The 57,671-nt window shown below is 70.5% G+C and carries 42 protein-coding genes and 1 pseudogene (2 of these 43 cut by a window edge); 12 read left to right on the forward strand and 31 right to left on the reverse strand.

Going from position 1 to position 57,671, the window contains the following annotated elements; translation table 11 throughout:
* The 4 genes from ACZ3TS_RS12810 to ACZ3TS_RS12825 all read left to right on the forward strand — a co-directional run.
* Window positions 1-457 carry the final stretch of a citrate synthase gene (locus tag ACZ3TS_RS12810; RefSeq protein ID WP_467616754.1) on the forward strand. 800 nt of this gene lie to the left of the window's left edge, so only the last 457 of its 1,257 coding nucleotides appear in the window; the start codon falls outside the window, past its left edge; the stop codon is at window positions 455-457.
* Between the two features lie 167 nt (window positions 458-624).
* Window positions 625-1,578 (forward strand): sucrase ferredoxin, encoded by a 954-nt coding sequence (locus ACZ3TS_RS12815; protein ID WP_467616756.1) that lies wholly within the window; start codon window positions 625-627, stop codon window positions 1,576-1,578.
* Window positions 1,579-1,690: 112 nt separating this feature from the next.
* On the forward strand, window positions 1,691-3,421 hold the full coding sequence (locus ACZ3TS_RS12820; RefSeq protein ID WP_467616758.1) for an ATP-binding protein: 1,731 nt from the start codon (window positions 1,691-1,693) through the stop codon (window positions 3,419-3,421).
* Complete coding sequence (locus tag ACZ3TS_RS12825) at window positions 3,418-4,107, forward strand: response regulator (protein WP_467616760.1); 690 nt, start codon at window positions 3,418-3,420, stop codon at window positions 4,105-4,107. The genes ACZ3TS_RS12820 and ACZ3TS_RS12825 overlap by 4 nt, the downstream gene beginning before the upstream one ends.
* Before the next feature lie 17 nt (window positions 4,108-4,124).
* On the opposite strand, the gene ACZ3TS_RS12830 is transcribed toward ACZ3TS_RS12825, so the two are convergent.
* The 3 genes from ACZ3TS_RS12830 to ACZ3TS_RS12840 form a co-directional block, all read right to left on the reverse strand.
* Window positions 4,125-5,186, reverse strand: coding sequence for an ABC transporter substrate-binding protein (locus ACZ3TS_RS12830; RefSeq protein ID WP_467616763.1), 1,062 nt, complete (start codon window positions 5,184-5,186; stop codon window positions 4,125-4,127).
* 109 nt (window positions 5,187-5,295) lie between these two features.
* Complete coding sequence (locus ACZ3TS_RS12835; RefSeq protein ID WP_467616765.1) at window positions 5,296-6,162, reverse strand: ABC transporter permease; 867 nt, start codon at window positions 6,160-6,162, stop codon at window positions 5,296-5,298.
* A complete protein-coding gene (locus tag ACZ3TS_RS12840; protein ID WP_467616767.1) occupies window positions 6,152-6,967 on the reverse strand; it encodes an ABC transporter ATP-binding protein in 816 nt (271 codons plus the stop codon). Before ACZ3TS_RS12840 ends, ACZ3TS_RS12835 begins: the two co-directional genes overlap by 11 nt.
* 161 nt (window positions 6,968-7,128) lie before the next feature.
* Here ACZ3TS_RS12840 and ACZ3TS_RS12845 point away from each other — a divergent pair, with 161 nt between their 5' ends.
* Window positions 7,129-7,821: a response regulator gene (locus ACZ3TS_RS12845; protein ID WP_467616770.1), complete on the forward strand. Its 693-nt coding sequence runs from the start codon at window positions 7,129-7,131 to the stop codon at window positions 7,819-7,821.
* A 99-nt stretch (window positions 7,822-7,920) separates the two neighbouring features.
* Here ACZ3TS_RS12845 and ACZ3TS_RS12850 read toward each other — a convergent pair whose 3' ends face one another.
* The 6 genes from ACZ3TS_RS12850 to ACZ3TS_RS12875 form a co-directional block, all read right to left on the reverse strand.
* A complete protein-coding gene (locus ACZ3TS_RS12850; RefSeq protein ID WP_467616772.1) occupies window positions 7,921-9,510 on the reverse strand; it encodes a solute symporter family protein in 1,590 nt (529 codons plus the stop codon).
* Window positions 9,507-10,070 (reverse strand): DUF485 domain-containing protein, encoded by a 564-nt coding sequence (locus ACZ3TS_RS12855; protein WP_467616774.1) that lies wholly within the window; start codon window positions 10,068-10,070, stop codon window positions 9,507-9,509. Before ACZ3TS_RS12855 ends, ACZ3TS_RS12850 begins: the two co-directional genes overlap by 4 nt.
* Window positions 10,071-10,139: 69 nt before the next feature.
* Entirely contained in the window at window positions 10,140-10,823 is a 684-nt protein-coding gene (locus ACZ3TS_RS12860; protein WP_467616776.1) for a response regulator transcription factor, read from the reverse strand.
* Window positions 10,820-11,971, reverse strand: coding sequence for a sensor histidine kinase (locus ACZ3TS_RS12865; protein ID WP_467616777.1), 1,152 nt, complete (start codon window positions 11,969-11,971; stop codon window positions 10,820-10,822). The genes ACZ3TS_RS12860 and ACZ3TS_RS12865 overlap by 4 nt, the downstream gene beginning before the upstream one ends.
* Window positions 11,968-12,492 carry a DUF1453 domain-containing protein gene (locus tag ACZ3TS_RS12870; protein ID WP_467616778.1) on the reverse strand — a complete coding sequence of 175 codons (525 nt, stop codon included), beginning with the start codon at window positions 12,490-12,492 and terminating at the stop codon, window positions 11,968-11,970. Before ACZ3TS_RS12870 ends, ACZ3TS_RS12865 begins: the two co-directional genes overlap by 4 nt.
* A 762-nt stretch (window positions 12,493-13,254) precedes the next feature.
* Complete coding sequence (locus ACZ3TS_RS12875; RefSeq protein WP_467616780.1) at window positions 13,255-15,378, reverse strand: DNA gyrase/topoisomerase IV subunit B; 2,124 nt, start codon at window positions 15,376-15,378, stop codon at window positions 13,255-13,257.
* Window positions 15,379-15,818: 440 nt separating this feature from the next.
* Here ACZ3TS_RS12875 and ACZ3TS_RS12880 point away from each other — a divergent pair, with 440 nt between their 5' ends.
* A complete protein-coding gene (locus ACZ3TS_RS12880; RefSeq protein WP_467616782.1) occupies window positions 15,819-16,046 on the forward strand; it encodes a DUF7455 domain-containing protein in 228 nt (75 codons plus the stop codon).
* A 214-nt stretch (window positions 16,047-16,260) separates the two neighbouring features.
* On the opposite strand, the gene ACZ3TS_RS12885 is transcribed toward ACZ3TS_RS12880, so the two are convergent.
* From ACZ3TS_RS12885 to ACZ3TS_RS12915, 7 genes and pseudogenes are all read right to left on the reverse strand, one after another.
* Window positions 16,261-17,079 (reverse strand): S1 family serine peptidase, encoded by an 819-nt coding sequence (locus ACZ3TS_RS12885; RefSeq protein WP_467616784.1) that lies wholly within the window; start codon window positions 17,077-17,079, stop codon window positions 16,261-16,263.
* Window positions 17,080-17,195: 116 nt separating this feature from the next.
* Window positions 17,196-18,734 carry an RNA polymerase sigma factor gene (locus tag ACZ3TS_RS12890; protein WP_467616786.1) on the reverse strand — a complete coding sequence of 513 codons (1,539 nt, stop codon included), beginning with the start codon at window positions 18,732-18,734 and terminating at the stop codon, window positions 17,196-17,198.
* Between the two features lie 560 nt (window positions 18,735-19,294).
* Window positions 19,295-20,182: a FadR/GntR family transcriptional regulator gene (locus ACZ3TS_RS12895; protein ID WP_467616789.1), complete on the reverse strand. Its 888-nt coding sequence runs from the start codon at window positions 20,180-20,182 to the stop codon at window positions 19,295-19,297.
* A 162-nt stretch (window positions 20,183-20,344) separates the two neighbouring features.
* A complete protein-coding gene (locus ACZ3TS_RS12900) occupies window positions 20,345-22,084 on the reverse strand; it encodes an ABC transporter ATP-binding protein (protein ID WP_467616791.1) in 1,740 nt (579 codons plus the stop codon).
* Between the two features lie 123 nt (window positions 22,085-22,207).
* Window positions 22,208-22,966, reverse strand: a complete 759-nt coding sequence (locus ACZ3TS_RS12905; RefSeq protein ID WP_467616793.1) for an NUDIX hydrolase — start codon at window positions 22,964-22,966, stop codon at window positions 22,208-22,210.
* A gap of 131 nt (window positions 22,967-23,097) precedes the next feature.
* On the reverse strand, window positions 23,098-25,233 hold the full coding sequence (locus tag ACZ3TS_RS12910) for a glycogen debranching N-terminal domain-containing protein (protein ID WP_467616794.1): 2,136 nt from the start codon (window positions 25,231-25,233) through the stop codon (window positions 23,098-23,100).
* Between the two features lie 1,024 nt (window positions 25,234-26,257).
* Window positions 26,258-27,499, reverse strand: a pseudogene (locus tag ACZ3TS_RS12915) (DUF4192 domain-containing protein); the annotation flags it as partial.
* A gap of 134 nt (window positions 27,500-27,633) precedes the next feature.
* On the opposite strand from ACZ3TS_RS12915, the gene ACZ3TS_RS12920 reads away from it, so the two are divergent.
* A complete protein-coding gene (locus tag ACZ3TS_RS12920; protein WP_467616795.1) occupies window positions 27,634-29,886 on the forward strand; it encodes a RecQ family ATP-dependent DNA helicase in 2,253 nt (750 codons plus the stop codon).
* Between the two features lie 234 nt (window positions 29,887-30,120).
* The gene (locus tag ACZ3TS_RS12925; protein ID WP_467616797.1) at window positions 30,121-30,756 is read left to right on the forward strand and encodes a hypothetical protein; all 636 of its coding nucleotides are present in this window, start codon (window positions 30,121-30,123) and stop codon (window positions 30,754-30,756) included.
* 395 nt (window positions 30,757-31,151) lie between these two features.
* Here the strand turns inward: ACZ3TS_RS12925 and ACZ3TS_RS12930 are convergent, their stop codons facing one another.
* From ACZ3TS_RS12930 to ACZ3TS_RS12940, 3 genes are all read right to left on the reverse strand, one after another.
* On the reverse strand, window positions 31,152-31,757 hold the full coding sequence (locus ACZ3TS_RS12930) for a hypothetical protein (protein WP_467616799.1): 606 nt from the start codon (window positions 31,755-31,757) through the stop codon (window positions 31,152-31,154).
* A 69-nt stretch (window positions 31,758-31,826) separates the two neighbouring features.
* Window positions 31,827-32,528: a ribonuclease HII gene (locus tag ACZ3TS_RS12935; RefSeq protein WP_467616800.1), complete on the reverse strand. Its 702-nt coding sequence runs from the start codon at window positions 32,526-32,528 to the stop codon at window positions 31,827-31,829.
* A gap of 140 nt (window positions 32,529-32,668) precedes the next feature.
* Window positions 32,669-33,292 (reverse strand): TetR/AcrR family transcriptional regulator, encoded by a 624-nt coding sequence (locus tag ACZ3TS_RS12940; RefSeq protein WP_467616803.1) that lies wholly within the window; start codon window positions 33,290-33,292, stop codon window positions 32,669-32,671.
* Window positions 33,293-33,470: 178 nt separating this feature from the next.
* On the opposite strand from ACZ3TS_RS12940, the gene ACZ3TS_RS12945 reads away from it, so the two are divergent.
* Entirely contained in the window at window positions 33,471-35,018 is a 1,548-nt protein-coding gene (locus tag ACZ3TS_RS12945) for an MFS transporter (protein ID WP_467616805.1), read from the forward strand.
* Window positions 35,019-35,716: 698 nt separating this feature from the next.
* Here the strand turns inward: ACZ3TS_RS12945 and ACZ3TS_RS12950 are convergent.
* From ACZ3TS_RS12950 to ACZ3TS_RS12960, 3 genes are all read right to left on the reverse strand, one after another.
* A complete protein-coding gene (locus ACZ3TS_RS12950) occupies window positions 35,717-36,631 on the reverse strand; it encodes an ADP-ribosylglycohydrolase family protein (protein ID WP_467616808.1) in 915 nt (304 codons plus the stop codon).
* 12 nt (window positions 36,632-36,643) lie between these two features.
* Window positions 36,644-37,303: a histidine phosphatase family protein gene (locus ACZ3TS_RS12955; protein WP_467616810.1), complete on the reverse strand. Its 660-nt coding sequence runs from the start codon at window positions 37,301-37,303 to the stop codon at window positions 36,644-36,646.
* A gap of 159 nt (window positions 37,304-37,462) precedes the next feature.
* Window positions 37,463-38,068, reverse strand: a complete 606-nt coding sequence (locus ACZ3TS_RS12960; RefSeq protein WP_467616812.1) for a YdbC family protein — start codon at window positions 38,066-38,068, stop codon at window positions 37,463-37,465.
* 152 nt (window positions 38,069-38,220) lie between these two features.
* Here ACZ3TS_RS12960 and ACZ3TS_RS12965 point away from each other — a divergent pair, with 152 nt between their 5' ends.
* The gene (locus ACZ3TS_RS12965; protein WP_467616815.1) at window positions 38,221-38,754 is read left to right on the forward strand and encodes a TerD family protein; all 534 of its coding nucleotides are present in this window, start codon (window positions 38,221-38,223) and stop codon (window positions 38,752-38,754) included.
* A 75-nt stretch (window positions 38,755-38,829) separates the two neighbouring features.
* On the opposite strand, the gene ACZ3TS_RS12970 is transcribed toward ACZ3TS_RS12965, so the two are convergent.
* Window positions 38,830-41,724, reverse strand: a complete 2,895-nt coding sequence (locus ACZ3TS_RS12970; protein WP_467616816.1) for a vitamin B12-dependent ribonucleotide reductase — start codon at window positions 41,722-41,724, stop codon at window positions 38,830-38,832.
* A 150-nt stretch (window positions 41,725-41,874) separates the two neighbouring features.
* Window positions 41,875-42,441 (reverse strand): transcriptional regulator NrdR, encoded by a 567-nt coding sequence (gene nrdR, locus ACZ3TS_RS12975; protein ID WP_467616817.1) that lies wholly within the window; start codon window positions 42,439-42,441, stop codon window positions 41,875-41,877.
* A gap of 521 nt (window positions 42,442-42,962) precedes the next feature.
* Between nrdR and lexA the strand changes: the two genes are divergently transcribed.
* Window positions 42,963-43,742 carry a transcriptional repressor LexA gene (gene lexA, locus ACZ3TS_RS12980; protein ID WP_329507885.1) on the forward strand — a complete coding sequence of 260 codons (780 nt, stop codon included), beginning with the start codon at window positions 42,963-42,965 and terminating at the stop codon, window positions 43,740-43,742.
* A 175-nt stretch (window positions 43,743-43,917) separates the two neighbouring features.
* Here lexA and ACZ3TS_RS12985 read toward each other — a convergent pair whose 3' ends face one another.
* The 4 genes from ACZ3TS_RS12985 to ACZ3TS_RS13000 all read right to left on the reverse strand — a co-directional run bounded on the left by ACZ3TS_RS12985 (window position 43,918) and on the right by ACZ3TS_RS13000 (window position 50,487).
* Window positions 43,918-45,891: an ATP-dependent DNA helicase gene (locus tag ACZ3TS_RS12985; RefSeq protein ID WP_467616819.1), complete on the reverse strand. Its 1,974-nt coding sequence runs from the start codon at window positions 45,889-45,891 to the stop codon at window positions 43,918-43,920.
* Between the two features lie 225 nt (window positions 45,892-46,116).
* Window positions 46,117-47,010: a GNAT family N-acetyltransferase gene (locus tag ACZ3TS_RS12990; protein ID WP_467616821.1), complete on the reverse strand. Its 894-nt coding sequence runs from the start codon at window positions 47,008-47,010 to the stop codon at window positions 46,117-46,119.
* A gap of 39 nt (window positions 47,011-47,049) precedes the next feature.
* Window positions 47,050-48,966, reverse strand: a complete 1,917-nt coding sequence (locus ACZ3TS_RS12995; protein WP_467616823.1) for an IucA/IucC family protein — start codon at window positions 48,964-48,966, stop codon at window positions 47,050-47,052.
* 159 nt (window positions 48,967-49,125) lie between these two features.
* Window positions 49,126-50,487 carry a diaminobutyrate--2-oxoglutarate transaminase family protein gene (locus ACZ3TS_RS13000; protein WP_467616942.1) on the reverse strand — a complete coding sequence of 454 codons (1,362 nt, stop codon included), beginning with the start codon at window positions 50,485-50,487 and terminating at the stop codon, window positions 49,126-49,128.
* A 517-nt stretch (window positions 50,488-51,004) separates the two neighbouring features.
* On the opposite strand from ACZ3TS_RS13000, the gene ACZ3TS_RS13005 reads away from it, so the two are divergent.
* Window positions 51,005-52,231 (forward strand): trypsin-like serine peptidase, encoded by a 1,227-nt coding sequence (locus ACZ3TS_RS13005; RefSeq protein ID WP_467616825.1) that lies wholly within the window; start codon window positions 51,005-51,007, stop codon window positions 52,229-52,231.
* Between the two features lie 93 nt (window positions 52,232-52,324).
* Here the strand turns inward: ACZ3TS_RS13005 and hflX are convergent, their stop codons facing one another.
* The 3 genes from hflX to ACZ3TS_RS13020 all read right to left on the reverse strand — a co-directional run.
* Complete coding sequence (hflX, locus tag ACZ3TS_RS13010; RefSeq protein WP_467616828.1) at window positions 52,325-53,815, reverse strand: GTPase HflX; 1,491 nt, start codon at window positions 53,813-53,815, stop codon at window positions 52,325-52,327.
* A gap of 179 nt (window positions 53,816-53,994) precedes the next feature.
* Entirely contained in the window at window positions 53,995-55,488 is a 1,494-nt protein-coding gene (locus tag ACZ3TS_RS13015; protein WP_467616829.1) for a M1 family metallopeptidase, read from the reverse strand.
* Between the two features lie 123 nt (window positions 55,489-55,611).
* A protein-coding gene (locus ACZ3TS_RS13020; RefSeq protein ID WP_467616831.1) for a RelA/SpoT family protein crosses the window boundary here: on the reverse strand, window positions 55,612-57,671 show its 3' portion. It continues 139 nt past the right edge of the window; the window shows 2,060 of its 2,199 coding nt (coding positions 140-2,199); its start codon lies off the right edge, out of view; its stop codon occupies window positions 55,612-55,614.

Consider the following 57,671-nt stretch of genomic DNA (forward strand, 5'->3'; position numbering starts at 1 on the left):
CCCTCTGCACGGTGCGGCCGGCAGCCTCGCGCACCGAATGCTGCTCGACGTCCTGGACCGGGGCACCGCGGCCCCCGTGGTCGCCGACGAACTGCGTGCCGGCCGCCGGATCCCCGGGCTCGGACACCGGCTGTATCCCGGCGAGGACCCGCGTGCGCGTGCCCTGTTCGCGCTCCTGGAGGAGGTAGCGGACGCCGCACCGGCCCTGGCGGCGGCCCGGGACATCGTGTCCACGACGGCCCGCCACACGCCACTGCACGCCAACGTCGACCTGGCGCTGGCCGTCCTCACGGTCACCTCCGGCATGGACGCCACAGCGAGCGAGACCATCTTCGCCGTCGCGCGTACGGCGGGCTGGATCGCCCACACCCTCGAGGAGTACGAGGAGCGCCCCCTGCGCATGCGCCCGAGCGGGCGCTACGTGGGAGCACGACCGCCTCAGCCGCTCCCCCGGTGAGCCCAGCGCGCCGATGTCGTCAAGCGCGCGCCGAGTGAGCCTGTGCACTGCCCGCGCCCCCGCGGCCGTGCTCCGCGCGCCCTCGACACACGCCTCGCGCGCTCCGAACGCGCTCCCTCCGCACGGCTGGAAGTCACCGCAGGCGAAGTCAGGTTAGGCTCACCTCTGTGAGTACGTGCACGGCCGCGTCCCAGGACCTCGACGAGCCCCTAGCGGGGACCGCGGCGACCGCGAGGACATGGCTGCTCCTGGAGCAGCCCGGCCCCTGGGGTGCCGACGCACTCACATCGAGCCACCTGGATCCGGAACTCGGCCGCGCCCTCGAGGCGGCCGCGGTGGGCACCGGCGTGCGGATCGCGCTCATCCGCCGCCCCGGCCGGCACGCCGACTGCGGCACACCCGCCGTACGGCAGGTGTATGCGGCCCACACCGTCCCCGGAAACGTCTGGCTGCACGCCGCCACGACCTCGCAGCCGGAACAGTTGCTCGGGCTCGACTTCTCGGCACTCGGCATGGGCGACCCGCACACCTTCGACTCGACCCTTCAGGGGCTGCCCCACACAGGCGATCCGCTCGCCCTCGTCTGCACCAACGGCAAGCGGGACCGCTGCTGCGCCCTCCTCGGCCGTCCCCTCGCCACCGAGCTGACCACCTCCGGAGTCGACGGCGTCTGGGAGGTCACGCACCTGGGCGGCCACCGTTTCTCGCCCACTCTTCTCATCCTTCCGTTCGGATACGCGTACGGGCGTGCCCAGGCCCCGCACGTCAAGGAGGTCCTCCAGGGGGTGCGTGACGGACGGGTCGTCGTCGAGGGGTGCCGTGGCCGCTCCGCCTGGGAACAACGGCCTGCGCAGGCCGCGGAACTCGCGGTGCGCACGGCGGCCCACGAGTACGCGGCGGACGTCCTGACCGTCGTCCGCACGGACGGGGCCGCGCCGCGCTGGGAGGTCACCGTCGCCCACACCGACGGCCGGCTGTGGCACGTCCTCGTGGCCCAGGGCGCCTCCCTGCCGCCGCGACCGGAGAGCTGCAGCTCGGTGCTGGGTTCACCGGCCCGGATGGACGTGATGTCCGTCCGGGAGCTGCTCACCGCGGTCGTCGCCGACCCTGCCCGCTGCTGAGGCTCTGCGCGGCAGAGCACCGGGGACCGGCCAGGTCCTCACCAGCACCCCGCAGGAGATCCGTGCCACACCCCCTACGGCAGGGCGCGCCCGTCCCCGTACCGTCATACCCATGAGCCCCTCTGCCCGTGCACGACGACTGCGCCTCGGTCTGCCGCGGCGGATGTTCTCGCAGGTCCTGCTCATGCAGGTGGCGATGGCCGCGGGCGTCGCGGTGCTCGCCACCGGGCTGTTCCTGGCACCGCTCAGCCACCTGCTGGACGACCAGGCGATGCGCCGGGCCCTCGCGATCGCGCAGACCACGGCGGCCCAGCCGCAGATCGCCAAGGACCTGCAGTCGACGCTGCCCACGCCCGACGGCCCCGTGCAGGCGGAGGCGGAGCGGATCCGCAAGGCCAGCAACGCCGAGTACGTCGTGGTGATGAACATGAGGGGTGTGCGCTGGTCGCACCCGGACATCACGCAGATCGGCAGGGTCGTCTCGACCGACCCGAGCCAGGCCCTGGCCGGCGAGGAGGTCATGCAGATCGACAGCGGCACCCTGGGCCGCTCGGCCCGCGGCAAGGTGCCGCTGCAGGACACGCACGGCAGGATCATCGGCGCGGTCTCGGTGGGCATCGAGTACAACAGCGTGCGGGCCCGGCTGATCCACGCGATCCCGGGACTGTTCGCCTACGCGGGCGCGGCCCTGGCCATCGGCGCCCTGGCCGCGTACCTGATCTCGCGCAGGGTCCAGCGGCAGACCCGCGACCTCGCCTTCTCCGACATCTCGGCGCTGCTCGCGGAGCGCGAGGCGATGCTGCACGGCATCAGGGAGGGCGTCGTCGCCCTGGACCGGGCAGGCCGGGTACGCCTCCTGAACGACGAGGCACAGCGTCTGCTGGGCATCGGTGACGAGGCCGTCGGACGGTCCCTCGACGAGGCGCTCGGAACGGGCCGTACGACCGATGTGCTGGCCGGACGTGTCACCGGCACCGATCTGCTCACGGTGCGCGGTCACCGCGTCCTCGTCGCCAACCGCATGCCCACCGACGACGGAGGTGCCGTCGCCACCCTCCGCGACCGCACCGAACTGGAGCAGTTGGGCCGGGAGCTGGACTCCACGCGCGGTCTGATCGACGCGCTGCGCGCGCAGGACCACGAGCACGCCAACCGGATGCACACGCTCTTGGGACTGCTCGAACTGGATATGTACGACGACGCCGTGGAATTCGTCGGGGAGGTGGTGGGCGACCACAGGGCCACTGCGGAACAGGTCACCGAGAAGATCCACGATCCGCTGCTCGCGGCCCTGTTGGTCGGCAAGGCCACGGTGGCCGCCGAACGCGGCGTGGCCCTGTGGATCGCGGACCGGACGCTGCTTCCCGACCGGTTGATCGACTCGAGAGGCCTTGTCACCATCGTCGGCAACCTGGTCGACAACGCGCTCGACGCCGTCGCCGGCACTCCCCACGCGCGCGTGGACGTCGAACTGCGCGCCGAGGGGCGCACGGCGGTCCTCAGGGTGCGTGACACCGGACCTGGAATCCCCGCCGAGCGCCGGGAGTTGATCTTCACCGACGGATGGTCCACCAAGCAGCCCCCTGCCCACGGCAAGCGCGGGATCGGCCTGTCCTTGGTGCGTCGACTCGCCGAGCGTCAAGGGGGAAGTGCGCGCGTGGGCGAGGCAGAGGGCGGGGGTGCGGAGTTCACCGTCGTGCTGCCGGAGGCGCTCGAAGAAACCGACCCGGCACCGGAGTCGGCTGTGGACCATCGGACTTTCGTCCCCGCGCCCAAGGCGCCGTCAGGCGATCAACCAGATGTGGAAACGCCCGTTCACATTCCCGGGGAGGAGTCGCGATGACCCGGCCCATCGAAGTTCTGGTCGTGGACGACGACTCCCGTGTCGCACGGGTCAACGCCGCGTATGTGGAGAAGGTCCCGGGCTTCCACGTGGCCGGCGAGGCGCACAGCGCGGCCGACGCGCTGCACCGGATGGAGACGGTGGCCCACCTGGACCTCGTGCTGATGGACCACTACCTGCCCGACGGAACGGGGCTCGCGGTCGTCCAGGAGATGCGGCGGCGGGGCCACGAGACTGACGTGATCATGGTGACAGCGGCCCGCGACGTCCAGACGGTGCGGGCGGCGATGCGGCAGGGCGCACTCCAGTACCTCGTCAAGCCGTTCGCCTTCGCAGGCCTGCGCGCCAAGCTGGAGGCGTACGCCGAACTGCGCCGCACCCTCGACGGCGGAGGAGAGGCCGAACAGGCGGAGGTGGACCGGATCTTCGGCGCCTTGTCGGCGGGTTCGGAGCCGGGGCTGCCCAAAGGGCACTCCCCCACCACTGCGGATCTCGTACGCCGGGCCCTCGTGAACGCCGACGGCCCCCTGTCCGCCCAGGAGATCGCCGATCGGACCGGTCTGAGCCGCCAGACCGCCCAGCGCTATCTGAAGCTGCTGGAGCGCACGGGGCGGGCCACACTGACCCTCAAATACGGCGACGCGGGCCGCCCCGAGCATCGCTACCTCTGGGCGACCCGCGCCTGAGGCACGGTCGGCGGGGCTCAGCCCGCGGCCTTCTCCACGAACTCCGTGGTGTACGTCTTGCTGAGGTCGATGGTGGCGTTCTTGATGTTGGGGTTGAACGCCTTGAGCACCTTCTCGACCGTCTCGGGGCCGTCCTGGGGCATCACGCCGTCCTTGGTGAACATCGGCAGCGTGCTCTTGATGGCGGTCGCGTAGAGCGTCTTGTTTCCCTGGGAGTAGTCGGCCGGCATCTCGGCGGCGATCTCGTTCGCGGAGTGCGTGGACATCCACTTCAGGGTCTTCACAAAGGCGTTGGCCAGCTTCTGGACGGTGTCCCTGTGGCTGTTGACCCAGTCCGTCTGCATGTACAGGCTGGACGACGGGTACGGGCCGCCCAGCGCGTCCTGCGACCCCTGCGGCGTGCGCATGTCGACGAGCACCTGCCCGAGGTTTTTCTTGAGGACCGTGGCGACGGTCGGGTCCGTGGTCATGCCACCGTCGATGGAGCCCTTCTGGAGGGCGGAGATGAACGTCGGACCTGCGCCGACGGCAACCGGGCTGAACTCGCTGACTTTCACGCCGTTCTTGACCGCGAGGTACTTGGTGAGGAAGTCGGTCGAGGAGCCGAGGCCGGTGACACCGAGCTTCTTGCCCTTGAAGTCCTTGGGCGACGTGATGTCCTTCGCCGCCTTGTTGGAGACGATCTCGACCTCACCGGGCGCGTGCGAGAACTGCACCACGGACTCGACGTGCTTGCCCTTGGTCTGCAGGTCGAGGGTGTGGTCGTAGAAGCCGACGGCTCCCTGGACCTGGCCGGAGACGAGCGCGGTCTCGGCTTGGACACCGGCCGGTTCGCTCAGCAGTTCCACGTCGAGGCCCTCGGCGTCGAAGTAGCCGAGCCGCTGGGTGAGCATGGCGGGCATGTAGATGACTTTGTCGAGGCCACCGACCATGATCTTGACCTTCGTGCCCTTGCCGTCGCCCTTGCTGCCGGAGTCGGACGAGGCGGTGGTGGCCGCATCATTGGCGCAGGCGGTGAGCGAGGTGACGGCGAGCAGGCCGGCCGCGGCGAGGGCGGCGATTCTGGCGGACTTGCGCATGGCGGTTCACGTCCTTGTGAGATGGCGGTGCGGGGAGGAAAACAGGTGACCCAGGGGGTGTGCGAAGGCCGTCCGGCTGGGGTTGCGCCGGCGGTCCCCGAAGGGGCGATCAGTGCCCGGAGTCAGACGGCTTCCAGCGGAAGATGCGGCGCTCGGCGAAGGTGAGCAGCCCCTCGGCCACGAGCGCGACGACCGCGAGGATGACCATCGCGGCGTACACACCCGCCGCGTTGAAGGTGCCCTGGGACTGGGCGACGAGCAGGCCGATGCCCTTGGTGGCGCCGATGTACTCACCGACGATGGCGCCGATGAGGGCGAAGCCGAAACTCACGTGGAGGCTGGTGAAGATCCACGAGGTGGCCGACGGGATGACCACCTGAAGGGTCACGCGACGGTCACTGGCACCCAGGATGCGGGCGTTGGCGACCAGGTTGCGGTCGACCTCACGGGCGCCCTGGAAGGCGTTGAAGAAGACCGGGAAGAAGACCAGGACGACGGCAGAGGCGATCTTGGAGGACGGGCCGAGCCCGAACCAGATCACGAAGATCGGAGCAAGGACGATCCTGGGTATGGAGTTGAGCACCTTGATGTATGGACCAAGGATATCGGCGAGGAAGGCGATCCGCCCCAGCGCGATACCGAAGACCACACCGGTCACCACACCGATGACCCAGCCGAGCAGCGCCTCTTGGAGCGTGACCCAGATCTGCTCGCCGAGCGAGCCGAGAGCGGTGCCGTGCGTGACCCAGGTGTAGATCTGGTCCCACACCTTCGACGGCATCGAGAAGTTGAACGGGTCGATGACGTCGGCCCGCGACAGCGTCTCCCACAAGCCGAGCACGGCGACCAGGAGCACGACGCGGGCAAGCATGACGACGGCCTTGCGTCTGCGGGCGGCACGCGCACGCGAGTGAGCACGGTCGGGCTGCTTGGAGGTATCGACGGCAGTCGACGCGGAGATGACCTCAGGCGACATGTGCGGCACCCCTTTCGCGGGTGATGCGGACCTCTTCGCCCAGGGACTCCCAGATCTCGCGGTAGATCTCGATGAACCGCGGCTCCAGACGCACGGATTCCACCTTGCGCGGTCGTGGCAGGTCGATGTCGAAGACCTGCTTGACGGTCGCGGGTCCGGCGGTCATCACGATGACCTTGTCGGCCAGCGCGATCGACTCCTCCAGGTCATGGGTGACGAAGACGACCGAGGCGCCCGTGCCCTCCCACAGCTCCAGGAGTTCGTCCGACATCAGCGCCCTGGTCTGCACGTCGAGCGCCGAGAAGGGCTCGTCCATCAGCAGGATCTCGGGGTCGTTGACGAAGGTTGCGGCGAGGGCGACACGCTTGCGCTGGCCTCCGGAGAGCTGGTGCGGGTAGCGGTCCTCGAAGGCCGCGAGCCCGACCCGGGCCAGCCACTCGCGCGCCTTCTGCTTCGCCTCCGCCTTGGACACGCCGCGGAAGCGCGGGCCCGCCATGACGTTGGACAGAACCGTGCGCCAGGGGAACGTGGCGTCCTGCTGGAAGACGAAACCGACCTTGTCCCCGACTCCCGCGACCCGCTCGCCGCCCACCAGGACATCACCCTCGGTGGGTTCCTCCAGGCCGCTGACCAGGGTCAGAGTCGTCGACTTGCCGCAGCCGGTGGGTCCGACCACGGCGACGAACTCGCCGCGCCCAACGGTCAGATCCAGGCCACTGACAGCCGTGTGCAGACCCCCTGAGGGGGTCCGGAAGGTTTTGCTCGCGCCCCGTAGCTCGATGGCGGGGCCGGTGTCTGCGCTCATGGCCCGGGACCGTAGATGTGGTATGGGCCACAACAGCAGTCTTGTGGGCGCAACCCCGACTTCTGCTTGCAAGAGTCTGTTGTGCTCATTTTGCTCGCGCTACAACGGCGGAGCCGAAACACGGGCTTAACGCTCGCCCGGCCTTGAGGGAGAGAGGCCCGATGATTGACGTCCTGGTCGTGGACGACGACTTCCGTGTTGCCGAGGTCAACGCCAAGTACGTGGGAAAGGTTCCCGGTTTCCGGGTCGCCGCCCGCGCGCACAGCGCTGCCCAGGCGCTGGCGGCGGTGGAACGCGCCTCGATCGACCTGGCCCTGCTCGACCACTACCTGCCCGACCAGACGGGCCTCGAACTGGTCCACCGTATGCGCGAACGCGGCCACGGCACCGATGTCATCATGATCACAGCGGCCGGAGATGTGGCGACCGTGCAGGCCGCGATGCGTCTGGGTGCCCTGCACTACCTGGTCAAACCGTTCACCTTCGCGGCCCTGCGCACACGCCTCGACTCGTACGCCGCCCTGCGCCGCACCGTCGACCGCGTCGGCGGCCGAGGGGTGGCGGGCCAGGAACAGGTGGACCGCATCTTCGGGGCCCTGCGCACCACGCCCGCGTCGTCGTCGCCCGGCCTGCCCAGCGGTCACTCGGAGCCGACGACCGACCTGATCTGCGATGTCCTGCACCGGGCCGACCAACCGCTCTCGGCCCATGAGGTGGCCGCCAGGACGGGGCTCAGCCGTTCCACCGCGCAGCGCTATCTGCGCCACCTGGAACAGGTCGGCCGACTGCGGCTCTCCCTGAAGTACGGCGACACGGGGCGGCCGGAGCACCGGTACGCGTGGGTGGCGCCGTAGAGGTGGAGCGGGGGCCGGGCCCGGCCCCCGGCAGCGGGTTCCCCGCCGATCACCCGGCGCCCTGGTCATCCAGGTTGGCTCGGCCCTCTCCCGGCGGCGTCACACCGCCCCGGCACCCGTCAGTGACCGCACCTCGGTCTCCGCATGCTTGGCCTCGTCCGCCGGTTCCGCCGAGGTGACCGTGCCGAGCCAGCCCGCTAGGAAGCCGAGCGGAACGGAGACGATTCCGGGGTTCTGCAGCGGGAAGTACTGGAAGTCGACGGCGGGGAACAGCGATTCGGGGCTGCCCGAGACGACCGGGGACAGCAGCACGAGCCCCAGTGCGGGCACCAGCCCGCCGTAGACCGCCCATACGGCGCCGCGCGTCGTGAAGCTGCGCCAGAAGAGCGAGTACATCAGCACCGGCAGGTTCGCTGACGCGGAGACGGCGAAGGCGAGTCCCACCAGGAAGGCCACGTTGAGGTCGCGGGCCAGCAGACCGAGCGCGATCGCGACCACGCCGATGCCGACGGCGGCGGTCCGCGCCACGCCCACCTCGCTGCGGGACTTGGCGCGACGAGGCCGCAGTGATGTGTACAGATCGTGGGCGACGGAGGCCGAGGAGGCGAGGGTGATGCCGGCGACGACCGCAAGGATCGTGGCGAAGGCGATCGCGGCGACCATGGCGAACAGAACCGTTCCGCCGGTCGTCTCCGCCCCGCCGCCCAGTTTCAGCGCCAGCAGCGGCACCGCTGTGTTCCCAGCCGCGTTCGACTCTCGTACGGCGTCCGGTCCGACGACGGCGGCCGCGCCGAAGCCCAGCACGATCGTCATCAGATAGAAGCCGCCGATGAGCCCGACCGACCATACGACCGAGCGACGCGCGGCGCGGGCGGTCGGCACAGTGTAGAAGCGGGACAGGATGTGCGGCAGCCCTGCCGTGCCCAGCACCAGCGCCAGGCCGAGGCTGATGAAGTCGATCCGCGCCGTCCAGTTCCCGCCGTACTTCAGACCCGGCGCGAGGAAGGCCTCGCCGTGCCCGCTGCGCTCCGCCGCCGTCCGCAGCAATGCGTCGACATCCCCGTGGAACCGCATCAGGACCAGGACGGTCAGCGCCACCGTCCCGCCAAGCAGCAGCACGGCCTTGACGATCTGGATCCAGGTGGTGGCCCGCATCCCGCCCATCGACACATAGATCACCATGAGCGCGCCGACGACGATCACCGTCCAGGCCCGCGCCGCCGTACTCGTGCCTCCGAACAGCAGCGCGACGAGGCTGCCCGCTCCCACCATCTGTGCCACCAGGTACAGCACGGAGACGGTCACCGAGGACGTTCCCGCCGCGATCCGCACGGGCCGCTCGCTCATCCGCGCCGCGACGACGTCCGCGAGCGTGAACCGCCCACAGTTGCGCACCAGTTCGGCGACGAAGAAGAGCACCACGAGCCAGGCGACAAGGAAGCCCACCACATACAGCAGCCCGTCGTATCCGAAGAGCGCGATCAGGCCGGTGACGCCCAGAAAGGAGGCTGCCGACATGTAGTCGCCGGCGATGGCAAAACCATTCTCCATCGGAGAGAACAGCCGTCCGCCCGCATAGAACTCCTCGGCCGACCCCTGCCTGTTGCGGCTCACCCACGTGGTGATCGCCAGCGTGACCGCGACGAACACGCTGAACAGCACAAGAGCCAGCGCCTGATGCCCGCTCACCTCTCGCCACCCGTGAGTCCCCGCGTCAACTCCTGGGTGTCCCAGCGCAGCTCAAGCGCGGCTCGGTCCCTGCGCAACCGGGCGTGCCGCGCGTACGCCCACGTGAACAGGAACGTCGTCAGGAACTGCCCCAGCCCCGCCAGCATCGCCACGTTCACGGCTCCCGCCACCGGCCGTGCCATCAGCCCGGGAGCGGCCTGTGCGGTCACCACATAGCCCACGTACCAGGTGAAGAAGACCGCAAGGCCCGGAATCACGAATCTCCGGTACCGGCTGCGCACCTCCTGGAACGCCGCGCTGCGCTGCACCTCCAGATAGACGTCGGCCACACGGGCGGTACCGTCCTGTTCCCCGCGCGCCTGCGGCACCACAGGAGCCGGAGCTCCCGTCCCGTCCAGTTCGCCCCAGCCGGAGGCGAGCGCGTCGTGCCAGGGGTCGTCGTACCTCACGTGTCCGGCCGCCCCCGCGGCTGCGGGCGCCTCGTCATGTCCTTCGCGCTTCTCGACCGGACCCTCGGGACCGCCCTCGCCTCCGCGAGGGCGACCATTGCTTGACTTCATGCCCAAGGATGGACAGAACGGGAAGATCCCTGACTCTTCTTCCCCGCGCTCTTCACCCCATCAGGTGACTCACTGCGACGGCGGCCGCACCAGCCCCTTCGCATACGCGTAACGCACCGCCCGGGCACGGTCCTTGAGCCCTGTCTTGGCGAAGAGATTGTTGATGTGGGTCTTCACGGTAGCTGTGGAGACAAGCAGTCTGCGGGCGATCTCCTGGTTGGTCAGCCCCTCCGCGATCAGTACGAGTACCTCCGTCTCCCGGACGGTGAGCCCGTCCGGTGCCTCCGCGACCGAGGGCGTCGCCCGTTCCGGCTCCGACAATCGCTCCAACAGCCGTCGTTGGATGCTCGGCGCGAGTCCCGCATCCCCGGACAGCACGCTCCGCACGGCCCGCACGATCTCGTCGCCGCCCGCGTCCTTGGTGAGGTAGCCCCGCGCCCCCGCTCTGAGCGCCGGGAACAACGAATCGTCGTCCGCGAACGTGGTGAGCACGACCACCTGGGTGCCGGGGTGCTCGGCGCGGATGCGCCGTGTGGCCTCGACGCCGTCGCAGCGCGGCATGCGCAGGTCCATCAACACCACGTCCGGGGCGAGTTCGGCGACGAGCTCGACCGCCTCCTCCCCGTCTGCGGCCGCGCCGACGACCTCGAGGCCGGGAAGCAGCCCCAGCAGCATCACAATGCCCTCACGCACCACGGTCTGGTCGTCCGCAACCACGACCCGGGCCGGCTTGCTGCTCTCCTCCTCCGTCATACGGGTACCTTCAGCGTCACCACGAATCCCTCCTCGCCCGGCCCTGCCTCCAGTGAGCCGCCCAGCAACTCGGCACGCTCACGCATGCCCAGCAGACCGTACCCGGCCCCTGACCCGGTCAACTCGCCCGGCGATCCGCCCGAGTCCCGTACGTTGAGCATCACGTGATGCTCGGCGTACTCCAGCCGTAAGTGCACCTTGGCGCCCGGGGCGTGCTTGCGGACGTTCGTCAGAGCCTCTTGAGCGACCCTGCGGACGGCCTGCGAGGCCTCGGCGGGCAGCGGCCTGCGCTCACCCGAGACGGTGACGTCCGCCCCGTCCGCCGCGGCGACGAGCTCACTCAGGAAGTCCTCGAGCGGGGACAGCTCCCCGCGCAGCGCGGAGAGCGCCTGCCGGGTCTCGGCGAGTCCCTCCCGGGCCATTCCACGGGCCGCCACGACCCGTTCGAGGATCTTGTCCCGGTCGGCTCCTCCCTCTATCAGCAGCCGGGCCGCCTCCAGATGCACGAGCTGCGCCGAGAGACTGTGCGCCAGCACGTCGTGGATCTCCCGTGCGATCCTGGCCCGCTCCGCCAGGGCCGCCGACTCGGTCTCGGCCGCCCGTGCAGCCCGCTCCTGGGCGAGTAGCCGCAAGGCGCTGCCGCGCGTTTCGGCGTCGAGGCGCAGCACGTAGCCCGCGAGGGCGATCCCGACCGTGGTGAGCGTCGTGGTCAGCCAAGCGTCGTTGTTGATCCCGGCGTACGCTCCGAGTCCGATGCCGGCGGCGGGGACCGCGGCGACGAGGGGCAGCCGCTCCATGGCACTGATGGCGCACCCGCACCAGAGCACGAGCGCCGGGATGCGCAGACCCACGGCATAGGCCACCAGCGCCAGCCCGAGAAGCAGCGCGAGCAGAGTGAGCGAGGGCAGCAGCCGGTTGTGCAGCGTGCTCCGGAAGAAGGCCCAGGCCCCTGCCCCGCACAACAGGACTCCGACTGCCGCCGCGGCATTCCCCCAGGCATCCAGGTTGCCGTCCGTGAAGGTCGTCCACAGGAGCATGCCGAGGGCGAAGAGCCGTCCGCTCCAGGCGAGCGCACGCCGGGCTCCGGAGACTCCTGCCCGGGACAGTGCCTCGCGCGATGGCCAGCGCGTCCACGTGTTCTCCGTCACACGTTCTCCTTCCGTGCGTGACGGGACATGCCGTCACCGTAGGCCGTGGCCCGGCGGCCCGCGGAGGTGAGGGACCGCACGCGCCAGACCAGGACCCCGGAGCGGATCAGCAGGGTTCCCGCGAGGGCGAGAAGCAGGGCGGAGCTGTCCTGGTGCACGCCAAGCAACGCTCCGAGCGCGAAGAGGCCGACGCGCAGGGCGATGCCGGCGATCCAGACGCCCACGCTCGCCTTGGTGCTCGTGCTCCAGACCGCGCCGTCCTCCTCCGCCCATATGCGAGTGGTCCACGCCCAGCCGGCTCCGGTCGCCAGGCCGATGAGCAGTTCGGCGCCGAGCAGCAGGGCCGACTCGGTGGGGTGATGGGAATCGAGTATGCCGGGCCTGCGCAGCGCCAGGACGGTCAGAATCGCGGGCACGAGCCACCAGCGCCGGTCGGCGTCGATCCGGCGTGCGCGGAACTGCCGAACGATCACCAGGGCGGCCACGGGCACGATCACCAACGCGTTGACGAGCCCGGACATCACAGCCTCCGTGAGCGGAAAGGGAGATGCCGACGGCGAGTGCTGTCGACGCCTCCGACGCTACGGAATTGCGCAGGTCAGCAGATCGGAGCCGGGGTGGATCGTGGGTGGAAGCCGCGAGGTTCGCGGTCTCCACCCATGGGTGGAGAAACGCCGCGGTGAGGCCCACGGACGTCGCCTGGGACACCAGGGGCCGCCCACAGCACCGGCACACGCGGCCCATGACACCGCCGCAAGTCACCAGGGCGCCGCCGTACGCCGTCCTGAGACCGACGGAAGCCGCCCGCTACACCGGCGCGGCCGCCCGCCACGTGCACGGGTGCCGCCGGTGGTGCGCCCCGGGGCCCGCGGAGCCGCACCCGGGCGAGCACCGCTGTCACGGGCGCCGCGACACGCTGCTGATGCAGGCAGCCATACAGCCGCCGGGACACAACCTGGGCCACGATGCGCGGCCGGACACCGTTCGTGCCGCACGCGCACGCAGCCATGGAGCATCGCAGCCACGCCCCGGCGCGCCCGGCCCAGCAAGCCTCCCCGGGCCCGACGGGATCCAGCCCCGACCTCGTGCCCCGCGCGGGAATATACCGAGCCATGCGCCGCCCGGGCACATCCCGACCGACGTTCGACCCCGGCCCGTCCCGGCCTCAGGCTTCGCTCGGGCTCAGGCTCATCCCGACCCTGACCTCGGACTCAGGCTCATCCCGACACGGGCTCCGACCGCGCCCCACGCTCCCCTGGGCCGGCTGCGGCCAGGCGCAGCAGCTATGCGTCGATGCGCGACCGGTCCAGCGTCGCCGCCGAGCTGGAGATGAACTCCTTGCGCGGCGCCACGTCGTTGCCCATCAGCAGATCGAACACCTGCTCGGCGGCCTCCAGGTCGGAGAGGTTGATCCGGCGCAGGGTGCGGTGACGCGGGTCCATGGTCGTCTCGGCCAGCTGGTCGGCGTCCATCTCGCCGAGACCCTTGTACCGCTGGATGGAGTCCTTGTACCGGATGCCCTTGCTCTGGAGCTCCAGGAGCTTGTCGCGCAGCTCGCGGTCCGAGTAGGTGTAGATGTACTTGTCCTGGCCCTTCTTCGGCTGGACGATCTCGATGCGGTGCAGCGGCGGCACCGCGGCGAACACGCGGCCCGCCTCGACCATGGGCCGCATGTAGCGGTGGAAGAGCGTCAGGAGCAGGGTGCGGATGTGGGAGCCGTCCACATCGGCGTCGGTCATCATGATGATCTTGCCGTAGCGGGCCGCGTCGATGTCGAAGGTCCGGCCCGACCCCGCCCCTATGACCTGGATGATCGCGCCGCACTCGGCGTTCTTGAGCATGTCCGTCACGGACGACTTCTGAACGTTCAGGATCTTGCCGCGGATCGGCAGCAGGGCCTGGAACTCGGAGTTCCGGGCAAGCTTCGCCGTGCCGAGGGCGGAGTCACCCTCGACGATGAACAGTTCGCTGCGGTCGACGTCGTCGCTGCGGCAGTCGGCGAGCTTGGCGGGCAGCGAGGAGGACTCCAGAGCCGTCTTCCGACGCTGCGCGTCTTTGTGCTGGCGCGCGGCAATACGTGTCCGTGCCGCCGCGACCGCCTTTTCCAGAACGACGCGGGCCTGCTGGGCGGCGTCACGCTTTGTGGAGGTCAGGAATTCCTTGAGCTCCTTCGACACCACGTTAGCGACGATGCGGCGGGCCGCGGAGGTGCCGAGGACCTCCTTGGTCTGACCCTCGAACTGCGGCTCGGCCAGGCGCACGGTGACGACCGTGGTGAGCCCCTCCAACGCGTCGTCCTTGACGATGTCGTCCTCGGCGACGCGCAGCAGCTTCTTGGCGCGCAGCACCTCGTTCATCGTCCTGGTGACGGCCTGCTCGAAGCCGGCGACATGGGTGCCGCCCTTGGGAGTGGCGATGATGTTGACGAACGACCTGACCGTTGTGTCGTAGCCGGTCCCCCAGCGCATTGCGACGTCGACGCCCAGCTCCCGGGTGACCTCGGTGGGCGTCATCTGCCCGTGGTCGTCCAGCACGGGGACCGTCTCCTTGAAGGTGCCCTGTCCGGAGAAGCGGAGGACGTCGCACACCGGCTTGTCGCTCGCCAGGTACTCACAGAACTCGCTGATGCCGCCGTCGAAGCGGAAGGACTCCTCACCCTTGCTGCCGCCCTCGCCCAGCCCGTACTCGTCGCGGACGACGATGGTCAGGCCGGGGACCAGGAACGCGGTCTGGCGGGCACGCTGGTGCAGCGTCTCCAGGGAGAGCTTGGCGTCCTTGAGGAAGATCTGGCGGTCGGCCCAGTAGCGCACGCGCGTGCCGGTGCGGGTCTTGGGGATCTTCTTGGTCTTGCGCAGGCCGCTCTTGGCCTCGAACTTGGCGTCCGGGCCGTCACCGGCGAAGACGCCCGGCACGCCGCGCCGGAAGCTGATCGCGTGCGTGTGTCCGCCGCGGTCGACCTCGACGTCCAGGCGCGCGGAGAGAGCGTTCACCACGGACGCGCCGACGCCGTGCAGGCCGCCGGACGCCGCGTAGGAGCCGCCTCCGAACTTGCCGCCCGCGTGCAGCTTGGTCATGACGACCTCGACACCGGAGAGGCGGGTCTTGGGTTCCACGTCGACCGGGATGCCACGGCCGTTGTCCCGGACCTCCACCGAGCCGTCGTCGTGCAGGATCACGTCGATGTGGTCGCAGTAGCCGCCCAGGGCCTCGTCGACGGAGTTGTCGATGATCTCCCAGAGGCAGTGCATCAGGCCCCGACTGTCGGTCGAGCCGATGTACATACCGGGACGCTTGCGCACGGCCTCGAGACCTTCAAGGACGAGGAGGTGCCGCGCGGTGTAGTTGGAGCCGTCCCGGTCTGCTCCGGTCAGCAGCGCTGTGGACGGCACGGACGTATCGGCGGTCACGCGGTTCGCTCCTCGCTGAATTTCTGAATGGGCCCTTTGGAGCAAGGGCCGGCGTCGGTCGCCGTTCCGAGGGTACCGAGGCCTGGTAGAGCCGTTGTAACGCCACCCTCGTCGTGAAACTCAGACTAGACCAGAGTCGCACGAGCGTTCGATCCCTCGTTGGGGTGAAGTACATATCACGTTCCCTTCGAGGCATGAACCATTTAGCCTCGGGGCACGTCCTCATCCACAACCGGCAACCCCGCCGAGAGGACGGACAACCGATAGAAGCGCGAACCCGTACGACATAAGAGACGTAATACGGCACATTCGCCGCCAACCGGCAGCAGACAGCCGGCTCGGAAAGAATCTTTCGAGGAGAAGCCGCGAGCGGGAACGTTTTCGGCCTGGTTGGATGTTGACCCTGGTACGACAGCTCGTCGAGCTAGAGAAGAGGCGACGTGACTACTGTTCTGACCCCCGCGAGCCCGCTGACGGCCGCTGACCGCTGCGACCGTTGCGGCGCCCAGGCGTACCTGCGCGTCGTCCTCCTGAGCGGCGGAGAACTGCTCTTCTGCGCCCACCACGGCCGCAAGTTCGAGCCGGAACTCAAGAAGATCGCCGCTGAGATACAGGACGAGACGGAGCGTCTCACCGTTCCGGCAAGCGCCTCCGACGAGGAACGCTGACACCTCGCGTCCGACGAGCCGACACCGGCGACGAGGCCGGTGGACGGGCGGCCACTCCGACTACAAGGAGTGGCCGCCCGTACTAGTACGGCGCGTGCCCGGTCGGTGCCCTCGTGGCGCACATCGCCCTTGCCGGCCCCTGCGCTCACGGTCCCCAGACGGGGCCCGCGGCGCCAGCACCAGCGCCAAGGCGCCGGTGCTGGAGCCGCCGTCGTCAGCTGCCGGCGTTCAGCGTTCTTACGACCTCCGAGACCCGGGTATAGACCCCGGGGCTCCCGGCTTGCCCGCAGCCACTCCCCCAGGACACCAGGCCGATCAGACGCCCCTTGGCGACGAGCGGTCCCCCGCTGTCCCCCTGGCAGGCGTCGTGACCGCCCTGAGGCTGGCCGGCACACAGCATGGAAGTGGCCACGTACTTCCCATCCAGACCGCCCGGATAGGCCCGTTCACAGACCGTGTCCGAGAGGACCTGCAAGGTCGCACCCCGCAGGCTGCGCGCGTAGTTCGCATCCCCGGTGGCATCACCCCAGCCGTACACCGTTGCCCCGGTGCCCGGCGCGTAGGCCGTATCGCCGCCGGGCGCCATGTGGATGACCGAACTCGCCGGGAGTGGGGAGGACAGCGTGAGCAAGGCGAAGTCGCCCGCATTCGTGTAGCTGTTGTACACCGGGTTGACCCAGGTGGCGGTCACCGGGATCTCCTTGCCCTGGCTGGACAACAGGTCCGTACGCCCCGCGATGACCTTCAGGTCTCGCACCTGTCCCGGTGGCGCGCCCAGGACGGCCGCGCTCAGACAGTGTGCCGCGGTCAGGACCCTGGACCGGTCCACCGCCACTCCCCCGCAGAACTGCCCGGCACGCGTACCGCCGAACCGGTCACGACTGGAGAGGGCGACCGTCCACGGACTCTGTGAGATATCGACCGGGAAGCCTCCGATGACGACGCTGTCCGCCGGCGCGGGCGCGGGGGATGCAAGCGGTATAAGGGCTGCTGCAGCTCCGACGGCCAGCGCTCGGGCGAGGTGACGACGCATGGCTACTCCTCACTGTCAGATGGTCGTAGAACACCCACAGTGATCCAGCTCGCCGCAACGCGCACACGCAGAGGGGCCGGTCCCCACGGGAACCGGCCCCTCATCGGCGTACGGCCCTAGTCGAGGTAGTCGCGCAGCACCTGGGAGCGCGACGGGTGACGCAGCTTCGACATCGTCTTGGACTCGATCTGGCGGATGCGCTCACGGGTGACGCCGTACACCTTGCCGATCTCGTCGAGGGTCTTCGGCTGACCGTCGGTGAGACCGAAGCGCATGGAGACGACGCCGGCCTCGCGCTCGGACAGGGTGTCGAGCACGGAGTGCAGCTGCTCCTGGAGGAGCGTGAAGCTGACCGCGTCCGCGGGGACGACGGCCTCGGAGTCCTCGATGAGGTCACCGAACTCGCTGTCGCCGTCCTCACCCAGCGGGGTGTGCAGGGAGATGGGCTCGCGGCCGTACTTCTGGACCTCGATGACCTTCTCGGGGGTCATATCGAGTTCCTTGGCCAGCTCCTCCGGGGTGGGCTCGCGGCCCAGGTCCTGGAGCATCTGGCGCTGCACGCGAGCGAGCTTGTTGATGACCTCGACCATGTGCACCGGGATACGGATGGTGCGGGCCTGGTCGGCCATGGCGCGGGTGATCGCCTGACGGATCCACCAGGTGGCGTACGTGGAGAACTTGTAGCCCTTGGTGTAGTCGAACTTCTCGACCGCGCGGATCAGACCGAGGTTGCCCTCCTGGATGAGGTCCAGGAAGAGCATGCCGCGGCCGGTATAGCGCTTGGCCAGGGAGACCACCAGACGGAGGTTGGCCTCCAGGAGGTGGTTCTTGGCCCGGCGGCCGTCCTCGGCGATGATCTCCAGCTCACGCTTGAGCTTGGGGGCGAGCTTGTCGGCGTTGGCCAGCTTGTCCTCGGCGAAGAGACCGGCCTCGATGCGCTTGGCGAGCTCGACCTCCTGCTCGGCGTTGAGCAGGGGGACCTTACCGATCTGCTTCAGGTAGTCCTTGACCGGGTCGGCTGTGGCGCCGGCCGCGGCGACCTGCTGCGCGGGCGCGTCGTCCTCGTCCTCGTCGGACAGGACGAAGCCGGCGCTCTCGGTGCCTTCGGGCTCGTCGCCGCCCTTGCCAGGGGTCTCCTCGAGGACTTCCTCCTCGATGAGCTCGGCGTCGTCCTTCTTGGCCGTCGTCTTCTTGGCCGCCGCCTTCTTGGCAACGGTCTTCTTCGCGACCGCCTTCTTGGTGGCGGTCGTCTTCTTGGCAGCTGCTGCCTTCTTGACGGGCGCGTCCTCAGCCGGGTCGTCGGCCACCGGCACGTCCGGAGCGGCGGGGGCGGTGTCCTTCTTGGTGGTCACCGTCTTCGCCGCGACGGTCTTCGTGGCGGTGCGCTTGGCCGGACTCTTCGCTGCGACGCTCTTGCGGGTGCGCTTGGGCTCTGCGGCACTGACCATCAGCGTCACACCCTCTTCCTCGAGGATCTGGTTGAGGCTGCGCAGTACGTTCTTCCACTGAGTGGCCGGAATCTGGTCAGCTTCGAAGGCCCGACGCACATCGTCGCCGGCGATCTGCCCCTCAGCCTTTCCCCGCTCAATGAGAGCCATGACAGAGACGGACTCGGCGATCTCCGGCGGGAGCGTACGGGATGTGCTGGCCGACACGAACAACCTCTCGGAACGTTGGAAAACGGCTTTCGGCCCCATCCACGACGGACAGGAGCCGACCGCCGGCTTGGGGATGGGCCGACGGCGCGGGCGGGGGCCGGGAAGATGCACAGCGCCGTGAACGGCGTCCGTATTCCCTCCTCGGCTGTCACCTCTTAGGTCATCGCACAGTTCCGTAGAGCGTTACGCCCAATCTGCGTGGCCCGGGTCACACCCCGTAACCGCTCAAAAACGTCCAGACACGGGCAGAGGCGGTCGGTCGGCGCCACCCTCGGCACCATCCGCCGATGGCGCACACACTCCCGCCCCGAAATCCGTGACCGATACCGACACCCGGGTATCCATGACCGGCTCCGGCATGCACGACGGCTCCAGATCATCCATGACGGCACCGCCGAGCGGGACCGGCGACGCCGTCGGTCTCCGTCGGACTCCGCCGGGTCCCATGAGGATCCGACGGAGTCCGACGGCGGGTGAACGGCGCTCCGCGTCCGCCGGCCGCACGGGGCCGTACGACGTGGGCACCCGCTCCCGGTCGCACCAGCCGCGGGGTGCGGTCAGTGCTCGCGTGGTGCGGGCACCACGCGCTCCACCTCGGGGTGGACGGTGAGCAGTTGCCGCATGGCCCCTTCGGCGGCCGCGCCGTCGCCCGACGCGAGCGCGTCGACGATGCGGGCGTGCTGGGTCAGTGCGGTGTCGTTCGGTCGGTCGCAACCGGTGACCGGGCCGCCGGAGACCTGAAGGGCGGCCGAGACGATCCCCGAGAGGTGCTCCAGCATGCGGTTGCCCGCGACCTGGATGAGCAGCGAGTGGAACTCCGCGTCGGCACGCGAGAAGGTCAGGGAGTCGCCCTGACCCATGGCGTGCCCCATGATCTCGACCATGTCGCCGAGCCGCTGCTGCACCTCTTCGCGCCCGTGCCCGGCGGCGAGGCGTGCGGCGAGCGGCTCGATGGTCCACCTCAGTTCGCTGAGCTCGCGGCGCTGGTCGTCGCGCTGCGGCCCGAAGGCCCGCCACTCGATGATGTCCGGGTCGAGGAGGTTCCAGTCGCTCACGGGTCGCACACGCGTGCCGACGTTCGGACGGGCGCTGACCAGGCCCTTGGCCTCGAGAACGCGCAGCGACTCACGGACGACGGTACGGGACACCTCGAAGCGCTGGCCGATCTCCTCGGGCACCAGTGGTCGGTCGGCGCCCAGGTCACCGGAGACGATCATCTGGCCGAGCTGCTGGACGAGTTGGCCGTGCAGTCCGCGTCCGCGGCTGCCCGCGGTGCGCCGGCCGACGCGGCCCAGTTCCGGGTCAGCGCCTTCCCACGAGGGTGTGCCGACGCGGTCGGCGGCCGGCGCCTCGGCGTAGGGGTAGCGGTCGAGTTCGCCCGGTCCGGCCAGGCCGGAGTCTGCTGAGCGGGCGGCGGTCATCATGGTGTGCGCAAGGGTACTCACGGATCCTTTGTCGGCGCCCTCTCCAACTCCCTTGAGGTCTTTGGTGAAAAGCACACGAAAGGGTGATCGCTCACCCCGTCGCAATTGACGCCTTATCGGAAAGAAATGGGCGCTTTCCGGGGAGTTGCGCACATGACGAGAACGGATCGGCACGGACTGTCGTCATCGGGCCCTGCCGCGCAGGGTTGTGAGCAGATACGTACAGAGCAAGGCGGCGAGAGACAAGGCGAGTGCGCCGCCGACAGGTTGGGCGACCACGTGCGCCGCGGCGGCCAGATACCGCTCGCCGCCGAAGGGCCACTGCAGCAGCGTGAGCCCGCGCATCCGTGCGGTGAAGCCCGCCGCGCTCCGCATGGACGGTCCCTCGAGCACCTTCTGCACGAGAGGTACGACGAGGACGGGCACCGCGAGCACCGCGGCCAGCCCGGCGGTCGTGGACCGGAAGATGCCGGCGGCCAGTACACCTGCCCAGGCGCATCCCACGACGAGTCCGCACCAACTCACGCCGAGGGCGAGCCGGTCGGTGGGAACCTGGACGACCTCCCGTCCGTAGAGAAGGTAGAGGGCCTCGAAGTCGCAGCCGACGGTCAGGGCGGCCAGCGTCAGCGCCGTGGCCCCGGCGACGAGGAGTTTGGCGGCGAGCAGCCCCAGGCGCCGGGGGACGGTCCCGCGGTCCGCGGCCAGGGCGGGGTGGCGGAACTCGTCGCCGAAGGCGACGGCGCCGAGCAGTCCGGCCCCGAGCGCCGCCGGCGGCAGTGGCAGCTCTCGCGGCCAGGCGGCCAGCAGGCGACCCTGCGGGGTGTGTCCGGCGCGGGCGAGGAGCACGGAAACGAGGACGGAGGCGACAAGCGCGGCGGCGAAGGTGAGGTAGGTCGTGCCGATTCCGGCGGCCCGGCGCAGTTCATAGCGCAGCGGGCGCAGAGGGCTCGGGGCGGCCCGGACGCTGACGGGCGGCGACAGCGGGGGCAGGTCTCCCGGCTCCAGCACCTCGGCCGGCGGGCACGGGGCGGCTTCGGCCCCTGCGGCCGGCCCCATGTCACCGACCTCATCAGCCAGTTGATGTACGAGGATGCCGTGCCGGAAGGCGGTCTCACCGACCTCGGCGCACGTACTGCCGTACACCGACAGCCGGTCGCCCTCCTCGTGGACGATCTCCACGGAACGCTGCGCCGTTCGTGCCTCCTTGGCGAGCAGGGCACCGAGACGGGCGGCGTGCGGGCTGCGGACGGCGACGCGGGGCCGCAGCCGGGTGCGGGCGAAGTCGCGGGCCTGCTGGTCTGCGACCAGCCGACCCTCGTCGAGCGTGATGACGTGGTCGGCGGTGCGCGCGGCCTCCTTGGGGTCGCCCGTGGTGAACAGGACGGTGCCGCCTTGGGCGGCGTGCGCGCGCAGCATGCCGTGCAGCCAGCGGCCCTCGCGAGCGGAGAGCACGCCCGCGGGGTCGTCGAGCACGATCGCCGGTGGGTCGGCCAGCAGGGCGCAGGCCAGGCCGAGGCGGCGGTCCATCCCGCGTGAGAGCGTGCCCAGGCGCTCGTTGCGCAGGTCGACGAGTCCGACCGCCTCGAGGACTTCGTCGGCGCGGCGGACGGACACGCCCGCGGCACAGCACAACATGCGCAGCTGTCCGCGGACCGTGCGCGCGGGATGGCCCGGAACATCGCCGAGCAGGACGCCCACTTCGCGCGAGGGGTGAGCGACGCGGTGCAGCGGACGGCCCCGGAAGTAGGTGATGCCGCGGCCCGCCTGGAGTTCGAGCATGAGCCGGAGCGCCGTCGTCTTGCCCGCACCGGGGGCTCCGAGGAGCGCGGTGACATGGCCAGCGTGCGCCTCGAAGGACACGTCGTCGACGGCGGGCGGAAGGTCCTTGCGGGGTGTGCTGGTCAGTCCGATCGCCTGGATCACTTGAAGCAAGATAGCGCGATATATCCGTTTTTTCGGTCACCTTGACGGTGGCTCGGCGTCGACCCACCCCGTTCGGACATGCGTACGCTGCGGCGCATCGGGCGGCCGGCCTCAGTGTGATGGTCAGACCTCGGGACGCAGCATCGGCGGGTTGAGCAGCGTGGCGCCGCCCGCGCGGAAGAGCTGTGCCGGACGGCCGCCCTGCCGGGTCGTCGTGCCACCCGTGGGGACGAGGAAGCCGGGTGTACCGGTCACCTTGCGGTGGAAGTTGCGCGGGTCGAGGGCCACGCCCCATACGGCCTCGTAGACCCGGCGCAGCTCGCCCACGGTGAACGCGGGCGTGCAGAAAGCGGTGGCAAGCGACGAGTACTCGATCTTGGAACGCGCGCGCTCGACACCGTCCGCCAGGATCTGCGCGTGGTCGAAGGCGAGGGGCGCCGCCTGTTCCCCGTCCCTGCCGTAGCCGCCCTGCTGCAGCAACTCCTCCACGGGCGCCCAACGGGCGCTGTTGGCGTCGCCGCCTGGCCGTGGCGCGGGCAGGTCGGGCGCGAGCGCGAGGTGGGCGACGCTGACCACTCTCATCCGCGGGTCGCGCTTCGGGTCGCCGTACGTGGCCAGCTGCTCGAGGTGAGCGCCGTTGTCCTGCGCCGGTGCCGAGGGGTCGTGGGCGCGTAGCCCCGTCTCCTCGGCCAGCTCGCGTGCCGCGGCCTGCGCGAGGTCCTCGTCCGCCCGTACGAAGCCACCCGGGAGCGCCCACCGGCCCTGAAACGGCGGCTCGCCCCTTCGGACCGCCAGCGCACAGAGGGCATGACGGCGCACGGTCAGCACGACCAGGTCCACGGTGACGGCGAAGGGCGGAAAGGCTGACGGGTCGTAGGGCATGCCGCGATCATAGTCGTCTTCCTGACGATAAACACTCCCTTCGGCGACCGCTTCGGCAGCTGATCCACTTCTGTCCGGAACGGGTTTCATCGACGGCCACCGTCCGCAGTCATGCGACACGTCACCCGAGGTCACACCCCCAGCTGCAGCCCATCGGCCGCTTCCTCGACCATGGCGAGGCCGAGCCGGCCGACGCGCACGGAGAAGGGTGCACCGGCAAGCCTCAGTCCCGTCAGGACGACCTCGCCCAGCGGCGCGCTGCCGACCGGGCGCAAGGTCACCGTCCCGGCCGGCGCGTCGGGTCGGATACCGGCGAGCGCGGTCAGGAGCAGCACCCCGGCGGCGGCTGCCGTGGCGGCGGGGCGACAGGCCGCCGGATGCGGCAGGGGCGCGCCGCCTTCCACGCGCGGCTCGCCCGCGAACATCTCCGGCAGCCGGTATCCGAACGCCTCCGCTGCCGACAGCATCCCCTCCAGCAGTCCGCTCGCCTCCCTCTCGTAACCGGCGGCAGCCAGTCCCGCGACGGCGACCGTCGTCTCCTGGACACGCACGGCTCCACCGCGGTGTCCGAACGGGTTGTACGGCGCCTCGTTCGCGCCGAGGCCACGCAGTCCCCAACCCGAGTCCATGGCCGGCCCGCCGAGCAGCCGTGCGAGCTGCTCGGTGCGCATCTTGTCGAGGAGGCCAGGGGCCAGAGTTCCGGAGCCGAGCAGGCCGGTGTCGAGGAGATGGGCGGCGCCGACACCGAGGTGCGGGACAAAGCGTCCGTCCCGGGTGCGCGCGGCCGCCGGTCTGCCGCCGGACCGGTCCTCGATCCAGAAGTCCTCGCAGAACGCGTCGCGCAGTTCTTCGGCCCACTCGCGCAGCTCCGGTCCGCCCGGCCGCCCCCACGCGTCCAGCAGATCGGCACCGAGCACGGCGGCCCGGTGGGCGTGCGCCTGGGTCTCGCAGCGCAACGGCCCGGTGGGCTGAGGGTCAGGGACGTAGACGCCGTCCCCTACCGTGGTGCGCAGCCACCGCAGACAGTTCTCGGCCGCGGGCAGCAGTTCCTCCGTCTGCCGCTCGGCAAGCCCCCAGCGCCAGGCCTCCGCGAGGAGCACGGGGAACAGCAGGGTGGCCTCGGTACCCGTGCAGCCCGGCGGAAGGTGCGCTCCCGCATCCCGCCGGGGGCCGGGGATCATGCCCGAGCGCAAGCCCGGCCCGCCGAGTTGGGTCCGGGCCAGGATCCGCAGGGTGCCCTCGGCGAGCCGTGTGCCGAGCGGCAGCGTCATCCGGGCCGCTGCCAGGGAGTCGGCGGGCGCGGGTCCGCAGCGCCATGGTGCTCCGGCCGCCAGGTGGGTGTCCGTCGGGTGCGCGGCATCCCGCAGGAGCAAAGCCTGAAGGTCCTCGACACAGGTACGCAGCAGCGGCTCGACCCTCGGGTCGTCGCCGGTGGCTCGGGCCTGAGCGAACGGACTCGTGGCGCCGCGTCCCAGCGCTCTGGCCGGTCCCGCGCCGTCCGTCCGAAGCCGCAGTTCCAGACTCCGCGTCCCGCCGGGCGGCAGCTCGAGCTCCCAACGCAGGAGTCCGGCGGAGGCGAGGGCATCGGCGGGCGGCGGAGCGGCGGTGACCGCGCAGTCGCCCTTGGCGGACGACCAGCGCAGCCCCCCGGCGTGGACAGTGGCGGAAAGATCGGGTCCCATGCTGCCCGAGGCGATCGCACCCAGCTCCGCCAGGTCCGTGCCGAGGGACACTTCCACCGGGAGGTGCAGCGGGCGCGGGGCCGCGCTGTGCAGGATGATGCGCTCGGTGCCGTCCGCGGACCGGATGCGCTCCACCACCACGTCCGGGTCCGGGCCGACGTCCGGAGCCGCGTGAACCGTCCCCACGAAGCGGGCACGGTCGGCCGCGACCATGCGGGCCTGCACGGCGAGCGGCTCCCGCCCCGCCACCCGCACCTGACAACGGGAGAGCACACGCCGGCCCCCGCGGTAGAACCCCTCCAGTCCTCTTCCCGTCAACTGCCCTTGATCCGTTGAGATCACCAGTCCGGGGAGGGCGACGCAGATCAGAGCGGTGTGGGCGGGCGGCAGGTCGACGACGCGGCGGGGCAGGACCGGTGACAGGCCGGTGACCTCCCATCGGTCGGTGTGCGAATCGCGAGCCGACGTCCCGCCCAGTCCCCGTGACGCGGCCGGTGCAGCGCCGCTCGGAGACTGGGGTGCCGAGGGGCTGTGGCGGGGAGGGCGGTCGCCGTCGTGGGCGAAATGCGGTGTGGGCAGGGGCATGAGGCGGCTTCCTCTGCGCTCGGTACGCCTTGGGGAGCGCCCGGTGAGGGCTCGGGAGGGTCGTGATCGGTGCGGCGGGGCGACCCGAGCACGGGTTCCGCCACACAGGTGAACGGAAGGGGTCGGCCGGGGGTCACGCCTGTCGGGAGGAAGCCGACCGAACGGCGGTAGGCCGGGGAGCAGGACCTGCTCATGTGCCTCCCCCCTCGACACATCGGCCCGCACCGCGGTGGGTCCTGGAGCGGCCGACAGCACCCTCGGCTGCCCGCCGTGACCCGTCGCCGCGGGTCGAGGGGTCGGTGGGGCGCCCGCGGCGGGCCTCGGCCGCCCCGGGAGAACGACGGATCGGCCGGCTGCCGCCGCTTGCCGGACGCGCCTTGCGGAGCCGACGGGCAGTGGCCGTGCCCTGGGCCGGCGGCGCCGAGGATGCGGCCTGTGCCGAGCCGGAGGGCGCGGCAACGGGATCGACGGATGAGGGGTTGACGTCGGGCAGCCGCTCCGCGTCATCGACGGCTGTAGGGCCACCGTCGGGCGGCGGTGGCTCTTCACCGAGTGGAACCGCAGGGCAGAGGCCGGCCGAAGGCTCATCACCAGTGGGAGACACCGGGCGGCCGTCGGGGAGGGACTGGTCATCCGTGTAAGCCACCACGCCTGCTTCGGACAGAGGCTCGTCACCCACGTGAACCACCGCACGTTCGTCAGACAGAGGCTCGCCACCCGTGTAAGCCATCACACCTTCATCGGACAGAGGCTCGTCACCCACCTGAGCCACCAAGGGTTCATCAGACAGAGGCTCGCCACCCGTATAAGCCTCCACGCCTTCATCGGACAGGTGCCCGTCATCTGTGTAAGCCACCACGTGTTCGTCGGACAGTTGCCCGTCATCCGCGACGGACACCGGCCACCCCTCGGGCACGTCGTCGGCAGCCTCGGCGGGCGTGGGACGGTGGTCGCCTTCGGTACGCCTCCCGGTAGCGTCACTTGCCGAACGGCGTGGTGACGCGGCGGTGCCGTCCGGCGCCGTATCGGCCGTCCTCCCCTTCCCCTCATGTTCCGCTCGCTCCGCCCGCAGGCAGCGGCGGACGGTCTCCGGGTCCAACCCCTCGTTGCAGGCCTGGTGCAGTAGGCGGGCGAAGAGGTAGTCCGGGTCGGCGCCCAGGGCCATGGCGAGGGCCTCGCGGGCCTCGAGTTCATCGCCGGTCGACCAGGCGACCCATCCGGCCAGCGTCAGCGGCGCGGCGGCGTGCTCGCCGTACGAGCCGACGCAGCGGCGGGCAAGAGCGCGCCACAGCCTCAGTGCCAGGGCCGCCTCAGTGCCTTCCATCCACTCGGCGGCGCGGTCACGGGTCGCGCGGTCCTGCAGGCCGAGGATCATGGTCGCGGCCTCGTCGTGCCCGAGCAGCCCGTCGTCGCGAAGGTCCCCCGCCTGTGTGCCGGAGGCAGGTGGCGCTTCTGCAAGTCGCGCCATGACCCGCTCGGCCATTCCGAGCGTTTCCGCGGCGACGTCCTCACGGGTGTCGCAGCTCAGGATCCTCGGGACGAGCGCCAGGCTCGCGGCGTCCAGCGCGGCCTCCTGGCCGAGGGCGGCCGCCGTCTCCCAAGGACGGAGCCTGTCCCTGAACTCCTTCAGCGTGCCGCGCACTTGGAGACCTGCGTAGGTCGCGGCGGCGGCGAGCACGGAGGTACCGGGCAGGCCCATCGGCTCTCCCCCGGGCGGACAGCAGCCCGGACTCGGGCAGCAGTACGACCAGAAGCGGCCGTCGGAGATGCAGAGGGCCTCCACCACGGGGACGTCGAGGCTGCCACAGGCCCTGCGCAGCGACTGGGCGAGCGGCCGTAGGCGTTCCATCACGTCGCGTCCAGTCTCGCCGTCCGCCGGTTCTTGGACGAGGTAGGCGACCATGCTCTCCGGTCGTGTCCCTCGGCGCTCGCTTCCGGTGACCAGGCCGTGGGCCAGTTGCTGGGCCACGGACGGCCAGTCGTCGGGGCGGGTGGGGATGCCCAGCCGTGCGCGCCCGCCGAACCTCCCCCGCCTGTCCCGGTCGTGCAGTGCGACCAGCACGATGCTGTCCTCGGGCCGGTACCCGAGCAGGTACGGCAAGGCGTCGGCCAGCTCGGCCGGGGTGCGCAGCGTGACCTGGGCCTCGCCGCCGGGTCCCGCCGAGGAGCCGTGTCCCTTGTACGCGGTGGGCTCACCGCCGCGGTGTGCGGATCCGCCCATGTCACCGATGCCGGAGGAGTCGGCCGCTTCGTCGTGGTTCGTCATGCCGCGACCATCTCGCGGATCTTGGAATTCCGGTTGATCCTGTGGATAACCATGGGCATGAGCACGCCAGGAGTTGTCCACAGGTCGCGGCGTTCGTTCGCCCGATGTCCGACCGATCGGGTTGCATGGACGACATGACCGACGAACACCCGCACCCCACGAAGCACGAAGCCACGCCCTCCGCGGCGGACGACCCGCGCGCCGCGCCTCGGGACCCGAGCACCTCCGCCACGGTCGAGGGCGCTCTGCGGGCCGCAGCCGACACCGTGCTCGCCCGGCTCGTCGGCGCGCCAGCCGGCCAGGCCCGGCTGCGGGAGGATCAGTGGCGTGCCATCGAGGCCCTAGTGGCCAACGGGCGCAGAGCCCTGGTCGTGCAGCGCACCGGCTGGGGCAAGTCCGCGGTGTATTTCGTCGCGACCGCGCTGCTGCGCGAGCGCGGCGCGGGCCCCACGGTCATCGTCTCGCCCCTCCTCGCCCTCATGCGCAACCAGGTCGAGGCCGCGGCGCGTGCGGGAATCCACGCCCGGACGATCAACTCGTCCAACACGGAGGAGTGGGAGACCATCCAGGCCGAAGTGGCCGCGGGCAGGGTGGATGTCCTGCTCGTGAGTCCGGAGCGGCTCAACAACCCCGACTTCCGGGACCGGGTGCTTCCTCAGCTGGCGGCCGCGACCGGCCTGCTGGTGGTGGACGAGGCGCACTGCATCTCCGACTGGGGTCACGACTTCCGCCCCGACTACCGCCGGCTGCGCACGATGCTCGCGGATCTCCCGCCCGGCGTACCGGTGCTGGCGACGACGGCGACGGCCAATGCGCGGGTGACAGCCGATGTCGCGGAGCAGCTCGGCACCGGAGCCGGTACGGACGCGCTGGTCCTGCGTGGCCCTCTGGACCGGGAGAGCCTGAGCCTCGGCGTGCTGCGGCTCCCGGACTCCGCCCACCGCATGGCCTGGCTCGCCGACCACCTCGGGAAGCTGCCGGGGTCCGGGATCATCTACACGCTCACAGTGGCGGGGGCCGAGGAGGTCACCGCGTTCCTGCGCCAGTGCGGGCACACCGTGGCCTCGTACACCGGAAAGACGGAGAACGCCGACCGGCAGCAGGCCGAGGAGGATCTGCTGGCGAACCGGGTCAAGGCGCTGGTCGCCACATCCGCCCTCGGGATGGGCTTCGACAAGCCGGACCTCGGCTTCGTGGTGCACCTCGGCTCGCCCTCGTCACCTATCGCGTACTACCAGCAGGTGGGGCGCGCCGGCCGCGGTGTGGAGCACGCCGAGGTACTGCTGCTGCCGGGTAAGGAGGACCAGGCGATCTGGGAGTACTTCGCCTCGATGGCGTTTCCGCCGGAGGAGCAGGTGTGGCGCACTCTCGACGCACTGGCGCGGGCGGACCGGCCCCTGTCGCTGCCCGCCCTCGAGCCACTGGTGGACCTTCGCCGGTCCCGGCTGGAGACGATGCTCAAGGTCCTCGACGTGGATGGTGCGGTGCGCCGTGTGCAGGGCGGCTGGATCGCGACGGGCCTGCCCTGGACGTACGACACCGAGCGTTATGCCTGGGTGGCCAAGCAGCGCGAGGCCGAGCAGCAGGCGATGCGCGACTATGTGTCGGCTACGGGCTGCCGGATGGAGTTCCTGCGGCGGCAGCTGGACGACGAGGGCGCCGCACCCTGCGGACGCTGCGACAACTGCGCCGGAGCGCGGTTTCCCGACTCCGTCTCGCCGACCGCGCTGGACGCCGCACGCGGTGAGCTCGGCCGCGCGGGCGTCGAGGTCGAGCCTCGGAAGATGTGGCCGACGGGCCTGCCCGCGGTCGGTGTGGATCTCAAGGGGCGCATCCCCGCCGGGGAGCAGACGGCACCGGGACGGGCCCTGGGGCGGCTTTCGGACATCGGCTGGGGCAACCGGCTGCGGCCGATGCTGGCACCTCCGGCTTCGGACGGGCCCGTGCCGGACGACGTCGCGCGGGCCGTGATCGGCGTGCTGGCCGACTGGGCGAAGGGGCCCGGCGGCTGGGCCTCGGGAGGTCCCGACGCACAGCCGCGCCCTGTCGGCGTCGTCACCATGGCCTCGCGTACGCGACCGCAGCTGATCCACACCCTAGGGGCGCGCATCGCCGAGATGGGGCGGCTGCCGCTGCTGGGCTCCGTGGAGTACGCCGGCGACGTCCCCCGGGTGCCCCGCAGCAACAGCGCGCAGCGGCTGAAGGCGCTTGACGGGGCGCTGACCGTGCCGCCCGCGCTGGCCGCGGCTCTCCAGGAGGCGCGTGGCCCCGTGCTGCTCGTGGACGACATGACGGAGACGGGCTGGACATTGGCGGTAGCTGCGCGCATGCTCCGACAGGCTGGAGCGGAGGGGGTGTTGCCGCTGGTCCTCGCCGTGCAGGCGTGACCCGTCCCTTCTCCGGGAACACACCGGGCAGAGATGTAGCAGGGGATATAGGCCACACATCACCGGAAACCGGTCGGTGGGCCCAATTGCTCGTTGCCGCATTCCAGTTCGACGGGAAGAATTGGCGTCCGCTCCCCGCACGGCTCGTCCGTGCTCTGGTAGGGCTCTGCTGCGGTGTGCGCTCCCCAAGTCCGACCTCGCCCGCAGTGTGGGCGCGTAGCCGAAGGGAGGATCGTGACCTTCGGATTCGCTCCGTTCCCGGCGGCGTCCATGTCGGCCTCCGCCGAACCGTCCGCCGCTTCCGCCAATCCTCTGGCCCGGATGCTCGAGCCCGCGGAGTGGGCAGCAGCCGGGATTCCGCTGCTGCGCAACCCCCGCGAAGTCGTCAGCGGGCTGCACTCCCGGCACCGGCCACGGCCCTCCACGGCTGTGGTGGCCGTCCTGGATCCGGACGAACGACTGCGGGCGAGTGCTTCCTTCACCCGGCGTTCCGCCCCGGCGGACGGCTGGATGTTCCGCAACGCGCTGCTCGCCCAACTGCGCCGGGTCATCCCCCACGACCTGCGGCGCCGCACACCGGTGCGGACGGCCGTGCTGCTTTACTGCCGTGAGGGGGACGCACGTTGGACGGAGGAGGACGGGGCGTGGATGTGGGGCCTGCGCGACGCGTGCACGCTGCACGGGCTGCGCTGCGGGGCGTACATCACACTGACGCGTGACGGCTGGCAGGTCCTTGGGGAGGGCCGCGGCGGACGCAGTCCCAACGCGGAGTCGCCGCCGGAGGCGCTCGGCCTGACGGGCGTACCGCCCCCGTTGCCGCGCACCGGGGGCGTCGCCTCGGAGGTACTGCGCAGGGCCGCCGCCCGCTGAGCGACGCGGCGCCGTCGCGAGCCTCGGGCCGCGATCCGGCAGCGTAGGACCACGCAGGACACGGCGCGCCGGAAGGGGGCGGCAGCACGGACGGGGGATGCCGGGCAGGTACGCCTGAGGTCATCGCCACACCCTGAGGCACCATCGCACCGACCTCACGCGAAGACGCCACGGAGGCAGGCCGCCGGCCCGGCGGCGACCAGAGGTGCGGCCTCCCCGCACGCCCGCACACCGCGGGTGCCCGGGCGGAAGCGCATGTCAAAGGGACCGCCGTACAGGTGCCGCCGACGCGGCACCCTCACCGGCCACCCACCCGAAGCCCGAACCGGCGGCCCGCCTCCGGGTCTCCGGCGCGGACGGGCGGGACGCGAGCGGACCGGACGGATCCGGACCGCTCAGACGCCCGCACCCAGCACCGAGTTGATCTGCTTGGGGTCGCCGCAGACGATCAGCAGGGCACCGGCCCTGCCGAGCGCCAGCGGAAGCGCGGCGGCGACGGAGGCGTCCGCGCCGCCGTTGACGGCGACCACGACCACCGGACGGGTAGCGGCACGGGAGGCGACGGAGGCGTCGGCGTAGAAGACGTCGTCACCGGCGTCGTGCTGCGCCCAGTAAGCGGCCTCGCCGAAGGACAGTTCGTGCGCGGCCCACGGGTGCAGGTCGCCGGTGGTGATCACCAGCACCTCGCCGGGGGCACGGCCGGATTCCAGCAGCAGGTCGACGGCTTCCTCGGCGGCGTCGAGGGCACCCTCGGCCGAGGCCGGGATCAGTTGGATCTGCGGGGTGGCGGAGGGAGCGGACGGCCCGGGCTGGGCCGGCTCGCGCGAGGTGCGCTGGGCCGGCATGGGCCGGACGGGGCCCGGACGACCCGGACGCGCGGGGGCCGCGGGGCGGGGGCCTGGTACAGGACGGGGGGTCGGCGCGGTGCGGCCGCCGGCCGGAATGGCGCGGGGACCCTGGGCACTCTCGTGAATCTGAGGCTCCTCGGGAATGAGAGGCATGAGCTGATATCTATCAAACGCCGGTGCGGCTGGCGTCGGCGGGTGGCACATGAGTGCGATCGGAACCGGTCAGAAGTCGAAGCCGAGCTGGCCCTCGATTACCGACACGTCTCCGTCCGCCCAGCTGCGGACCTTCTTGAGGTGCCGCCACTGGGGCAGCGCATCAAGATACGCCCACGACAAGCGGTGGTACGGGGTGGGGCCCCGCTCCTCCAGCGCGGCCTTGTGCACCGGTGACGGATACCCGGCGTTGGCCGCAAAACCGAAGTCTGCATGGTCGATACCCAGTTCGGCCATCATTTTGTCGCGGTGAACCTTGGCGATCACCGAGGCCGCCGCGACCACCACGCACGACTGGTCACCCTTGATCACCGTACGGACCTTCCAGGGCGCCCCGAGATAGTCGTGCTTTCCGTCGAGGATGATCGCGTCGGGGCGGACAGGCAGCGCCTCCAGCGCGCGTACCGCCGCGAGCCGGAGCGCGGCCGTCATTCCGAGGTCGTCGATCTCCTCGGGGGAAGCATGACCGAGGGCATACGCCGACACCCACGTCTCCAACAGCCCAGCGAGTTCGGTGCGCCGCTTGACGGTGAGCAGCTTGGAGTCGGTGAGGCCCACGGGCGGTCGACGCAGACCGGTGACCGCCGCGCAGACGGTGACGGGACCAGCCCACGCGCCGCGCCCCACCTCGTCGACACCGGCGATGACCTTCGCTCCGGTCGTTGCGCGGAGGGAGCGCTCGACGGTGTGAGTAGGTGGTTCGTACGGCATAGCGCCCTTAGCCTACGCCGCCGGGATCCCTGTGCGACACCCCGGTTTCCCTGGGCAACGGCACACCGGTCGACGTCCCGTTCGGGAGCACGCCAGCAGGTTCGCCACAGCCCCGCCTGCACGGCCCTCGACGACCCGGATCAGCCCTGTCGGGGCCGTAGCAGCGGGATCATCAGCTGGTCGACCATCTCCTCGATGTCGCGGTAGCTCCATTCGCTTCCGCACATCTTCGCGCGGTACATCATCATCGCCGGAATGGCATCGAAGACATAGCCGTTGGCGGCGTCGGGCCGGACCTCTCCCCGGTCGATGCCACGGGTGACGACCTCACGCAACAGCTTGATGGCTGGTTCCACGACGCCCTCGTAGATCACGCCGTGGAAACGTTCGGCCTGCAGAGTGTCGCATTCGTGAATGACGGAGCGGAGCGCGAACCCGGGGCGCGAGTACATGGCGTCGCGCGTCTGACGGCACAGCGCGAGGAGGTCCTCGCGCACGCTCCCATGGTCGGGCGCCTCGTCGAAGCGCGGCAGTCCGGCCTGGAGCGCGTCCGCGACGAGGTCCTCCTTGGACGGCCACCGGCGGTAGACCGCGGCCTTGCCGGTCTGGGCACCGGCGGCGACGCCCTCCATCGTGAGGCCGTTCCAGCCGACCGTACTGAGCTGCTCCAGAGCGGCGTCGAGGATCGCGCGTTCCAGCACAGCACCACGTCGGCGAAGCGAGGCCGGCTGAGCGGAAGCGGCCGTCCAGGACGAAGTACCCATCTGTGTATCTCCGTTGAGCATGGGGAAGCGGGGGTTCCGGGGAAAGGGGGCGAGCGGGTTTCGCGGCGCCTCAGGGCAAGGAACTCAGTGAACGCTTGCGTTCACTGACGGGGACTCATTACCGTTTGACGCGACAGTGAACGCGATCGTTCACTAACGCACTTATGGGGGACCCATAGTGACAACCTCTCCATTGATCCAGGACCAGAAGCCGAAAGCCGCCCGCCGGACAGGGCGCCCCGGCATCGCGCTCACCGTCATCGCGGCCTGCCAACTCATGGTGGTACTCGACGCGACGATTGTGAACATCGCGCTCCCGCACATTCAAGACGCACTGAAGTTCAGCACGACCGACCTGACATGGGTGGTCAGCGCGTACACCCTCACCTTCGGTGGCCTGCTGCTGCTCGGGGGCCGGGCCGGTGACATCCTCGGCCGGCGCCGGGTCTTCATGACGGGCATCCTGCTGTTCACCTTCGCCTCCCTGCTCGGCGGACTCGCCCAGGAACCCTGGCAGTTGCTGGCCGCGCGAGCCCTGCAGGGCATGGGTGGCGCCATCGCGTCGCCCACCTCGCTGGCTCTCATCACCACCACCTTCCCCGAAGGCCCGGAGCGGAACCGGGCGTTCGCCGTCTTCGCCGCGGTCTCGGCCGGCGGCGGCGCGATCGGTCTGCTGGCCGGCGGCATGCTCACGGAGTGGCTCGACTGGCGCTGGGTCCTCTTCGTCAACGTGCCCATCGGCGTGCTGATCGCCGTGCTCACGCCGATGTACATCAACGAGTCCGAACGCCACCCCGGACGCTTCGACATCGCGGGTGCGCTCACCTCGACCGCCGGCATGGCGTCCCTGGTGTACGGCTTCATACGCGCCTCCGAGGTGGGCTGGCGGGACAGCCTCACGATCGGCTCCTTCGGTGCCGCCCTGGTGCTGCTGCTGGCCTTCGCCCTCATCGAGGTGAGGGCGAAGGAGCCGATCACCCCGCTGAGGATGTTCGCCGACCGCAACCGCTCGGGCACGTACGTGATCATGCTGAGCCTGGCCGCGGCGATGTTCGGCATCTTCTTCTACATTGTGCTGTTCGTCCAGAACGTGTTGGGTTACTCGCCCATCTCGGCCGGTGTGGCCTTCCTCCCGGTGACGGTGGCGATCGTGATCGGCGCGGGCCTGTCGCAGCGATTCCTGCCGGTGCTCGGCCCGAAGCCGTTCATGCTGGTCGGCGCGGCGCTCGTCTCGATCGGGCTCGGCTGGCAGACGTTCATCAGCCCGGACAGCTCGTACGTCTCCGGAGTGCTCGGCCCGATGCTGCTGTTCGGCTTCGGCATGGGCCTCAACTTCGTCACGCTGACGCTGACCGCTGTCTCGGGCGTCGCCCAGCACGAGGCCGGTGCGGCCTCCGGGCTGCTCAACGCCACGCAGCAGGTGGGCGGATCGCTCGGACTGTCCATCCTGACCACGGTCTTCAGCACGGCCAGCAAGAACGAGGCGGAGAAGCAGATACCGAATTTCCTGGCGAACGGTTCGGCCGAGCAGAAGGCGGAATTCGCCAGGACGCACCAGTTGCCGACTCCTTGGGGACACGAGGTGCTCGCCCACGGCATCTCGACGGGGTTCATCCCGGCCGCCGCGATGGCGGTACTGGCCCTGGTCACGGCAGCGGTGGTCATCCGCGTGCGCAAGAGCGACCTGGAGGCCCTGTCCGGCGCGGCGGGACCTGCCGGGGCCTGAGGGGGCCATCCGTTCCTGTCCGCGGTCCGCGGTCCGCGGACAGGAGCCCACGACGGCCGGACGGCGCCCTGGGGAACGACGGCGAGGGCGCCGCTCCGGCCGTCCGCGGCGTGAGGCAGGGGCGCGACCGCCTTCGTCGCGAGCCGGTGCTGGGCACGCCGACGGGACACGGCCGGCACCCTCACGAGCCGGAACGAGGTATGCCATCCGAACTGGGGCCGCCCCAGACACGCACCGCAACGCGGCACCCCACCCGAACACGGACCGCCTCCATCACGAACCGAACCGCGGCACCCCACCCGAACGCGGACCGCCTCCACCGAACACGGACCGCCTCCGTCACGAGTCGGAACGAGGTACGCCACCCGGACGCGGGCCGTCCCGGACGCGCAGCGCAACGCAGCATTCCGCCTGGACACGGAGCCACTCTGACAGGTCGGAACGAGGCACGAAGCCCCCACACGGCCGCCTCTCCCCAAAACTCGGCCCGGATGCGACGCCCGGACACCGCGCCACCCCTTCGAACCGGACCGGGCACCACGCCGTACACGGCCATCACCCTCACCAATCGGAACGAGGCACGAAGCCCCCACACCGCCGCCTCTCCCCAAAACTCGGCCCGGATGCGACGCCCGGACACCGCGCCACCCCCTCCAGCCGACCGGACGCAAGCCGACCGAGGCACAACGCCCGGGCCCCTACCGAGCGTCTATGCCGACGGGTGCCCAGTCCGGGAGCCGCTCCGTGCGGTGCAGCCACTCCCCCGGGGGCGACCCGGCCTTTCCGGAGGCGAGCACGCCGCCGACGATGGCGCAGGTCGTGTCCATGTCCCCGCCCACCCGCGCGGTCGTCCAGAAGGCCTGTTCGTAGTCGCCGAGGGAGCGCGCGGCCGACCAGAGCGCGAACGGCACGGTGTCGTGCGCCGTCGTCCTCCGCCCGCAGCCGAGCACGGCCGCGACGGTCGTGGCGTCGCCGTAGTCCAGCATGTCCCTCGCCCGTCGCAGCCCCGCTCCGACGGCGCTCTTCGGGATGAGTGCGACGACACCGTCGAGGAGGGTCTCGGGGGGCGGCGGTCCCGCCGGATCGGCGGCGAGGGCGGCCGCCGCGGCGACGGCCATGGCCCCGACCACGGCCTCGCGATGCTGATGCGTGGGGTATGCGGAGATCTCCGCCTGGTGCGTGGCCTGCTCGGGGTCGTCGGCGTACCAGGCGCCCAGGGGCGCGATCCGCATCGCCGCGCCGTTGCCCCACGACCCCCGCCCGTCGAACAGTGCCGCGGCCAGCTCGCGCCAGTCTCCGCCCTCCCGGATGAGCCTGAGGAGACGGTTCACAGCGGGGCCGTAGCCGCGGTCGAAGTCGTGGTGCTCGGCGAAGGAGCGGGCCAGCGCGTCCTGGTCGATGCGGTGGTGTACGGCCAGCACCGACACGACGGAGCAAGCCATCTCCGTGTCGTCCGTCCATTGCCAGGTGCCCGGCGGCAGCTCGCGGCGCTTGAGCAGCGGATAGTTCGCGGGGACGAAGAACTGTGAGCCCAACGCGTCCCCCACCGCCAGTCCGCGCAGGCTGGCCAGGGCGCGTTCCAGGCGCCCGTGGAGAGAGGAGTCAGCGGTCATCGCTCTGCCACTCTATCCGGTGATCCAGTAGGGCTGCGGATCACGCCAGCGCTCGAACGGGCGATCAAGCCGGTACTTGCCGTCCTCCCCGAGGAGGAGCATGCGTGTCTCGCCGTTCCCCGGGTTCGAGAGCGATTCGAATTCCGCGACCGTCCAGTGGAACCAGCGCATGCAGAACAGCCGCATGGCGAGGCCATGGGTCACCAGAAGCACGTTGGGCGGGTGGTCGGGCGCCTCGAAGCTGCGGTACAGGCTCTCCAGGAAGCCGCCGACCCGGTCGTAGACGTCGGCGCCGGACTCACCCTGGGCGAAGCGGTAGAAGAAGTGGCCGTAGGCGTCCCGGTACGCCTTCTGGAGCCGCACGTCGTCACGGTCCTGCCAGTTGCCCCAATCCTGCTCGCGCAGCCGGGGCTCCTCGCGGACCCGGACGCGCTCGGGATCCAGGTGGAAGGCCCGGAGCGTCTCGTGGGTGCGGCGGTACGGGGAGACGTACACGCTGACGGGCTCCCTGCCGAAGAGCTCCCGCAGCTGTTTGCCCGTCTCCTCCGCCTGCTGCCACCCCCTCTCGGTGAGCGGCAGCGCGTGGTCGGGCTCGCGTTCATACACGGAGTCATCGGCATTGCCCACCGACTCGCCGTGCCGGACAAGGACGATGCGCCGTGGTCGTGCCATGCCAAAACCCTAGATCGAGTGACGACCGAACGGGCACCCGAGGGGCCTCCATACGGCACAGGTCACATTCGACCCGGGTTCATTCGCTCGGTCCGGTTCTCAAACTCACTGAGTCGCCCGCCCGCGTGCGGCTCCCCATCTTCCTTCGGCACCACCGAGTCACACGGTCCACGAAGGCTCCAGCTCCACGATGTCGCCCGTGAGCGCCGCGACGTCCGCCTCCGTCTGCGCCCTCAGCGCGAGACGTTCCACGCGCTCCTCGCGGTACTTGCCGTGCTCGGCGGCCGACTGCCACATCGACAGGATCAGGAACTCATGGCCCGGCGCCTCGCCGAACAGTCCGCGGATCATGCCCGGCGAGCCCGCCATCGCCGGATTCCAGACCTTCTCCTGCATCAGCGCGAAGTGCTCGGCCCGCTCCTCGTGCACCCGGCAGTGCGCGACCCGCAGCAGGTCGGCGTCCGTGAAGCGAGGCTCGAAGCCGGTCTTCACGTCGAAGCGGTAGTCGAAGAGCCTGACCTGCTGGTCCTTGAACGTGCCCGACTGCGACGCGGCCAGCCGGTCATGCGAGCGCGCCATGAACGAGTCGTAGAAGGCGCGGCTCTCCCAGAACGCGAAGATGTGCGCCACACCGGGCCTCCCCCGGCTCCAGCCCCCGCCCTGCCCCCGGAAGCCCGGCTCCCCCGGAAGCCCCGCCCATTTCCGCTGCCCCCGCTCGAAACCGCGGCGGTCCACCACGGTGCAGCGAATCCACTTGACCAGCACCGCGCCATCGTAAGGCCACGGTGCGTGGCGTCGGTCACGCTCCGGCGGAGTGCACCCGGGCGAGCGCCCCTGCACACAGGGCACAATGGACAACTGGCCCTCACTGCACAGGAGTTCATGCGAGGGGCATGACAACGGGGAGGGGATGAGTGATGAGCGGTCTCAACAAGGGCATCCACAAGGTCGAGTTGGCGGTGAAATGGGACCCGAGTCCGTCCGGGCAGCCACCCACCGATCTCGACATCGTCGCCGCGGCCTACCTGGCGTCGGACCCGTACGGGGGCCCCGCCTATGTCGTGCACTTCGACAGCCGCTCTCCCGACGGCACGATCTACCTCAACCGCGACAGCCTCGACGGCAAGGGCTTCGGCTGGGACGAGGTCATGACGCTGGAGCTCGACCGTCTCGACGGGCGGTACGCACGCGTGGTCGCCGGCGTCGTCATCCAGCAGCGCACCGGCCGCAAGACGTTCGTCGGCGTCCTGAATCCGGCGCTGCGACTGCGCGAGGGCTACACCGTCCTCGCCGAGGACGGCTTCGGGGACGTGCTCGGCGCGACGGCGGCGACGGTGGCCGAGTTCGTGCGCGATGGCTCCGGTGAGTGGACGTTCCACCCGGGTGTGCACGGCTACGACACGGATCTGGTGAGCTTCGCCCGCGTGATGGGCAGCCCACGCGACGCCTGAGTGCGTCCCCAGAAGGGGCCGTCGACGCCGAAGGGCGGCGCGACCGTCGGTCGCGCCGCCCTTCAGTGGATCGGGTCAGCTGCAGCCGCTCGTCGAGCCGCAGCCCTCGCAGATGTAGCAGGAGCCCGCCCGCTGCATCTTCGTGCCGCAGGAGAAGCACAGCGGTGCGTCCGCCTGGATGCCCAGCTGCATCTCCACCAGCTCCGCGCTGGTGTGCGCCTGCTTCGGGGCCGGCTTGGCCGCCGCCGTCTCGGTCCGTGGGGTGGCGACCGCCTTCAACTCCTGGGCGCGCGGAGCCGACTGGGCCAGGCCCTCGACGTCGACCTCGTCCTCGGTCGGCTCGTAGGAGCCGGTCTCCAGATGGCGCTGACGCTCCTCGGCCGAGTGGATGCCGAGCGCGGAGCGCGTCTCGAAGGGCAGGAAGTCCAGCGCCAGGCGGCGGAAGATGTAGTCGACGATCGACTGCGCCATCCGCACGTCCGGGTCGTCCGTCATACCGGCAGGCTCGAAGCGCATGTTGGTGAACTTCGAGACGTACGTCTCCAGCGGCACGCCGTACTGCAGACCCACCGAGACCGCGATGGAGAAGGCGTCCATCATGCCCGCGAGGGTCGAGCCCTGCTTGGACATCTTCAGGAAGACCTCACCGAGACCGTCGTCCGGGTAGGAGTTGGCAGTCATGTAGCCTTCGGCGCCGCCGACGGTGAAGGAGGTGGTGATGCCGGGACGACCCTTCGGGAGGCGCTTGCGGACCGGGCGGTACTCGACGACCTTCTCGACGGTCTCGCGGATCGTCGCCTCGGCCTTTGCGGTCACCTCGGCCTTCTCGTCCTCCTTCTTCTTCGCGGAGAGCGGCTGGCCGACCTTGCAGTTGTCGCGGTAGATCGCGAGCGCCTTGATGCCCAGCTTCCAGGCCTCGAAGTAGATCTCCTCGACCTCCTCGACGGTCGCCGACTCCGGCATGTTGACCGTCTTGGAGATGGCGCCGGAGATCCACGGCTGGATCGCGGCCATCATCCGGACGTGGCCCATCGGGGAGATGGCGCGCTCGCCCATGGCGCAGTCGAAGACCTCGTAGTGCTCGTGCTTGAGGCCCGGCGCGTCGATCACATTGCCGTGCTCGGCGATGTGGGCGACGATCGCCTCGATCTGCTCCTCCTGGTAGCCGAGGCGGCGCAGCGCCTGCGGCACGGTGCCGTTGACGATCTGCATCGAGCCGCCGCCGACCAGCTTCTTGAACTTGACCAGCGCCAGGTCCGGCTCCACACCGGTGGTGTCGCAGGACATCGCCAGACCGATGGTGCCGGTCGGGGCGAGGACGGACGCCTGGGAGTTGCGGAAGCCGTTCTTCTCGCCGAGGCGGAGCACGTCCTGCCATGCCTCCGTGGCGGCGGCCCACACCGGGGTGTCGAGGTCGTCCATGCGGACGGCCTTCGCGTTGGCGTCGGAGTGCTGCTTCATGACACGCAGGTGGGGCTGCTCGTTGCGGGCGTAGCCGTCGTACGGGCCGACGACCGCGGCCAGCTCGGCGGAGCGCTTGTACGCCGTGCCGGTCATCAGGGAGGTGATGGCACCGGCCAGGGCGCGGCCGCCGTCGGAGTCGTAGGCGTGACCGGTCGCCATGAGCAGGGCACCGAGGTTGGCGTAGCCGATGCCGAGCTGGCGGAAGGCGCGGGTGTTCTCGCCGATCTTCTGGGTCGGGAAGTCCGCGAAGCAGATCGAGATGTCCATCGCGGTGATGACCAGCTCGACGACCTGCGAGAAGCGCTCGACGTCGAAGGACTGGCTGCCCTTGCCGTCGTCCTTCAGGAACTTCATCAGGTTCAGCGAGGCGAGGTTGCAGGACGTGTTGTCCAGGTGCATGTACTCACTGCACGGGTTCGAGCCGTTGATACGGCCGGACTCCGGGCACGTGTGCCAGTGGTTGATCGTGTCGTCGTACTGGATGCCGGGGTCGGCGCAGGCCCAGGCGGCCTCGGCCATCTTGCGGAAGAGCGCCTTGGCGTCCACCTCCTCGATGACCTCGCCGGTCATGCGGGCACGCAGACCGAACTTCCCGCCGTTCTCGACGGCCTTCATGAAGGTGTCGTTGACGCGGACCGAGTTGTTGGCGTTCTGGTACTGGACGGAGGTGATGTCCTCACCGCCGAGGTCCATGTCGAAGCCCGCGTCGCGCAGGGCGCGGATCTTCTCCTCCTCCTTGACCTTGGTCTCGATGAAGTCCTCGACGTCCGGGTGGTCGACGTCCAGGATGACCATCTTGGCGGCGCGGCGAGTGGCACCGCCCGACTTGATCGTTCCCGCGGAGGCGTCGGCGCCGCGCATGAAGGAGACCGGACCTGAGGCGTTGCCGCCCGAGGAGAGCAGCTCCTTGGAGGAGCGGATGCGGGAGAGGTTCAGGCCGGCGCCGGAGCCGCCCTTGAAGATCATGCCCTCTTCCTTGTACCAGTCGAGGATCGACTCCATGGAGTCGTCGACAGACAGGATGAAGCAGGCGGAGACCTGCTGGGGCTGCGGGGTGCCGACGTTGAACCAGACGGGGCTGTTGAAGCTGAAGATCTGGTGCAGGAGGGCGTACGCCAGTTCGTGCTCGAAGATCTCCGCGTCGGCGGGCGAGGTGAAGTACTTGTAGTCCTCACCGGCCTTCCGGTACGTCTTCACGATGCGGTCGATCAGCTGCTTGAGGCTGGTCTCGCGCTGCGGGGTGCCGACGGCACCGCGGAAGTACTTGCTGGTGACGATGTTGACCGCGTTCACCGACCAGAACTCGGGGAACTCGACGCCACGCTGCTCGAAGTTGACCGAGCCGTCGCGCCAGTTGGTCATGACGACGTCACGGCGCGCCCACTCGACCTCGTCGTACGGGTGCACGCCGGGGGTCGTGTGGATGCGCTCGATGCGCAGTCCCCTGGTGGCCTTGGCGCCCTTCGCTCGGGAACCTCGTGCCGGACCGCTCGCCGTCTCTGTCATGCCGCCTCCCTGTACGGGCGATAACGCCCTGAAGTGCCCTTTTCTTCCCATGGCACGGTGTTGTGTCTGCTTGTCACGCGCGTCGCGCGGGAGCGCGCGTGACGGGTCTGTGTGCGCCGCCGACGGGGCCGGTGCGGGCCGGCCCTCCCGTCAGTCGGCGGCGGTGGTCGCGGGCACGGGGACGTCGGCCGTCCCTCCGGACCCGCGGTCCGTTCCCTGGTGCTCCGCGACAGCGTTCTCGTGGTCGTCGTCGTCCACGGCGGGGCGCCCGCGCTGCTGTTCCCTGAGTTCCGCGATGGCGGCCTCGAAGTCCTCCAACGAGTCGAACGCCCGGTACACGGACGCGAACCGCAGATAGGCGACGAGGTCGAGCTCCTGCAAGGGGCCGAGTATGGCCAGACCCACGTCGTGGGTGGTCAGCTCGGCACTCCCGGTGGCCCGCACCGCCTCCTCGACCCGCTGGCCGAGCTGGGCGAGTGCATCCTCGGTGACAGGCCGCCCCTGGCATGCCTTGCGCACGCCGTTGATGACCTTGGTGCGACTGAAGGGCTCCGTGACTCCGGACCGCTTGACCACCATGAGCGAGCACGTCTCCACCGTCGTGAAACGACGGGAGCAGCCGGGGCACTGGCGGCGCCTGCGGATGGACGTGCCGTCGTCGGTCGTACGACTGTCGACGACGCGGCTGTCGGGGTGCCTGCAGAAGGGGCAGTACATGGCTCCAACCCTCCTTTTCAGCACGACTCATAGACCTCGCTGGGCCTCACAGGCCCCTCGAAGCAGCCCCAAGCATAGGCGATCTCCTGGACCGTGAAGACCGGGGGGACCACAACTTCTGGGCTGCTGCCGAAATCCAACCACTACATGTAGCGATTGGCTCGTACATTCGGCCGCGACACGCCCACGACGGGCGGATTGGCATGTGCCGCACGGCCATACCGGAGCGGGCCATGCGCGGATACGGTGGACACCACATGAAGAAGAGGGGCCGGTACCCGGCCCGCGAGGCGTCGGATGGCAGACTGGGCGCCGACCGCGGCGGCCCACAAGGCCATCGCCCCGGCGGTGAACCGTACAGCAATGGGCCCTTTCGTCCGTCGGGGGCGACGGCAGCCATACACCCGGGCACCTGATCACGTCAGGTAAATTTGCGGTTTTTCACTCGAACGTGTGTTTGGCGCAACCTTTCGAAAGCAACTACCGTTGTGCTGCACGGGAGACCATCGAGAGGGGCCGACGTGACCACCACCGCAGACAGTGCCACCATCACTGCCCAGGACCGCTCCCAGGGCCGACTCGAGCCGGTGCATGCCATGAACGAAGCCACGAACCATGAGGGACCAAAGAGGTCCCTGCCCGGCCGACCTCCAGGCATCCGGGCGGACAGCTCCGGGCTGACCGACCGGCAGCGCAGGGTGATCGAGGTCATCCGAGACTCCGTGCAGCGGCGCGGCTACCCGCCGTCGATGCGGGAGATCGGTCAGGCCGTGGGCCTCTCCAGCACCTCCTCGGTGGCACACCAGCTGATGGCGCTGGAGCGCAAGGGCTTCCTGCGTCGCGACCCGCACCGCCCGCGTGCGTACGAAGTGCGCGGCTCGGACCAGTCGGCCTCCGTGCAGCCCACGGACACCGCGGGCAAGCCCGCCGCGTCGTACGTCCCGCTCGTCGGCCGCATCGCCGCCGGTGGCCCCATCCTCGCCGAGGAGTCGGTCGAGGACGTGTTCCCGCTCCCCCGGCAGCTCGTCGGCGACGGTGAGCTCTTCGTCCTGAAGGTCGTCGGCGACTCCATGATCGAGGCGGCGATCTGCGACGGAGACTGGGTCACGGTCCGCCGCCAGCCCGTCGCCGAGAACGGCGACATCGTGGCCGCGATGCTCGACGGCGAGGCCACCGTCAAGCGCTTCAAGCGCGAGGACGGCCACGTCTGGTTGCTGCCGCACAACTCCGCGTACCAGCCGATCCCCGGTGACGAGGCGACGATCCTCGGCAAGGTCGTGGCGGTGCTGCGGCGGGTGTGACTCCATCGCGGCAGGCGGCCCCTGCGACGCTCACCCCTGATCCGGGCCCCGGGACCCCTGCGCCGGTTCCGGGGCCCATGTTGTCCGGGGCCGCTCGGAGTCCACGTCAGTGCGCTGTCCCACGGCCGGGCCGTGGGACAGCGCACTGACGTGCGCAAAACCGCGCCTCGCCCGGTTACGCGTCCTGCGCCTTCGCCGCCGCGTCGATCGCCGCCAGCGATCTGCGGACCTGGTTACGGTCCGTTGTGTACCAGAAGCCGGGAAGTGACGCCTTCAGATAGCCGCCATAGCGGGCCGTGGCCAGCCGCTGATCCAGTACCGCCACCACGCCGCGGTCCCCCGACGCGCGTACCAGGCGGCCTGCGCCCTGCGCCATCAGCAGTGCGGCGTGCGTGGCGGCGACGGCCATGAAGCCGTTGCCCCCGGCGTCCTCGACGGCCTTCTGACGGGCGCTCATCAGCGGGTCGTCGGGGCGCGGGAAGGGGATCTTGTCCATGACGACCAGCTGACAGCTGGGGCCGGGGACGTCGACCCCTTGCCAGAGCGAGAGCGTGCCGAACAGGCATGTCGTCGGGTCGGCCGTGAAGTTCTTGATCAGCTCGCCGAGCGTCTCCTCGCCCTGGAGGAGGATCGGGAACTCGGGAATGCGGGTCCGCAGCTCCTCTGCGGCGAGCTGGGCGGCCCGCATCGACGAGAACAGACCCAGCGTGCGGCCGCCGGCCGCCTGGATCAGCTCCGTCAGCTCGTCCAGCATGTCCCCGCGGTCGCCGTCGCGCGCGGGCCGCGACAGATGCTTCGCGACATACAGGATGCCCTGCTTCGGATAGTCGAAGGGAGAGCCGACGTCGACGCCCTTCCATTGGGGCAGGTCGTCTCCCTCCGTGCCTTCGGGGGCGAGACCGAGGGACGCCCCGACACCGTTGAAATCCCCGCCCAGCTTCAGCGTGGCGGACGTCAGGATCACCGAGCGGTCCGTGAAGAGCTTCTCCCTCAGGAGCCCCGACACGGACATGGGGGCGACACGCAGGGACGCGCCGAAGCGGTCGTGGCGCTCGTACCAGACGACGTCCCACTCGGAGCCGTTGGTGATCCGCTCCGCCACGTCGTGCACGCTCTCCACGGAGGCCAGCGCCTGCTTGCGGACGGCATCCTCGTCCTGGACAGACTTGTCACGGGTGGTTCCGAGCGCGGAGATCACCGTACGGGCAGCGTCGCGCAACGCCATGAGTGCGTACCCGAGGTCCTCCGGGATCTCTTCCAGGCGCCCGGGCAGAGCCAGCTCCATCAGGCGCTCGAAGCCCTCGGCGGCGGTCTGGAGCTGGTCGGCGGCCTTCTCGTTGACGAGCTTGGCGGCGCGGCGCACGGCCCGGTTGACCTGGCCGGGAGTGAGCTCGCCGGTGGCGACACCCGTCACCCGGGAGACCAGCTCGTGGGCCTCGTCGACGATCAGCACCTCGTGCTGCGGAAGGACCGGCGCGCCCTCGATGGCGTCGATCGCGAGCAGCGCATGGTTCGTGACGACGACTTCGGCGAGCTTGGCGCGCTCGCGGGCCATCTCGGCGAAGCACTCGGCGCCGTACGCGCACTTCGAGGCGCCCAGGCACTCCCGGGACGACACCGACACCTGGGCCCAGGCGCGGTCCGAGACGCCCGGGGTCAGATCGTCGCGGTCGCCGCTCTCCGTCTCCTGCGACCAGTCGCGCAGCCGCAGCAGGTCCTGACCCAGCTTGCTGGTCGGCGCGGCGGCCTCGAACTGGTCGAAGAGGCCGTCCTCCTCGTCCTGCGGCACGCCCTCGTGCAGGCGGTGCAGACACAGGTAGTTCGACCGGCCCTTGAGCATCGCGAACTCCGGCCGGCGGCGCAGCAGCGGGTGGAGCGCCTCGACCGTGCGCGGCAGGTCGCGCTCTACCAGCTGACGCTGCAGGGCCAGGGTGGCGGTCGCTACTACGACTGGCTCCCCGTGAGCGAGCGCGGGCACCAGATAGCCCAGCGACTTTCCGGTACCGGTGCCGGCCTGGACCAGCAGATGGGAACCGTCGTCGATCGCCTCCGCGACGGCTTGGGCCATGGTCACCTGGCCGGGGCGCTCCGTGCCGCCGACGGCTGTGACGGCTGCGTGCAGGAGTTCGGGGAGTGAGGGCTTTGTCATAGCGCGACCACCCTACGGCCCGTCACTGACAAACGGGCGCTGAAGCCCGCAGCGCACCGGGGGCTCACGCGTGGCACGCAGGGTCGGGACGGATTCCGGCGTGGGGGGCGGATGCGGCACAAGATTCCTTGACTGGGAGCGATGGGGGCGGCAGGGGGCCGACGAGATGGTTGGAACGAAAAAACGGATGACGGCGGCTGGGAACCGATGAGGGATCGAGCTCCGTTACAGAGAGTGATGGCCCTGGAGCAGATGGCGCAGGGCGCGGTCACGGACCATCAGGGCGGCCCGCTTGTCGGGCAGGTCGACCTCGGCGGAGAACCGGAAGCCGGCGTTCAGGAAGGCGGCGACGGAGGGGGTGTTGCGAAGGTCGGGTTCGGCGACGACACGTGTGCAGGAGGGACGCCGGTCGAGGACGAGGTCGGCGACGGCACGCAGCAGTGTGGAGCCCAGGCCGCGTCCGCGGTCGGCGACGCCGCCGATGAGGAGGTGGACCCCGGTGTCGTGGGGCCGGGCGGGGTAATGGCGGGCCAGCGGGTCCAGGTCCGCTCGGTAGATCTCCCAGTAGCTCATGGGGGTGCCGTCCAGCACGCCGAGGCAGGGGACGCTGCGTCCGTCGTCGGCGAGTTGGGCTCGCAGGTGCAGCTCGGTCACCGAGGCGTCTCCCGCCAGGTCCCAGAAGACCGCCACCGCGGGGTCGTTCATCCAGCGGGCGATCAGTGGCAGATCGCGGCCGAGGTGGACGGGAACGAGGTGGAAGACCCCGGCGGCGGTCGAGGTCGCGCCCCAGTCGGCGATGTGGTCGAGGAGGTCGTCGTCCTGGGGGATGTCGGTACGAGCGACCGGTGCGGCGGGGGAGGGTGCCGCAGGTGCGGCGGTCACCACGGCCGGTTCGGCGACCTTGGTGAGGCTCGCCGCCCTGCTCCGGGCCGCGCTTTCCTCCGCGCCGAGCGCCGTGAACTGGTCAGGCAGCCGTAGGTCGAGGGTGTCCTCGCAGTCCGAGCCGGAGCCCGGGCCGGGACGGGCTCGGCCGGCGGATCCGGAGCCCGTGTCGGCGGCGGGCCCCGCGGCGGGGGCGGAGGCGCGGCCGACGCCGGTGCTCGCATCGGTGGGGGGCACGGCGACGCTCCTCTCAGGAGACGGGATGAGGCATGTTCCTCAGGAGTGAAGGGGGTTGGTGATGGTGACGTAGACGGACTGGGTGTCCACCGGGCCGACGAGTTCGTCGAGGCCGTGCAGCCGGGTCAGCAGATTGGCCTTGCAGCGCAGGACGGGTGACTCGAGCAGGCGGGCGGGCAGGGACGTGCGCAACCGGGCGGCCCCGGTGGCGGCGTCGGCGAGGAATCGGCGGAAGGCCGCGAGCAAGAGCTGTTCATCGGCGAGGTGCTGGGAGCCGAACGCGCCGATGAGGCCGAACACGTTGTTGATGCCGAGGTAGTAGGCGAAGCGTTCCTCGGTCACCTCGTCGGAGACGAACGTGTCGCTCCGCTCCCCGATGCCGGGCAGCCGGGCGTCGAGTTCGGCGCGGCGGGACTCCCGGAAGTAGTAGCCCTGGTTGTCGCGGTAGCGGCCGCCGACGGGCCAGCCTTCCGGATCCAGCAGGACCACGGTGTTCTGCTGGTGGGCCTCCAGTGCGATGCCGGCCTCGCCGTCCAGCCAGAGCACGGGGCGCACCACCCGTTCGAGGTAGCGCAGGAACCACTCGGTGGCGACGGCGCCGCGCGAGCGGCCGGTGCGCCCGGCGAGGCGGGTCACCGTCTCGGCGAGCCGGGAGCGCACGAGGGGGTACCGCTGCCCTGCCGGCAGGGCGCGGGGCCTGGGCGAGATGAGGCCGGCGATGCAGGAGGCGTCGTCCGTCGGGCCGAACGGGTTGTGGCGGATCACCACGTCCAGCCCGGCCACCGGGGTGCCGTCGCCGTCGTCGACGCCGAGCCACGCCGGGTCGCGGACGATGTCGAAGCCGGGGTGTACGGACCGCCACTGCTTGCCGAGGCCACCGCGCAGCAGTCGGTGCACCTCGACACCCCGGTGGAGTTCCTTGCGGAGGTTCTCGCGGCGGGAGTTGGTGATGCGCAGGCCCAGCGACAGCTTCAGCATCGCGGGGACACCCGAGCGGTGCACGGTGCGCACCGAGGATGTGGGGTGCCAGGGTTCCCCGTGCGGGCCGAGGTCGCGGAGGAGCCCGGCATCCAGCAGGGCCGCGGACTGGGGGCGGTGCCGGATCTCGCGCGCCTGCCAGGGGTGCAGCGGCAGTGCGGTGTAGCCGTCGGGCAGCGGGAGCTCAGTGCCCGCGAGCCGTTGGGTCAACCATTCGGCGGGCACGGGCCGGCCGCGTTCCGTCCACGCCGAGTCGGCGGCGACGGCCGAGGGCGAGACCGCCAGCCAGTGCAGCGGGAAGGAGCCGCGCAGTTCGGGCGAGTAGAGCCGGGCCTCGGCGTCGGAGAGGCCATCGCGGCTCTTGGCCGTCGGATGCAACGGGTGCCCGAGCACCAGGGCCTGTTCGGAGGAGAGGAAGAGGTCCGTCCCGTCCGCGGGGCGCTCGCGTCGCTCCGCGACGAAGGTCGTGGTGCGGCGCACGGAGTCGGCGACGCCGGCTACCAGATCGGCCACGTGGCTGGGGAAGAAGCCAGGGGGGTACGTCGGTCCCGTCTCCCGGGCCAGCAGTGTCGCCACGGTCACCGCGTCCGCGGGCGGGGCCGACTCCGGTGCGCCGGCCAGACGCGGCGGCCCGAAGCGGTGCCAGCCGGTCGGGGACCAGTAGTGGACCGGGGCGAGGAGGGCCGTACCGCAGGCGGGGAGCGGGATGCGCAGAGTGCCGTCGGCAGGAGTGGCGAGGTCGTGCTCGCGGACCCAGCAGCGAAGCAGGTTCTCCACGGTCGCGGCTTGGGCCGCCGTATGCGGATCGGGGTGCTCCAGCAGGTCGGCCACGGCACCGCGCACCTCCTCGGCCTCGGGTGACGCTGCCCCCTGCGAGGGAACAGCATGGGACCCGGGTGCGAGCGCGGTGGCCAGTGTGTTGCCGGCCTCCCGCTCCGGGGTCCGGGAGCCGCCGTCAGGGGTGGGGGTGGCGTTCAAGGGCGTTCCTCGTGAGGTCTCCGGCTCGTGCGGCGACGGGCCGTGCGGTGCGGGCGTGAGGGCGGGTGCAGGGACTTCGGCCTTCCTGCTGGTCTCGGGCCGGGGCCTGGGGCCGGGGGGCGGATCGGCTGTGGTGCCGGTCGACGAGCGGGGCCGGGCTCAGGGGCGGACAGGGCCCCGTGCCACGGCGGTCACCGCGTCCGCGAGCCGGTCCAGGACCGCGCTCGTCTGCTCGTCGCTGATGGTCAGCGGCGGCAGCAGCCGGATGACGCTCGCCTGGCGCCCGCCCAGTTCCACGATCAGGCCACGCCGCAGACACTCCCGCTGGACGGCGGTGGCCAGTGCGGGCGCGGCGGGGCGGGGCCCGACGCCCCCGGGATCGGCGGTCGGGGAGTCCAGGGGCGCCGATTCGGGTGTGGCCTCGGGGTTCACCAGCTCGATGCCGATCATCAGCCCCCGGCCCCGCACGTCCCCGATGCACGGCAACTCAGCCGCCAGGGAGCGCAGTTGGGCCAATATGCGGGTGCCGAGCACGGCCGCGCGCTCGGCGAGGCGGTGCTCACGTACGTACGCGAGGGTCGCCGTGCCCGCGGCCATGGCGAGTTGGTTGCCGCGGAACGTGCCCGCGTGGTCGCCGGGTCGCCAGACGTCGAGGTCGTCGCGGTAGACCACGACCGCGAGCGGCAGGCTGCCGCCGATCGCCTTGGAGAGGACCATCACGTCGGGGACCACGCCGCTGTGCTCGACCGCCCAGAAGCGTCCGGTGCGGCCCACACCGGTCTGGACTTCGTCCGCGATCAGCGGGATCGACCGGCTCTCGGTGATCTGTCGCATGCGGCGCATCCAGGCATCCGGCGCGGGGTTGACCCCGCCCTCCCCCTGGACCGGTTCGAGGATCATCCCGGCGGGCAGTGGCACGCCCGACTTGGCGTCGTCGAGCAGGGACTCGGTCCAGCGGGCGGAGATTTCGGCGCCGCGCTCGCCGCCGAGCCCGAAGGGGCAGCGGTAGTCCTGCGGATACGGCAGCCGGGTCACACGGACGTCGGTCGCGCCTCCGGACGCCTCAAGTGCCCCCGCGGTCATCCCGTGGTAGGCGCCGGTGAAGGCGAGAATGCCGCTCCGGCCGGTCGCCGCGCGCACCAGCTTGAGCGCCGCCTCCACGGCGTCCGTCCCTGCCGGACCGCAGAACTGCACGCGCGCTCGGTCGGCGAGGCCGGGCGGCAGGGTGCTGAACAACTCGGTGGTGAAGGCGTCCTTGACGGGGGTGGCCAGGTCCAGGACGTGCAGCGGCGCACCCGAGTCGAGGACCTTCCGGATCGCCTCCAGGACCACCGGGTGGTTGTGGCCGAGGGCCAGCGTGCCCGCACCGGAGAGGCAGTCGAGGTAACGACGGCCGTCCGCACCCTCGATGGTGAGCCCACGCGCCCGCACGGGCACGATCGGCAGGGCGCGCGCATAGGTGCGCGCGGCGGACTCGCGCGCCGACTGGCGCCGCAGAATGCTCTCGTGCGCCGCGTACACCGCCCCGGTATCGCGCGTCGCCTCGCGCGCCGAGCGCTTCCCCTCCGCTGCCGCGCAGCCCTCCGGTTCGCCCTCCACCGGCACCACCGCAGTCTCCGTCACGGTCACGACGTCAGTTCCTCCCGCTGTCCAGAGGGGCTGGGGCGAACGTATGAGCACGGACGGCAGTTCCCCCCGTGCGTACCAACGATGTGAACGGCCTGCGGAAGCGGGTGGGCGCAAGATCCTTGCCGCGATCCTTGCCGCGATCGTTGCCCTGATCCTCGACGCGGGTCCTTGGTGAGAGTCCTCGACGCGAGCCCTTGAGGCCGTCCTTGACACCTGACCAGCCCGCCGGAGACAGGACATCGATGATCAACGCCGTAGCGAAACCGTTGCCGTTCCGTCGGAAGTCACTCACGGCGAGCGCATAGTGTGTGGTGCCGTTCAGTGGAATCGAATGATCATCTACGACGTCCCGGCCTCCACGGCGGTCACCGTCTCTTCACACAGGTTCATTGCAGGGGGAGTTCAGACCATGCGACCCATACGCCCGCTCTTCGCCGCCCGCCGGGAACGGAGCGCCCGCCGCGGAACCTCCCCCGTGCTGGCCGCGGTCGGCCTCGCCACGGCGCTGGCGCTGACCGCGACCGCATGCGATTCGGGCGGGGACACCGCGGCGAGCGGCGAGGCGAGGGCGTCCGCGTCCTCCGCGGGCGACGGCAAGATCAAGATCCCGGACGACATCAAGCAGAAGCTCAGGGAACACGGGATCGACATCGACAAGTGGAAGAACGGCGCCTGGAAGAACTGGAACAAGGACGACTGGCTGCGCGAGGCCGACGACTTCATCAACCCGATCATCAAGGGCCTGTGGAACCCGGACCGGATGCGCGAGGCCAATGACCCCGACAAGGGCGTCGACGACAACGACCTCTCGGGCGACCAGGGCGTCACTGACCCGACCCCGGCCCCGGTGCAGGCGCAGGCGGTGCAGCCCCCGTACCACGACGAGGCGCCCACGGCGGGCAAGGTGTTCTTCGACTCCCCCGAGGGCACGATGGTCTGCTCGGCGACGGTGGTCGAGGACCCGGCCCATCCCGGCAAGTCCAACCTCGTGTGGACCGCGGGCCACTGTGTGCACGCGGGCAAGAAGGGCGGCTGGTACCGCAACATCGCGTTCGTGCCGGCGTACAACAACTCCGGGAAGAACGAGGCCGAGCTGCAGAACGCGACACGGGAGGAGGTCGCCCCCTACGGCGTCTGGTGGGGTGACTGGGCGCAGACCTCACAGCAGTGGATCGAGCAGGGCGGCGAGACCGGCGGCCAGGGCGCGTCGTACGACTTCGCCGTCATCCATGTGACGCCGGAGAAGGGCAACGGCGGCAAGTCGCTGGAGGAGATGGTCGGTTCGGCGCTTCCGGTGAACTTCAACGCGCCGGCCGTGCCCAAGGTCGACAGCATCACGGCGACCGGCTACCCGGCCGCGGCCCCGTTCGACGGCCAGAAGCTGTACCAGTGCCAGGACAAGCCGGGCCGGCTCTCGATCGTGAGGACGGATCCGACGATGTACCGCATCGGCTGCACCATGACGGGCGGTTCGTCCGGCGGCGGCTGGGTGGAGACGGGCTCGGACGGCAAGCCCGCGCTGGTCTCCAACACCTCCATCGGCCCGGTGACCGCGGGCTGGCTGGCCGGACCGCGGCTGGGCGACGTGGCCAAGGGTGTCTACGACTCGGTCAGCAAGAAGTTCGCGAGAGGGTGACACACCGGGCCCGAGGATGCGCGAAGGCCCGCTCCCTTTTGAGGGAGCGGGCCTTTCCGCTTGTGGGTCGGAGCGACTCCGGTTCGCCGTGGGTCAGAGCGCCGGAGCCGGAACGTACGGTGTCAGCTCCGCGGCCAGTTCCTCGTGCACCCGTGCCTTGAGCAGCGTGCCCTCCGTGGTGTGCTCCTCGGAGATCACCTCACCCTCGGAGTGGGCGCGCGCGACCAGACGGCCCAGTGTGTAGGGCACGAGCGCCTCGATCTCGACGGACGGCCTGGGCAACTCGTTGTCGATGAGCCCGAGCAGTTCCTGGATGCCTCTGCCGGTGCGCGCCGAGACCGCGATGGAACGCTTCTCGATCCGCATCAGCCGCTGGAGCACCAGCGGGTCGGCCGCGTCCGCCTTGTTGATCACGACGATCTCGGGCACGTCGGTGGCGCCGACGTCCCTGATCACCTCGCGCACGGCGGCAAGCTGCTCCTCGGGCGCCGGGTGCGAACCGTCCACCACGTGCAGGATCAGGTCGGAGTCGCCGACCTCCTCCATCGTGGAGCGGAACGCCTCGACCAGGTGGTGCGGCAGGTGCCGTACAAAGCCGACGGTGTCCGCCAGCGTGTACAGCCGCCCGCTCGGGGTCTCGGCCCGGCGCACGGTCGGATCGAGGGTCGCGAACAGCGCGTTCTCGACCAGCACGCCCGCGCCCGTGAGGCGGTTGAGCAGGGACGACTTTCCGGCGTTGGTGTAACCCGCGATGGCGACCGAGGGCACCTTGTGGCGCCTGCGCTCCTGGCGCTTGATCTCGCGGCCGGTCTTCATCTCCGCGATCTCCCGGCGCATCTTCGCCATCTTCTCGCGGATCCGCCGCCGGTCCGTCTCGATCTTGGTCTCACCGGGACCACGGGTTGCCAGGCCGCCGCTGCCGCCACCCATCTGGCGGGACAGCGACTGGCCCCAGCCGCGCAGCCTCGGCAGCATGTACTGCATTTGTGCGAGCGCGACCTGGGCCTTGCCCTCGCGGGACTTGGCGTGCTGGGCGAAGATGTCCAGGATCAGGGCCGTGCGGTCGATGACCTTGACCTTGACGACGTCCTCGAGGTGGATCAGCTGGCCGGGGCTCAGCTCACCGTCGCAGATGACGGTGTCGGCGCCCGTCTCGATCACGACGTCCCGCAGCTCCTCGGCCTTGCCGGAACCGATGTAGGTCGCCGCGTCAGGCTTGTCGCGGCGCTGGATCACGCCGTCGAGCACGAGCGCGCCCGCGGTCTCCGCGAGGGCGGCCAGCTCCGCGAGGGAGTTCTCGGCATCCTGAACGGTTCCCGAGGTCCACACCCCGACGAGCACGACGCGCTCCAGGCGCAGCTGTCGGTACTCGACCTCGGTGACGTCCTCGAGCTCGGTGGACAGGCCCGCGACACGGCGCAGCGCCGCGCGCTCGGAGCGGTCGAACTGGTCGCCGTCCCGCTCTCCGTCGATCTCGTGGCTCCAGGCGACGTCCTCTTCCATCAGGGCGTCGGCCCGAAGACCCTCGGGGTAGGCGTCCGCAAAGCGCTTGGTTTCCTGGGAAGGGGAAGAAGAGGAGGTCATTGGGTCCTTACGTCGTTGGGGATTCCGTCTGCGGCGACGGGGTGCGGGCCGCGTCGGCCACACGAGTCGCCAAATGCGTCAACGCTCGAGCGGCCCGGGACATTCCCGACACCGCAGCCCTGGGGCCGCGCCGCCGACCCGACGATGGTCGCACGGCGCGGCCCGCCTCGTCACCCGACTTACCGCGTGGCCGTGGAAGCCTGCGCCGGGTCGCTCTTCCAGTCCGGGTGCCCCGGCATCGGCGGGGTCCTCTCGCCGTAGAGCCAGGCCCGGAAGAACGCGCTCAGGTCGCGTCCCGCGATGTGGGACGCCAGGAACTCGAAGTCGGCCGTGGTCGCCGTACTGTCCCGGTGCACGGCCACCCAGACCCGCTCCAGACGCTCGAAGGCTTCGCGCCCGATCTCCTGGCGCAGCGCGTACAGGACGAGCGCGGACCCGTCGTAGACGTTCGGACGGAAGATGCTGATCTTCTGGCCGGGCTTCGACGCCTTGGGCGCGGCCGGCGGGCCGCCGGCCGCGCGCCAGCGGTCGGAGAGGGTGTACGCCGCCTTCATACGGGTCGCCAGGGGCCTCTGCGCAGTCTCCTCCGCGTACAGGGCCTCGTACCAGGTGGCGTGTCCCTCGTTCAGCCACAGGTCGGACCAGGTACGCGGGCTGACACTGTCGCCGAACCACTGGTGGGACAGTTCGTGCACCATGATCGACTCTGTGTACCACTTGGGGTACGCGGAGTCGGTGAACACCCCCTTCTCGAAGAGGGAGAGCGTCTGCGTCTCGAGTTCGAAGCCGGTCCGCGCCTGGGCGATCAGCAGCCCGTAGGTCTCGAAGGGGTAGGGGCCGACCTTCTTCTCCATCCAGGCGATCTGGTCGGGGGTCTTCTCCAGCCACGGTTCCAGGACCTTCTCGTCCTTGACCGGTACGACATCGCGGACGGGCAGTCCGTGCGGTCCCCGTCGCTGCAGCACGACACTGCGGCCGATCGAGACCTGGGCCAGTTCGGTCGCCATGGGGTGCCGGGTGCGGTAGGTCCAGGTGGTGGCACGGCCGGTGCGCACGCTGCCCAGGGACACACCGTTCGCCACGGCCGTGTAGCCGTCCGGCGCGGTCACGTGGATGGTGAACATCGCCTTGTCGGAGGGATGGTCGTTGCACGGGAAGACCAGGTGGGCGGCGTCGGCCTGGTTGGCCATCGCGAGCCCGTCGTCGGTCCGCACCCAGCCGCCGTCCCGGCCTTTCACGGGCGCCGGGTCGCTGGTGTGCCGCACGGTGATGCGCAGCGCGCTGCCCCTCGGGAGCGGGACGTCGGGCATGATCACCAGGTCCTCTCCCGCGCTGCTGAAGGCCGCGGGCGCCCCGTTGACGTCGACGGACTGCACCGTGCCGTGTGCGAAGTCGAGGTTCAGTCTCTCCAGGCGCTGGGTGGCCCGCGCATTGATCTTGGTGACGGCGGTGAGGGGTTTGCTGTTGCTGCCGGGATAGGTGAAGGAGAGGTCGTAGGAGCGGACGTCGTACCCGGGGTTGCCGAGCGTCGGGAAGATGTGGTCGCCGATGCCCAGGGGCTCGGCGGGCGAGGGTGCGCTCGCGGCGATCAGGCAGCCGGAGACGGCGGAGGCGAGCAGGGCCGCCCTGGCACGGCGGGCACGGGGGATCACGGAACGGAGGCTGTGCGGCATGGACCACCGCTACCAGCGCCTACCACTCGCGCGGTGACGGCGCGCGCCGGGCACACCCGAACGGGTTCGGTCCGGACCGTCCCGCGCCCCGCCCCGGCGTACGGCGGGGCGGCCGTTTGGACGCTAGTGGGCGGTAGCCGGGTGCTGTGCCCGGCTCACGTCGTAGACGCCGGGCACGTTCCGCATCGCCCGCATCAGGGCCGGAAGGTGCGCCGCGTCCGGGAGTTGGAGCGTATACGTGTGGCGCACGCGCTGCTGACTGGGCGGTTCGACGGTGGCGGAGACGATCCCGGCACCCTCCAGGGCGATGGCTTCGGTGAGGTCCGCGAGCAGGTGCGGGCGCACGAAGGACTCGGCGACGAGCGTCACCCGGCAATCGGTGGTGTCGCCCCAGCGCACACCGACCTCCGCGCGCCCGGCGATCTTCATGCGCGCCACTCCTGCGCATTCGACGCGGTGGACGGTCACCACGCCCCCGCGCACGGCGAAGCCGGTGACCTCGTCGGGCGGCACGGGCGTACAGCAGCCCGCTAGGCGTACGGAGGCGCCGGGCAGGTCGACGACGACGGCGTCGGCGGTGCTCGCGCCGGACGCGTCCACTGTGGGACGTTCGGGCAGCGCGGGGGGGCGGGCGGCGGCTCCGGGCGTGGTGATGCGCGCCGCGGCGCCGACCGGCGAAGCCTGCGCGCCCGGCCGCACCTCGCCCGGTTCCAGTGCGTCGTCGTGCGGGTCCCCCGGCGCCGGATGCGCCGCCAGCCAGCGCTGGATGGCGATCCGCGCGGCGGGCGTATGAGCGTGCTCCAGCCACTCCCGGGAGGGCTCTGAGGCCGGGTCCTGGCCCATGAGGAGCTGCACGGTGTCCCCGTCCTTGAGGACGGTGCTCAGCGTGGCCAACCGGCCGTTGACGCGGGCGCCGATGCAGGCGTGCGCATCCTCGCCGTACTGCGCGTACGCGGCGTCCACGCAGCTGGCGCCCTCCGGGAGCCCCAGTGCGCCCCCGTCGGGCCGGAACACGGTGATCTCCCGGTCCTGGGCGAGGTCCTCACGCAGTGTCGACCAGAAGGTGTCGGTGTCGGGGGCCGCCTCCTGCCACTCCAGGAGCCGGGAGAGCCAGCCGGGGCGGGTGGGGTCGGCGCGCTCACCGTCGGACGGGTCGTCGGAGGCGGGAGCGTAGGGGTTGCCGAGCGCGATCACGCCCGCCTCCGCGACCTTGTGCATCTGGTGCGTGCGGATGAGGACTTCGGCGACCTCGCCGTCCGCACGCGCGACCGCGGTGTGCAGCGACTGGTACAGGTTGAACTTGGGGACGGCGATGAAGTCCTTGAACTCCGAGACCACCGGCGTCATGCAGGTGTGCAGTTCACCGAGGACCCCGTAACAGTCGGCGTCCTCGTTCACGAGCACCAGGAGGCGCCCGAAGTCGGCGCCGCGAAGTCGGCCACGCTTGCGGGAGATGCGGTGGACCGAGACGAAGTGCCGTGGCCTGATGAGTACTTCGGCCTGGATCCCGGCCTCGCGCAGGACCGTCCGCACCTGCTCGGCCATGTCCGCCAGGGGGTCGTCGCCGTGCGCCGCGTTCTCGGCGATCAGTTCCCTGGTGTGCTCGTACTCCTCGGCGTGCAGGATCGCGAAGACGAGGTCCTCGAGTTCGGTCTTGAGCGCCTGGACGCCGAGGCGTTCGGCGAGCGGGATGAGGACGTCCCGGGTGACCTTGGCGATGCGTTCCTGCTTCTCACGGCGCATCACGCTCAGGGTGCGCATGTTGTGCAGTCGGTCGGCGAGTTTGATCGACATCACGCGGACGTCGTTGCCGGTGGCGACGAGCATCTTGCGGAAGGTCTCGGGCTCGGCGGCCGCCCCGTAGTCGACCTTCTCCAGCTTGGTGACACCGTCGACGAGATAGCGCACCTCCTCTCCGAACTCCTCGCGCACCTGATCGAGGGTCACGTCCGTGTCCTCGACGGTGTCGTGCAGCAGGGCGGCGGTCAAGGTGGTCGTCTCGGCGCCGAGTTCGGCGAGGATCAGGGTCACGGCGAGGGGGTGTGTGATGTACGGCTCGCCGCTCTTGCGCATCTGCCCCCGGTGCGAGGACTCCGCCAACAGGTAGGCACGACGCAGGAGTTCGAGGTCGGCGTCGGGGTGGTGGGCACGGTGCGCCTCGGCGACGTGGCCGATGGCGTCGG

Source organism: Streptomyces sp. NPDC022910, assembly GCF_055561075.1.

Coding starts and splice junctions, on each gene's coding strand:
- ACZ3TS_RS12820 (WP_467616758.1), top strand. CDS start 1,691: ATGAGCCCCTCTGCCCGTGCACGACGACTGCGCCTCGGTCTGCCGCGG.
- ACZ3TS_RS12825 (WP_467616760.1), top strand. CDS start 3,418: ATGACCCGGCCCATCGAAGTTCTGGTCGTGGACGACGACTCCCGTGTC.
- ACZ3TS_RS12830 (WP_467616763.1), bottom strand. CDS start 5,186: ATGCGCAAGTCCGCCAGAATCGCCGCCCTCGCCGCGGCCGGCCTGCTC.
- ACZ3TS_RS12835 (WP_467616765.1), bottom strand. CDS start 6,162: ATGTCGCCTGAGGTCATCTCCGCGTCGACTGCCGTCGATACCTCCAAG.
- ACZ3TS_RS12840 (WP_467616767.1), bottom strand. CDS start 6,967: ATGAGCGCAGACACCGGCCCCGCCATCGAGCTACGGGGCGCGAGCAAA.
- ACZ3TS_RS12845 (WP_467616770.1), top strand. CDS start 7,129: ATGATTGACGTCCTGGTCGTGGACGACGACTTCCGTGTTGCCGAGGTC.
- ACZ3TS_RS12855 (WP_467616774.1), bottom strand. CDS start 10,070: ATGAAGTCAAGCAATGGTCGCCCTCGCGGAGGCGAGGGCGGTCCCGAG.
- ACZ3TS_RS12860 (WP_467616776.1), bottom strand. CDS start 10,823: ATGACGGAGGAGGAGAGCAGCAAGCCGGCCCGGGTCGTGGTTGCGGAC.
- ACZ3TS_RS12870 (WP_467616778.1), bottom strand. CDS start 12,492: ATGTCCGGGCTCGTCAACGCGTTGGTGATCGTGCCCGTGGCCGCCCTG.
- ACZ3TS_RS12885 (WP_467616784.1), bottom strand. CDS start 17,079: ATGCGTCGTCACCTCGCCCGAGCGCTGGCCGTCGGAGCTGCAGCAGCC.
- ACZ3TS_RS12905 (WP_467616793.1), bottom strand. CDS start 22,966: ATGCCCTACGACCCGTCAGCCTTTCCGCCCTTCGCCGTCACCGTGGAC.
- ACZ3TS_RS12910 (WP_467616794.1), bottom strand. CDS start 25,233: ATGCCCCTGCCCACACCGCATTTCGCCCACGACGGCGACCGCCCTCCC.
- ACZ3TS_RS12920 (WP_467616795.1), top strand. CDS start 27,634: ATGACCGACGAACACCCGCACCCCACGAAGCACGAAGCCACGCCCTCC.
- ACZ3TS_RS12930 (WP_467616799.1), bottom strand. CDS start 31,757: ATGCCTCTCATTCCCGAGGAGCCTCAGATTCACGAGAGTGCCCAGGGT.
- ACZ3TS_RS12935 (WP_467616800.1), bottom strand. CDS start 32,528: ATGCCGTACGAACCACCTACTCACACCGTCGAGCGCTCCCTCCGCGCA.
- ACZ3TS_RS12940 (WP_467616803.1), bottom strand. CDS start 33,292: ATGGGTACTTCGTCCTGGACGGCCGCTTCCGCTCAGCCGGCCTCGCTT.
- ACZ3TS_RS12950 (WP_467616808.1), bottom strand. CDS start 36,631: ATGACCGCTGACTCCTCTCTCCACGGGCGCCTGGAACGCGCCCTGGCC.
- ACZ3TS_RS12955 (WP_467616810.1), bottom strand. CDS start 37,303: ATGGCACGACCACGGCGCATCGTCCTTGTCCGGCACGGCGAGTCGGTG.
- ACZ3TS_RS12965 (WP_467616815.1), top strand. CDS start 38,221: ATGAGCGGTCTCAACAAGGGCATCCACAAGGTCGAGTTGGCGGTGAAA.
- ACZ3TS_RS12970 (WP_467616816.1), bottom strand. CDS start 41,724: ATGACAGAGACGGCGAGCGGTCCGGCACGAGGTTCCCGAGCGAAGGGC.
- nrdR (WP_467616817.1), bottom strand. CDS start 42,441: ATGTACTGCCCCTTCTGCAGGCACCCCGACAGCCGCGTCGTCGACAGT.
- ACZ3TS_RS12985 (WP_467616819.1), bottom strand. CDS start 45,891: ATGACAAAGCCCTCACTCCCCGAACTCCTGCACGCAGCCGTCACAGCC.
- ACZ3TS_RS13005 (WP_467616825.1), top strand. CDS start 51,005: ATGCGACCCATACGCCCGCTCTTCGCCGCCCGCCGGGAACGGAGCGCC.
- hflX (WP_467616828.1), bottom strand. CDS start 53,815: ATGACCTCCTCTTCTTCCCCTTCCCAGGAAACCAAGCGCTTTGCGGAC.
- ACZ3TS_RS13015 (WP_467616829.1), bottom strand. CDS start 55,488: ATGCCGCACAGCCTCCGTTCCGTGATCCCCCGTGCCCGCCGTGCCAGG.